We start from the raw sequence: 57,671 nt of genomic DNA on the forward strand, positions 1-57,671 counted from the left end.
TGGTCAGGTGCAGGTCGGCGGCAATTTGCACCGCCAGGGGCCCCAACAGGTACCAGACCATGAAGCTCAGGTCGAAATACAGGAATGCCGAGAACAGGGTCGGGGTATGACCGGATTTCCAGAAGCTTGAATTCATCGCGCACCTCAGCGGTTAAGAGTCTCGAAGGAAGTCGTGAGCTTGGCGGTGGCGCGCCGCGACGGCCGCACCACCGGCCCCGGGCTGTGGGGCCAAAACGAAAAAACGCCGCAACCCGCTGCGCTTGCGCGAAAGGGGTGTGCGACGTCGTTGTCGTAGGTGGGGCAACCGCCGTTGGTTACCTGTACCGATTACTTAGCGATATCTGTGCCAACAAGTGCGAGCGAGGTAAGCCACTGTAGGGGCGGGTGCCCGCTTGCGGTGCCCGCTTGCGGCCTGCTCGCGATGGACGTCAACGATGACGCGCCAAGCCTGATTCAGCGCGTGTTCATTCCAGCAGTTCACTCATGGCAATGATCTGCTCGGCCACCTGGATCAGCTTCTGCTGGCGGCTCATAGCCTGGCGGCGCATCAGGGTATAGGCCTGTTCTTCGTTGCAGGCCTTCATTTTCATCAGCAGACCCTTGGCCAATTCGATGCGCTTGCGCTCGGCCAGTTGCTGGTCACGGGCAAACAGTTGGGCGCGCAGGGCCTGGTCGCTTTCAAAGCGCGCCATGGCCACATCCAGGATCGGCTGCAGGCGGGCGGCATGGATGCCTTCGACGATGTAGGCACTGACGCCGGACTTGATCGCCTGGCGCATCACGCCGGGGTCATGTTCGTCGGTGAACATCACGATGGGCCGTGGTTGGTCGCGGCTGACCAGCACCACTTGTTCCAGCACATCGCGGCTGGGTGACTCGGTATCGATCAGGATCACGTCCGGGCGCACCGTTTCGACGCGCGCGGGCAGGTCGATGGTCAGGCCGGATTCGTCGATCACCTCAAACCCGGCTTCAGTCAGGGCGGACTTCAGGCGTCCGACTTTTTTTGCGGTGTCGTTGATCAGCAGGATTCGCAACATGCTCATGCTCTCCTGTCAGGGCTGGGCGCGCAGGGTGGGGGTGTCGGTCATGGCGTGCAGGCTGAAACCGCGGGCATAGGCCGCCGGGTCCGCACCGTCCCAGATCTTGCCGTCGATCAGTTGGCTGCTGCGCATCTCATGGCTGTCCGCGGTTATGCCCAGGGCCCCGGCCGCGTCGCGGTACAGGCCCAGTTGCTGGACCTGGCGTGCCACGCCCAGGTAATCCGGGTCGTCGCGCAGCAAGCCCCAGCGGCGGAACTGGGTCATGAACCACATGCCATCGCTCAAATAGGGCATGTTCACCTCGCCATGGCCGTGAAAACGCAGCGGGTGCGGGTCCTGCCAGCGATTGCCGAGCCCGTCGGCGTAATCGCCCAGCAAGCGCGGTGCAATGTTGTCCACCGGGGTGTCGAGGTAGTCGGCGGCGCTGAGCAACTGTGCGGTGCTGCGGCGGTTTTCCGGGCTTTGTTCGATGAACCGGCTGGCTTCCAGGATTGCCATCACCAGCGCCCGGGCGGTATTGGGGTATTGCTCGACGAAGGCGCGCGTGCAGCCGAGGACTTTTTCCGGGTGGTCAGGCCAGATGGCCTGGCTCGTCGCCAGGGTAAAGCCGAGGTTCTGTTGCACCGCACTGGCGCTCCAGGGTTCGCCCACGCAAAACCCGTCGATCCGCCCGGCCTGCAGATGCGCGACCATCTGCGGCGGTGGCACCACCACGCTGGTGACATCCTGCAGCGGATGAATACCCTGGCTGGCCAGCCAGTAATACAACCACATGGCGTGGGTGCCGGTGGGGAAGGTCTGGGCGAAGGTGAGTTTTGGGCGAGTTTGGTGCACGTGCCGATCCAGCGCCTCAGGACTGGTCACGCCCAGGCTTTGCAGGCCGTGGGAAAGGTTGATGCTCTGCCCGTTCTGATTCAGGCCCATGAGCACGGCCATGTCGGTGGCGGCCACGCCGCCGATGCCCAGGTGTACCGCGTACACCAGGCCATAGAGGCTATGAGCGGCGTCCAGCTCTCCGCTGACCAGCTTGTCCCGCAGGTTGGCCCAGGACGATTGGCGCTTGAGGTTCAAGGTCAGGCCATAAGGCTGGGCGAAGCCCTGGGTGGCGGCTACGACCACCGAGGCGCAATCGCTCAGGGCCATGAAGCCCAGGTTGATCGAGGTCTTTTCCGGCGCGTCGCTGCCGTTGACCCAGGCCAGCGGGCCGACTGATGGTTCGTTCATCGAGAGTGCACCTTGCAAAAAAAAGCGTCGCCCCGGGCCCCTGTGCAAGCCAAGTCGGATGACGACGCCATGGTCTTTCGACTCATCCCGGCGCTGGCATGAGTACGGATAGGGTTCACGGTGCAAGGCATATGCCATTGCCGAGGGATTTGTACATGTACCTCGCCTGCGACCCCGTTGCCCGGCTATAATCGCCGCCTTATTTCGCCGCCGACCGAGTCAAGCCCGCCCATGTATACCCTGGCCCGCCAACTGCTGTTCAAACTCTCCCCGGAAACCTCCCACGATCTGTCCCTGGACTTGATCGGCGCGGGCGGACGCCTGGGCCTGAACGGCTTGCTGTGCAAGGCACCGGCCCATGTGCCGGTGAATGTCATGGGCCTGGACTTCCCCAACCCGGTCGGCCTGGCTGCAGGCCTGGACAAGAACGGCGCGGCCATCGACGGTTTTGCCCAACTCGGTTTTGGTTTTGTCGAAATCGGCACGATCACCCCGCGCCCGCAACCGGGTAATCCAAAACCACGGATTTTCCGCTTGCCGCAAGCCGAAGCGATCATCAACCGCATGGGGTTCAACAACCTCGGCGTCGATCATTTGCTGGCCCGGGTTGCCGCGGCCAAGTACAAGGGCGTGCTGGGGATCAACATCGGCAAGAACTTCGATACCCCGGTCGAGCGTGCGGTCGACGACTACCTGATCTGCCTGGACAAGGTCTACGCCCACGCCAGTTATGTCACGGTCAACGTCAGCTCCCCCAATACCCCGGGGCTGCGCAGCCTGCAGTTCGGTGATTCGCTCAAGCAACTGCTGGCCGACCTGGCCACGCGCCGCGCCGAGTTGGCCCTGCGGCACGGCAAGCATGTACCCCTGGCGATCAAGATCGCCCCGGACATGACGGACGAAGAAACCGCGCAGGTGGCGCAGGCGCTGATCGAAACCGGCATGGACGCGGTCATCGCCACCAACACCACCCTGAGCCGCGTGGGCGTCGAAGGCATGGAACACGGTGACGAGATGGGCGGCCTGTCGGGCGCTCCGGTGCGCGAGAAGAGCACTCACACGGTCAAGGTGTTGGCGGCGGAACTGGCTGGGCGCTTGCCGATCATTGCCGCGGGCGGGATTACCGAAGGACGGCACGCGGCTGAGAAAATCGCCGCGGGTGCCAGCCTGGTGCAGATCTACTCGGGCTTCATCTACAAGGGCCCGGCGCTGATCCGTGAATCGGTCGACGCCATCGCTGCTTTGCGCTAATACCGCGCCGAACGCAGGCTGCGCCAGCTGCTACAGACAGCAATAAAAAAGGGCCCCTCAAGGGAGCCCCTGGGCCGAAGCCCGCCGTCCGGAGAGGACGTGCATGGTTAAGTCGTTACGTAATCAAGTTGTCGTGTCGGAGTGTGTGCCCTGTTTAGCCGACGGCGTGAAGTTCGTTGAGTCTATGGATTCCCGCAGTGCCGGTCATACCGTCCCAGTTGTCGCCGCGTCCTTCTCGCCAGCCGTTAATCCAGGCTTGGCGTACCGACGGTAGAGTAAATGGGCAAAGCTCACGGGATTTGCCACCAACGCCATATTGATATCCGCGCAAAAATGCTCTTTCCAACGGATCACGCTTAAGTCTTCTCATAGGGTGTTTCCCTCACTTGTTGACTGTATGTGTCGCGTCGACCTCTATCGAGGTCAGGCAGAAAACGCTCTGCCAATGGCGGCTCGCTGCCGGCGTGGCGAGCCAAGGTGTTGACGTCATTGCGGCGTCAACCTGTGTTGAGTTCTAACCAATGCGTCACATCGAGGGAATGATCGTTTTGTCATAAGGACGTAACGATAAAGATGTTAAGGCCATAAGAAACATCGAGGGTTTTGCCGGGTGGTTGGCCAAACCCCGCTATGATCAGGCTCTCAAAGAATGATGAGGCTAATGCTTCCAGCCTCATGTCCAACCGATGCACTCAGTTACTATTCGACGAAGGGTCGAGTTATGACATTTTGTTGCATCGAATTTTTTATCTGCCCGGGCATCTAAGCTCATTCCAGCCGGTTGGCTGGAATAGCCGCCAGGGTGGGACGGCACACCTTCGTGCCACGCGAGCGCTCTTTTAGAAAAGCGCTTGATTGAAAACCGAGCGGTCAATGCGTTGCCCGTTCACTTATTGCTAAAGGCCCTGGAATTCCCATGTCGGATCGTTACGAACTCTTCCTCACTTGCCCAAAAGGCCTTGAAGGCCTGCTCATCGAGGAAGCCGTCGGGCTTGGCCTTGAGGAAGCGCGCGAGCACACCTCGGCTGTGCGCGGCATGGCCACCATGGAAACCGCTTATCGCCTGTGCCTGTGGTCGCGCCTGGCAAACCGCGTGCTGTTTGTCCTCAAGCGCTTCGCGATGAAGGACGCCGAAGACCTCTACCACGGCGTGCTGGATATCGAGTGGCAAGACCACATGCTGGCGGATGGCACCCTGGCGGTGGAATTCAGCGGCCACGGTTCTGGCATCGACAATACCCACTTCGGCGCCCTGAAGGTCAAGGATGCGATTGTCGACAAACTGCGCACGCCAACGGGCGAACGTCCGTCGATCGACAAGCTCAACCCGGACCTGCGCATTCACCTGCGCCTGGACCGTGGCGAAGCGATCCTGTCCCTGGACCTGTCCGGGCACAGCCTGCACCAGCGCGGCTATCGCCTGCAGCAAGGTGCGGCCCCGCTGAAGGAAAACCTCGCGGCGGCGATCCTGATCCGTTCCGGCTGGCCACGCATTGCAGCCGAGGGCGGCGCCCTCGCTGACCCGATGTGCGGTGTCGGTACCTTCCTGGTCGAAGCGGCGATGATTGCCGCTGACATGGCACCCAACCTGCGTCGTGAGCAATGGGGCTTCACTGCCTGGCTCGGCCACGTGCCGGCGCTGTGGAAAAAACTCCATGAAGAAGCCAGCGCACGTGCCGCTGCCGGCCTGGCCAAGCCGCCGCTGTGGATCCGCGGTTACGAAGCCGATCCGCGCCTGATCCAGCCAGGTCGCAACAACGTCGAGCGTGCGGGCCTGAGCGAGTGGATCAAGATCTACCAGGGCGAAGTGGCCACCTTCGAGCCGCGCCCGGACCAGAACCAGAAAGGCCTGGTGATCTGCAACCCTCCGTACGGCGAGCGCCTGGGCGACGAGGCGAGCCTGCTCTACCTCTACCAGAACCTCGGCGAGCGCCTGCGCCAGGCCTGCTTGAACTGGGAGGCGGCGGTGTTTACCGGCGCGCCTGACCTGGGCAAGCGCATGGGCATTCGCAGCCACAAGCAATATGCCTTCTGGAACGGTGCTTTGCCGTGCAAGCTGCTGCTGATCAAAGTGCTGCCCGACCAGTTCGTCACCGGCGAGCGCCGGACACCCGAGCAGCGCCAGGCCGAGCGGGAACAGGCGATCTACGATCAGGCACCGGTCGAGCCGCAAGAGCGCCAGTACAACAAGAATGGCAATCCGATCAAACCCGCCCCGGCCCCGGCACCCGTGGTCGAGCAGGCCCGCCTGAGCGAGGGTGGGCAGATGTTTGCCAACCGTCTGCAGAAGAACCTCAAGGCCCTGGGCAAGTGGGTCAAGCGCGAAGGGATCGACTGCTACCGCGTGTACGATGCCGACATGCCTGAGTACTCGATGGCCATCGACCTGTACCACGACTGGGTGCATGTGCAGGAATACGCTGCACCGAAGTCGATCGACCCGGAAAAAGCCTCGGCGCGGATGTTCGATGCCCTGGCTGCCATTCCCCAGGCCTTGAACATCGACAAGAGCCGTGTGGTGGTCAAGCGTCGCGAGCGCCAGAGCGGTACCAAGCAGTACGAGCGCCAGAGTGCCCAGGGCAAATTTGTCGAAGTCAATGAAGGCGGGGTCAAACTACTGGTCAACCTGACCGACTACCTCGACACCGGGCTGTTCCTCGACCACCGCCCAATGCGCATGCGCATCCAGAAAGAGGCGGCCGGCAAACGTTTCCTCAACCTGTACTGCTACACCGCGACCGCCAGCGTGCATGCGGCCAAGGGTGGCGCGCGCAGCACCACCAGCGTCGACCTGTCCAAGACCTACCTGGACTGGGCGCGCCGCAACCTGTCGCTCAACGGTTTCTCTGACAAGAACCGCCTGGAGCAGGGCGATGTCATGGCCTGGCTGGAAGCCAACCGTGACGAGTTCGACATGATCTTCATCGATCCGCCGACCTTCTCCAACTCCAAGCGCATGGAAGGCATTTTCGACGTCCAGCGTGACCACGTGCAGTTGCTCGACCTGGCCATGGCGCGCCTGGCGCCGGGCGGGGTGTTGTACTTCTCCAACAACTTCCGCAAGTTTCAGCTCGAAGACAACCTCACGGCGCGCTATGCCGTCGAGGAAATCACCGCGCAAACCATCGACCCGGACTTTGCCCGTAACGGCAAGATCCACCGCGCCTGGAAAATCATGGCGCGCTAAGGTTCGACGGGTCCCATAGAGCCTTGATGCGTCTCGGCTCTATGGGTGTTCGGCTGGCAAAGCTAATGGCGAATAGCTATAACTTCAGACAAGGCCCAGGTGACGCCGAAGCTCGCTGGCGTTTGAGTTTTGCTTATGCCGTTGCATGCCGCACGACCAAAAATCCTGGGCTTCATCAATGAAGATGTCTCGGCCTGGCTGGTAGCACTGCTGGCGTTGTTGGCCGGTGGCGTGCTAACGAGCCTGCTCGCCTGGACGGCCCTCAATGCCCACCAGCAACAGGTGGCGCAGCGTTTTCAGTTGCTGGCCAGTGAACGCAAGAGCCGGATCGCCGAGCGTTTCGCCGATCAGGAACAGCGCCTCGATAGCCTGCGACGTTTTTTCCTCAACTCCACTGCGGTTTCCCGCGAAGAGTTCGACGGCTACACCCATCCCTTGTTGCAACGCACCCTGGCCTATGGCTGGGCGCCGTTGATCGCCGGCGACCAGCGCGTGGCCTTCGAGCGCGAGGTACGACAGCAAGGCCTCGACGATTTTTCCATTCTCGACCTCGATCCTGCGGGCGGCACGCACGTGGCCCAGTGGCGCGCACAGTACGCTCCGCTGTTGTACAAGCAGACTTCAGGCATCCAGGGCGCACCCCTGGGCGTGGACTTGCTGGCCCAGCCCGCACGCCAGGCAACCCTGGACAAGGCCCGCGAGCTGGGGGTGATGGTGGTGTCGCAACCGCTGCAGTTGCCAGGTGTCGCCGCCGAGTTCGCCAGCGGTGTGTTGCTGGCAGCGCCCGTCATGCGCCAGGCCGCAACTGCCGATGGCAGTCCTGCGCTGCGCGGGTATGTGCTGGCGGTGCTCAGTATCGGGCAGTTGGTGGCCGACGGGTTTACCCAGCAGAACCAGGACAACCTGGTGGTGGAGATCGCGGGGCGCAGCCTCGACCAGCAACCAGAGCGGCTCTACCAATCGGCCAACGCGCCGGCGCACCAGCCGCTGCACGAGCGTTCGCTCTTGCGCCTGGGGGATCGCATCTACGATCTGGAGGTCCGCACCAGCGCTGCCTTCGAGCAAGCCAACCGTTCGGCCATCACCAGCCTGGTGATCATGGGCGGGTTATTGAGCCTGCTGCTCAGCGCCTTGCTCTATATCCTGGTCAGCCAGCGCCAGCGCGCCTTGTCCCTGGTGGAGCAGCGCACCCGGGAACTGGGGGACCGCGAGCAGGAATTGCGCGCAGCCCACGCGCAATTGCGCGGAGTGCTCGATGCCGCGACCCAGGTGGCGGTGATTGTCACCGACTTGCGTGGCGTGATCACCACCTTCAACGCCGGTGCCGAACACATGCTCGGTTATCCCGGCAGCGAGGTGCTCGGGCATGTCACCCTGGAAAGCCTGCATCTGCCCCGAGAACTGGAAGAGCGAGCGGCAGAGTTGAGCCTGCGCTATGGCAAGCCGGTGCCGGCGTGCCAGGCGATGCTGGTGCCGGACGCCAAGGAACTCGCACATGAGCCCCGGGAGTGGACGCTGGTGCGCCGCGATGGCAGCCATCTGCTGGTGAACATGCTCGCCACCGCAGTGCTCGATGACCTGGGGTTGTGGGTCGGGCACCTGGCGATCTGCATTGACATCACCGAGCGCAAGCGTGTGCACGAAGCCCTGGCGGCACGCGACCTGTTGCTGAAAAAACTCAGCGCCCACGTACCGGGTGGCATCTATCAATTCAAGATGGCGGCGGACGGGCGCTTCAGTGTGATCTACGCCAGCGACGGCATTCGCGATATCTACGAGCTCGATCCGCAGGCGTTGCTGGAGAACGCCGAGGTGATTTTCGAGCGTATCCATCCGCTGGATGTGAGTCGGGTTCGGGCCTCGATCCGTACTTCCTCGCAACGGCTGAGCCCCTGGCGGGAAGAGTACCGGGTGCTGCTGCCGGTGCGTGGCCTGCGCTGGGTCAGGGGCGAAGCCACGCCGGAAGAATTGCCCGGTGGTGGGGTGCTGTGGCATGGCTACATCTCGGACGTTTCCGACATGAAGCGGGTCGAGGAGGAGTTGCGGGCCCTGTCGGTGACCGATGCCCTGACCGGGATCCACAACCGGCGCTACTTCCAGGAGCGCCTGACCCTGGAAATGGCCCGGGTGTCGCGGGGCAATGGTGAATTGGCGGTGATCATGCTGGATATCGATCACTTCAAGCGAATCAACGACCGCTACGGCCATGCCGCGGGCGACCGGGTGTTGCAGGCGGTGTGCCAGCGGATTGCCCACCGTCTGCGCTGTACCGATGTGTTCTGTCGCCTGGGGGGCGAGGAGTTCATGGTGCTGTGCCCGGACACCGACGGCCAGCATGCGTATCACTTGGCGGTTGAACTCTGGCAAAGCCTGCGCACCACGCCCATCGACGGCCTAGGCACGGTGACCGGCAGTTTTGGGATTGCCAGTTGGCGCCCGGGGGAGGGCGCCGATGCCTTGCTGCTGCGCGCCGACTCGGGGGTGTATGCGGCCAAGCAGGCGGGCCGGGATCGGGTGGTCGAGGAGTTGCCGTAGTTGTCGACGGCTGCGCACCCTGCGGCGCGCAGCCTTTACTCGTGGCCTAGAGGACCGACGCGGTGGCTGCCAGTTTTGGCTGGCGATACAGGTCCAGCAACACTTGATCGAGTACCGACGAAGCACCAAAGGGCGCCTTGTCGTTGAGGATCGCGACCACGGCCCAGGTGTTGCCATTGTTGTCGCGGCTGAAGCCGGCAATCGCCCGGACGGTGTTCAGGGTGCCCGTCTTGACGTGGGCTTCACCGCGCATCGCCGTGGTTTTCAGGCGTTTGCGCATGGTGCCGTCCATGCCGGCAATCGGCATCGAGCTGACGAATTCGGCCGAGTACGGGCTTCTCCAGGCGGCCTGCAGCATGCTTGCCATCTCACGGGCGCTGACGCGCTCGGCACGGGACAGGCCGGAACCGTTCTCCATCACCAGATGCGGCGCAGTGATGCCTTTTTTCGCCAGCCACTGACGTACGACCCGTTGGGCAGCCATGGCGTCGTCGCTGTCGGCGCCAGTGCGGAATTTCGCGCCCAGGCTGAGGAACAATTGCTGGGCCATGGTGTTGTTACTGTATTTGTTGATGTCGCGGATGATCTCCGCCAGGTCCGGGGAGAATGCCCGGGCCAGGACCTTGGCGTCCTTGGGCACCGCGCCTTGGCGATCCTTGCCCTGGATGCTGCCGCCCAGTTCCTGCCAGATCGCCCGTACGGCGCCGGCGGTGTAGGTGGCGTGGTCGAGCAGCGAAAGGTAGGTCTGCGAGCTGCAGCCGTCGCCCAGTTGGCCGGCCACGGTTACGGTGACGCTGCCGTCGGCCTGGGTTACCGGGTTGTAGCGCACGCCGCCGGCGCACTGCTTGGAGTTGACGGCCTTGACCTGGTTTTCGATGCGGATGCTGGCAATCGGCGGTTCGACCGATACCAGGACCCGGCCCGAATCATTACGGGCCACGAAGCGCAGGGCCTTGAGGTTGACCATGGCCGCGTCGGGCTTGACCAGGAACGGCTTGTTGTCGTCATTGCCGTCATCGTTGAACTGCGGCAATTGCGGTTGATTGAAGAAGCTGCGGTCCAGCACCAGGTCGCCGGTGACTTGCTGCACGCCATTGGCCCGCAGGTCGCGCATCAGCAACCAGAGTTTTTCCATGTTCAGTTTCGGGTCGCCACCGCCCTTGAGGTACAGGTTGCCGCGCAGGATGCCGCCGCTGAGGGTGCCGTCGGTGTAGAACTCGGTTTTCCACTGGTGGTTGGGGCCGAGCATTTCCAGGGCCGCGTAGGTCGTCACCAGCTTCATGGTGGACGCCGGGTTGACCGAGACGTCGGCGTTGAACACGGTCGGGGTGCCCGGGCCGTTCAGGGGGATCATCACCAGCGACAACGCACTGTCGGGCAGCTTGCTGGCCTTGAGGGCTTTTTCGACGTTGGGAGTGAGGGCGGTATTGACGGGCGCAGCAGAAACGGTAAAGGCCAGGGGGATAAGCAGGCCGGCCAGCAACAATGGACGCAAAGATCTGATCATATGAAATAAAACCCTACAGCCGAGGGGAAAAAAGATGAGGGCATGAAGATAAATTCCCTCAGTGGTCACGAAATTGTCGGCATTATGCCCAAGGTATAGCGCTTTGTGCCGCAAGCAGGTGAGCTAATCGGCTATTTTTTTTAGCGGAACCAAGGCGGGCGCCCAGAGAGTTACTTATGAGGATCGTTCCCCATGCTTGATCACGGACAGTGAGGGAGCTGAATAGGGGAGAGATTTCGGGGGGGGGGAGGACTCAAATCGACGATAAGGGTTCTTTTCTTGAACCAGAATCAAAAAGGGCCATCACGATGGATGGCCCTTTGAACATCAAGCTACCGGATTGATCGGCTTTTCCGGGTACCAGACGTCCAGCAACGGGCTGACGGTGACTTCAGTCAGTTCGCTGCGGCCTTTGAGCCAGGCTTCAACAGCAGCACGCTGCTCTTCGGAAACCGAGCCACGCTTCTGCAGGCAAACCAGACCGTAGTCGTCGCCGCCAACATAGCCCAGGCCGTTGGCTTCCATCGCTTCTTTCAAAAACGCGTCGAGGAATGCATCGATTGCCTCGTCAGCCAAATCTTCCTTGAAGTCCAGGTTCAGCTCGAAGCCCAATTCCTGGAACTCGTCTACACAGAGCTTTTTACGCAGACGCTGGGAGCGGTTAGTGGCCATGAAACAATCCTCTTGAGTAATAACGCCGCGCATCTTATCAGCTACGCGGCACCTCTGCCTGATTGAGTGAGGCGCTGGCCACGCGAAGCAGTTGCTCCATCGCATTTTAGCTCCGCCATTTTCGAGGATGGCCGGTTGCTGGTGGCGCAGATGTTCATGGTCACCAGCACCAAGACCGCGTTGGCGAGGGCTTTCGAGATGAGTTATGGAGCGCAACTCAATTCGGTCCTGATTCTGTGCGTGCATTCGATTTAGCTCCCGCAAGGAATGCCGGGGGGAGAATACTCGATTCTGCGGTTTGTACTGTCCGCGGACTCACCTATCAACGTTGTCGATCGAAGTATCTGCGCCGATAGCGGCATTCCCACGTACCGCGAAAAACTTTCTGGAGTCTGGGCGGGAAACGATCCAAGGGATTTAGAGATGAGTGTAGATAATAAAAATCGTTTGGGAACAATGACATCTGTCTCGGAGGTTCGTAGCGTGCTCGAGCCTTCAATCGCTGCAGCACTTACCTATCTGTTAACAAAGTGCTTAATCAGCATCCTGGTATGCATCGAAAGGCGTTAATTGCCCTGCCTGAATCGCCCCGCATTACCAGATACAGCTATTTACCGGTATTGGCTGAAAGTATCAAAGTTGCTGCCGATTAGTATGTCGCAAGCACGAGAGCATTCCAGCACCGATACAGAAGTCTGTGCCCGGACAATGAGCAGCCTGTAAGCCTCAGCCTCGTTGGCGGCTTGTCTCAGCCCTGCAGCGATGCGCATCAACTCGACAGCCGAGCATTTCACGTCGCAGGCGAGCCCTTGAAGGGTTGACGAAAGGGCGGCGCCATAAAAATAGCATCGTGCGTCATATTTTAGTCGTCATTAATATGGCGATAAACTTGCAGCGCTTAAACGGTTTATCTGCCGTAAATATATTGTCGTCATAAAGCTGACAACTAACTTTGTCTTATTATTCAATTCCCTTGCTGCCGTTGTTTTGGCGCCATTAAGTCAAAATCATTATTTGTGGTTTATTTTTAATTGCACTATTGCTTTGCGTTGTCCAAGTGCTCACCATGTGTCCGGCTTGGAGCTACGGACCAAGGGTTTCGTAGCTTTGGGAATGCTGTACTCACTGTTCTATCGTCTGTCTTGTGCTTGCTAGTGCCGTTGTTTGTTATGACGGCAAGTGGCTTTCGCGTGGGTTTTCGCAAGAGATATTGAAGTTTCTAAAGTTGATTTATATAGGGCGCTGCCAATAGCTGCCGCCCTACTGGTTACAGGTCGTGGATTCAAGTTACCTGTAAGTGGATATGGGAATGTTATAGGGACATTCCATGACCTTAAGTTGCAAGGAGCGTTCGTAGCATGCGAATCAGCATATTTGGTCTGGGTTACGTCGGCGCGGTATGTGCCGGATGCTTGTCGGCAAGAGGGCATCAGATCATCGGGGTCGATGTTCAGGCTCTCAAGATCGATATGATCAACAGTGGCAAATCGCCCATTGTCGAGCCGGGTCTGGGCGAGTTGCTGCAGCAAGGGGTCGCCAGCGGCATGCTGCGTGGCACCCTGGATGTTCGCGAGGCCGTCCTCGAAACCGATATTTCCTTCCTCGCACCGCCGACGCCGAGCAAGCGCAACGGCGACCTCGATGTGTCCTACATCGAAGAGGTGTGCCGGCAGATCGGCCAGGTTCTACCGCTCAAGACCACCCGTCACACGGTAGTGGTACGCAGCACGGTGCTACCGGGCACTCTGCGCAATGTGGTGATTCCGACCCTGGAACAGTATTCCGGGCTCAAGGCCGGCGTCGACTTCGGCGTGGCGGTGAACCCCGAGTTCCTGCGCGAGAGTACCGCGATCAAGGACTACGACTTTCCGGCGATGACAGTGATCGGCGAGCTGGACAGCACCTCTGGCGACCTGCTGGAAGAGATCTACCGCGAGCTGGATGCGCCGGTCATCCGCAAGACCATCGAAGTCGCGGAGATGATCAAGTACACCTGCAACGTCTGGCACGCGGCCAAGGTCACCTTCGCCAACGAGATCGGCAACATCGCCAAGGCGGTCGGCGTCGACGGCCGCGAGGTGATGGAGGTGATCTGCCAGGATCGCAAGCTCAACCTGTCCAGTTACTACATGCGCCCGGGCTTCGCCTTCGGCGGCTCCTGCCTGCCCAAAGATGTGCGCGCGTTGAGCTACCGCGCCGGCCAGTTGGACGTCGAGTCGCCGCTGATCGAGTCGCTGATGCGCAGCAACTCCGCGCAGGTGCGCAAAGCTTTCGACATCATCGCCAGTTACGACAAGCGCAAGGTCGCGCTGCTGGGGCTGTCCTTCAAGGCCGGTACCGATGACCTGCGTGAAAGCCCGCTGGTGGAGCTGGCCGAGATGCTCATCGGCAAGGGCTTCGACCTCAGCATCTACGACAGCAACGTCGAGTATGCCCGTGTTCACGGCGCCAACCGCGACTACATCGAGTCGAAGATTCCCCATGTTTCGTCGTTGCTGCGATCCAATTTCGACGAAGTGGTCGCCAATGCCGACGTGATCGTCCTGGGCAACGGCGATGAAGCCTTCGCGCCCCTGGTAGAACGGGCTTTCGCCGACAAGAAGGTCTTCGACCTGGTGGGGTTTATGCGCCAGTCCAGCGGTGGTGGGTTAGAGGGTATCTGCTGGTAGAGCCATTGCAGTGATGCTCGTGGGGCGCCCTGACAACAGGCACGGCGCTCCTGTTGCCATATTGTTGATAAGTCATACAGGTCCGAGACATGGATGTTTTTCAGAGTCGCCTGCGCACCGCCGCAGGGTGGTTACTGCTGGTAATCACGCTCATGGGGATGGCAATGCTGCTGCCGCGCAGCACATTCGACCCGGAGTCCGTCGATTTCATTCTTCTGCTGGGTGTTATTGGCATCTGGCGTTACTCCATGGGCGCCGTGCATTTCGTGCGGGGGATGATCTTCCTCTATCTGGTGTTCCCCTGGTATCGGCGCAAAATGCGACAGCTGGGTGAGCAAGCGGCCCCGTCCCACGTGTTCCTGCTGGTCACCAGCTTTCGCATCGAGGCGCTCACCACCGCTCAGGTCTACCAATCGGTGATCCGCGAGGCCATCGACTGCGGCTACCCGACCACCGTGGTGTGTTCCATCGTCGAGCGTTCGGACGAGCTGTTGATCGAGAGCCTGTGGCGGCAGATGAACCCACCGCAGCGGGTCAGTCTGGACTTCGTGCGCATCGCCGGAACCGGCAAGCGCGATGGCCTGGCCCACGGTTTCCGCGCCATTTCCCGGCACCTGCCCGACGACGATTCGGTGGTGGCGGTGATCGATGGCGATACCGTATTGGAGCAGGGCGTTGTAAAGAAAACCGTGCCCTGGTTCAAGCTTTTCCCCAATGTCGGTGGCCTGACCACCAACGAGTTCTGCGAAGTGCGCGGCAGCTACATCATGAGCGAGTGGCACAAGCTGCGCTTCGCCCAGCGCCACCTCAACATGTGCTCCATGGCGCTCTCCAAGCGTGTGTTGACCATGACCGGGCGCATGTCGGTATTCCGCACCAGCGTGGTGACCAATCCCGGCTTCATCGCTGACGTCGAGACCGATCACCTGGAACACTGGCGCCTCGGACGCTTCCGCTTCCTCACTGGCGACGACAAGTCCAGTTGGTACAGCCTGATGCGCCTGGGCTACGACACTTTCTATGTGCCGGACGCGTCCATCAACACCGTTGAGCACCCGCCGGAAAAAAGCTTCATCAAGGCCAGTCGCAAGCTGATGTTTCGCTGGTACGGCAACAACCTGCGGCAGAACTCCCGTGCCCTGGGCCTTGGCCCGAATCGTTTGGGCTGGTTCACCTGCCTGGTGCTGGCCGACCAGCGCGTATCCATGTGGACCAGCCTGCTGGGGCCCACCGTGGCGATCATCGCCAGCCTCAAGTACGGCTTCGCCTTCTTGATGGTGTACCTGCTGTGGATCGGCCTCACTCGCCTGGCGCTGACTCTGCTGCTGCTGGCCTCCGGGCACAAGGTGGGGCCGGCTTATCCGCTGATCCTCTATTACAACCAGATCATGGGCGCGCTGGTGAAGGTGTACGTCTTCTTCCGCCTCGACCGGCAGTCCTGGACCCGGCAGAACACCAAGCTTAATCGCGACCTGGCGAGCTTTTCGCGCTGGTTCAACACCTGGTCTTCGCGCGCGATGACCTTCTCCGCGGGCAGCGTCTTTCTTGCCCTGCTGATGTTCGTGGTGTGATCGGCGAAAAGGACCCAAATACCTTGAAGCCAGGTTCAACTTACTAATTTGAAAGGAGAAAAATTATGAGTGCAGTGATCAGCCCGGTGGGCAACGCCAATATGGTGCATGAGTCCGAGGCGCAGCGTCAGCATGCGCGCCTGAAGCTGCCGGCGAAGGTCCGGTTCCAAGGCCAGCAGGGGGGCGTCCAGGAAGTCGAACTGATAGACCTGTCCGCTGGCGGTTTCGGCTTCGAGCAGGGCAGCCAGTCGGTGGTCGAGGGCAAACTCTATCGCGGCAAGCTGATGTTCAAAGTGGAGGGCATCGGCTTCGCCATGGATGTCGAATTTCAGGTGCGTTCCATCATTGGCGGCAAGCGCGTTGGCTGTGAGTTTCACAACCTGCGTCCGCGCGAGATGTCGGCGCTGCGCTACATCATCAGCTCCTTCGTCGGCGGCGAGCTGGTGAATGTCGGTGGCCTGATCAGCATTCTCCAGCGCGAGAACTTCACCAAGGCCCGTGGCGGCAAGGGCAATGAAAGGCTCAGCCTGCTCGGCCGCCTACGCGCCATGAGTTTAACCCTGGTGATCCTGGTCGCCGGCCTGAGCGCCTTCGCCTACGTGCTGTACCAGTTCTACGACATCTACTTTGTTACTCACGCGGACTCGGCCCAAGTCAGCGTGCCCGGCACGCAGGTCGCGATGCCGCGCGAAGGGACTGTGCAAAGCCTGGTCACCGTTGGTAGCACGGTCAGCAAGGGCGCGCCGGTGGCGACCTTTACGGCGAACATGCTGGATGCCCTGAAGGGTGCCCTGCCGGAATCGGAGATGACCCCGGACAACCTGGAGCGCCTCTTCAACAAACGCTTCCAAGGCACCCTGACCAGCCCCTGTGACTGCAAAGTGGTCAGCCAACTGGTGGGTGATGGCCAGGTGGCGCCCAAGGGCACTCCGGTGTTCATGCTGGCGCCGGTGGACAGCGTCGCCACCGTCGAAGCACGCTTCCCGTACCGCGCTTTCAACAAGCTGCAACCAGGCACCCCACTGACCTTCCTGGTGGGCGGCGAAACCACCGAACGCGGCGGTCGGATCGCCAGCATCGCCCTGCAGGACGGCGGCCTGGCTTCGGACATCCGCGTGCACATCCAGCCAGACGAGCCGCTTGCCAGCGATCTGGCCAAGCGTCCGGTGGACGTGCGCATTCGCCCGTTGAACGGCTTCTTCGCCAATAACGGCCTGAACAGCCTGGTGTTCGAAAAATGAAGAGCACCGGACTAGCATGCGGGCTGCTGAGCTCGCTCAGCCTCGGTCTGCTGGCCGGTTGCGTGGCGTTGCCCGACCTGCAGTTGGCCAAGACGGCCAAGGGCAGTGGTGACCTCGCGACCGCGGAACAGAATTACCGCGTCCTCGCCAGCGAAGGTTACGTCGAGGCCCAGATCGGTCTCGCCGACCTGCTGATACGCAGTCCTTTGATCGAGCAGCGGATGCAGGGCGAGACGCTGTACCGCCAGGCCCTTGATCGCTCTCCGGCGGCGCCAGCGCGGCTGGGTAAATGGCTGGCGAGCAAGCCGCAGGCGAGTCCTGCCGAGCGCCGGGAGGCCGAGCAGCTGTTGCGTCAGAGCCTGGCGGCCGGCGACAACAGCGCATTGCTGCCACTGGTGCAGCTGCAACTGCAGGATCCGCAAAAGCTTGCCAGTGGCGAGCTGGAACGCGAGCTGGAGCAATGGCAGGCGCAAGGCATCAGCGAAGCCCGGCTCGGCAAGGTGCTCCTGTACCGTGTGCGCGGCAACTACGAGCAGAAGCTGGACGAGATCGAAGCCATCTGTGAGGGCTGGTTGGACCAGGCCAGTGAATGCTATGTCGAGCTTGCCGAGATCTTCCAGCGGCGTGGTTACAAAGACCGCCAGCAGCAGTTGCTGGCGCGGCTGGACTCGGCCTACCAGGCCGGCCTGGTGTCGCCTGAACGTGTGATGAGCGTTGCCAAGGTCCTGGCCGACAGCAGCCTGGGCGAAGCTGATCCAAAGGCTGCCCAGGTGCTCTACACGCGTATTGCGCCGGCCTACCCGGATGCCTGGTGCGGTTTGGCCGAACTGGTCCTGCGCTTCCCCGACCTGGGGGATGGGGCCGTACTCACCGGATACCTGAACAAGGGTATCGAGGCGGGTTCCAGCCGCGCCGCACTGATGCTCGGGCAGCTGTACCTCAAGGGCCAAGTCGTACCGGCCGATCCGCGGGCGGCGGAGCAGTACCTGCTACAGGCCGCGCCCGGCCACCTCAAAGCGCACCTGCTGCTGGGCCGGTTGTACCGGGATGGCGCGCTGGGCGATATCGAGCCGGAAAAGGCGCTGGAGCATCTGCTGATTGCCGCCCGTGCGGGCGACCCGAGCGCCAACATCGCGCTGGCCCAGCTGTTTGGCGAGGGCAAGGGCGTGCGGATCAACGCCGTCTACAGCTACACCTTCGCCACGCTCGCGTCGCGTCAGGGCGTGGCCCAGGGGCAGGTCCTGATGGAGCGCCTGGCGCCGAGGCTGCAAGCGCAGGACTACCAGCAGGTGGAGAGCCTGCTGGCCCGTGAAATCGAGGCTCGCGGTGGCCAACAGGTCACCGCCAGGAATCAAGCTGATCAAGCGCAGGAAGTGCTATGACTTCGAAATACCGTCCAGTCACCACGCTGGCCTGCATGGCCGGATTGCTGGCCAGCTCCGTCGTCCTTGGGGCGCAGCCGCAACCCGGCTTGTCTTATGGCGCCAATCTCAAACTCACCGCGCAGTCGATCGATGACCTCGATCTGGGTACCCGCGACGGTGGCGACTTCAATGGCGTCGGTCTCAGCGTGCGGCCCTGGGTCTACAACCGCCAGGGCGACTGGAGCGCCTTCGCGCTCGGCGAGGCGTTCCTCGCCACCGACACCATCGAGTCGGACACCAGCGAATCCGACACCTTCGACCCCAACGACGCCCGCGAGCGAGAGGACCAGTTCCTCGCCATGCACGAGTTCTGGGTCGACTATGGCGGTCTGAGCGCTTATCCGGGAGAGTCCTTGCGACTCGGTCGGCAGAAGATCCGCAGTGCCGACGGCCTGTGGTGGGACAGCAATATCGAAGCCTTGCGCTGGAATTTCGAGACAACCCTGCTCAGTGCCCACGTCGGCATTGCCGAACGTTTCAGTGACTACCGCACGGACCTGGATGAACTGGCGCCCGAGGACGAGGATCGCCTGCACCTGCTCGCCGACGTGTCCTGGCAGTGGCAGCCGGGTCACTGGGCCGGAGTGAAGCTCCATCACAGCGATGATGGCGGCAACCTGCCGGGGGTGGGTGAGTCGGTGGACCAGATGAGCAAGACCACGACCGGCGACCTCACCTGGTTGGGGGCTGAACTCAATGGCGATTTCTACAACGAGCGCAGCAACCTGCCGCTCAATTACTGGGTCGCCGCCACGTGGCTGACCGGTAATGTCGACACCTTGCGCACCAACACCGTCAACGGCCGGCGCCAGGCCAACGGCCAGGTCAGCCAGGATGTCGATGCCTGGGCGGTCGACCTTGGCCTGCGCTGGAACATCGACCAGAACTGGCGCGTCGGTACCACCTACATGCGTGCCAGCGGCGGCTCCGACGGCGACGACTCCGAGCAGTTCCAACAGACCGGGCTGGAGAGCAACCGCTCCAAATTCACCGGCACCGGCAGTGCCATCAACCGCTTCGGCGAAGCCTATCGCGGTGAGATGAACAACCTGCAGGCGGCCAGCGTGTTCAGCGGCTGGCAGTTGGCCGAGGACTACGACGCCAGCCTTGTCTACCACCGCTTCTGGCGGGTGGATGACCAGGCCGACAGCAGCAGCGGCCTGAAGGCCCAGTTGGTGCCTGGCGAGAAAGATATCGGGCAGGAAGTCGACCTGGTGGTGACGCGCTACCTGAACCGCGGGCAGATACCGGCCGGGATGGAGTGGCTGAAGGCATCCTCCGCGCTGGTCCGCTTCCGGGGCGGGCTGTTCTTTCCGGGCGATGCCTTCGGCAAAGGCACGGATTCGAGTATGCACCGCGCATTCGTTGATTTTGTCTGGCGCTACTGAATGCCGCCTGCCGAGCTGACCATGGAGTTGGACGCTATGTATTTACACACAAGAAACAGGCACCGCTGGGTCGCCGGCATGGTCCTCGCGGGTAGCCTCGCGTGGGCGCTCGTGGCACCGGCCGGGGAAGGCGCCGCACCCGCTTACCAGGTCTCGAGCATTCCCGTCGAGTCGCTGCTGATCGAGCCGCCGAAGCTGCCCGATCTGTCGCCCTATACGGCCGAGGCGGCCAATGCCCGGATCGTTCGCAAGCCCGCTGGCAACGTGGTGCTCAAGCGCATGATCGGCCCGAACCAATTGGTGGAGTTCACCGGTGGCGACGAGCGTCTGCGTGAGTGGGTCAAGCGCCAGGGTGAAATGCCCCAGGCGATTTTCATCGAGGGTGGTTATGTCACGCTGAAGGATCTCGCCCGCAGCCTGCCGAAGAAGTATTTCGAGGAAACCGAGCCGGGTATCTACATCGCTCGTCTGCCGATCGTCGTCAGCCAGGGCGCGACCCTGCACGTCGGTGCCGAAACCCGCGACTTGCGCCTATCCAGCGAGCGCGGCGCGTTCCTGATCAACGACGGCAAGCTGTTCATCATGTACACCCGCCTTACCGCCTGGAGCGAGACGGAAAACCAGCAGGACTGGTTCAAGAAGAAGGGCAAGTTCCGCCCCTTCCTCAACGCTTGGGGCGGTACCGAGACCTACATCGTCAACTCGGTGGTCTCGAGTCTTGGCTACACCGCGAGCAAGTCCTACGGCGTATCGATCTCCCAGTACAGCCCGGCGATGCATCCGACCATGCAGCGCGACCATCCCAGCGGCTGGCTGATTGACTCGATGTTCGACGACATGTGGTACGGCTTCTACTGCTACGAAGCCTATGACGTGGTACTCAAGGGCAATACCTACCGCAACAACCTGGTCTACGGTATCGACCCGCACGACCGCTCGCGACGCTTGATCATCGCCGAGAACACCGCCTATGGCACCCGCGAGAAGCACGGCATCATTGTCTCCCGCGAGGTGAACGACAGCTGGATCTTCAACAACCGCTCCTACGAGAACACCCTCTCCGGGATCGTGGTCGACCGCTCCAGCGTCAATAACGTGCTGGCCAACAACGAGGTTTATCGCAACGGCTCCGATGGCATCACCATCTACGAGAGCGGCGACAACCTGTTGTGGGGCAACCGGGCGTTCAACAACGCGCGGCACGGCATTCGTGTGCGCAACAGCGCCAATGTCGGGCTCTATGAAAACCTCGCAGTGGCCAACGGCCTGCTCGGCATCTACGGGCACGTCAAAGACCTCGTCGGCACACCCCGCGACCTGATACTCGACCCCTTCGACATGAACCTCTCCATGACCGTGGTTGGCGGTCGCCTGATCGGTAACCAGTCGGGCGCCATCTCCGTCGTGTCGCCGCAAAGCGTGAAGCTCTACGGTGTGGAAATGCTGATGCCGACCCAGCCCAGCGGCATCGGCATATTCGGTGCGCTTGCCAAGGAGCAGAGCCGAATCATCGACCTGCTGGTGCGACAGAAGCAGGCCGTGCTGGTCCTGCCGCTCGACAAGTTGGCGCAACTTCAAGTGAGTGACAAACAATGAAACGGAGTTCAATGGGCCGCTTAGCCCAAGGGTGGCTGGCGTGCGCCTCGGTTGCGACGCTCTTCACCAGTTCCCTGAGCCTGGCCGCCGAGGCGCCCGTCTACGAGATCGAGCGCTGCTGCCAGATCTGCCCGCAGGCGCTGCAGGACAGCAGCTACACCGGTGATCTGGGCGATTTCAGCCGACTGGCGCAGGGGCAGGAAGATTGGCTGTTTCGCAGCAAGATCGACTTGATGACCAACATCGGCACCACGCCCGAAGGTTTCAAGTTGCTGGAAGATCTGCGTGATGCATTGAAAGCCAGGGGCGTGGAACTGGTGATGGTCTACCTGCCACCGCGGGGCCTGCTCGTCACTGAAATGCTCAACCCGCAGGAGCGCAGCAGCTTCAATGCCGAACTGTCGCGCAGCAATTACCTGGCGACCATCGAGCGCCTGCGCAGCCTGGGTATTCGCGTGCCGGATCTCACCGCACTGCTGGACCTGCCGGCCGACGTGCGCAGCAAATTTTTCTTCAAGCGCGATAACCACTGGACGCCGCAAGGCGCTGAGTTGACCGCGCAATTGCTGGCCGCCGAGCTCAGGAAGTCGAAGGTCTTCGAGGGGATTGCGCGCAAGGAATTTGCCACGCGCACCGAGGGCAGCCTGTACAAGGCCGGCTCTCTCAACCAGGCATTCGGCAAAATCTGTGGCAGCGGGTACGCCAATGAATATTTCACCCGTGCCGTGACCGAGCCCAAAGAAGAGAGCACCGAGCTGTTTGGTGATACCGAGCGGCCCGACGTGGTGCTGGTCGGCACCAGTTTCAGTTCCGCACAGTACAACTTCGACGGCTTCCTCAAACAGTACGCCAACGTCGACGTGGATAACCGCTCGGTGACAGGCGGGGGCTTCCACAGTGCCATGCTGCAGTACCTCGGCACCCAGGACTTCCAGGACAAACCGCCCAAGGTACTGATCTGGGAGGTCAACAGCTATTACGACCTGGCCATGGCGACTTTCTATCGCCAGGCCATGCCCCTGCTGGATAACGGTTGCCGGAACGTAACGGCGCAAATAGACCAGAAGCTGACCCTGCGGCCAGGCAAGAACGAGGTGCTGGTCAACACTGGGGTCAAGCCGATCCGCAGTGAGGACGCGGTCGTCGAGATCCAGTTCAGCAAGCCCGAGATCAGCGATTTGCGCAGTACCGTCTGGTACATGAGCGGCTCGAGGGAAAACCTGTTGATCAGCCGGTCGCGGGAAGTCGAGTCGAACGGCCGCTTTGTTTTCCGCTTGCGTGAGGACGCCGAGTGGGCGGGGCAGACGCTGCTCTCCCTGGAAATCGATATGCCGGCAGACATGCCCCCGGGGCTGCAGGTCGAGGCGAAGATCTGCCGCAGGGCGGACAAACCCGCAAGCGTGATGCAAGCCAAGGCCGATTGACCTGATTGAGCCATGCGCCGGGCTGCACCTGGCGCATGGACTCCTTAGGGCAACGACGATCATTCAAAAGGAGATTGAGAGCGTGGTTTTTTCTTCCAACGTGTTCCTGTTCCTGTTCCTGCCGATTTTCCTCGGCTTGTACTACCTGGTCGGAACGCGCTATCGAAACCTGTTGTTGCTGGTCGCTAGCTACATCTTCTATGCCTGGTGGCGCATCGACTTCCTGGTGCTGTTCGCTGTCGTGACAGTGTTCAACTACTGGATTGGCCTGCGCATCGGCGCGGCCGGAGTGCGTACGAAAACTGCGCAGAAATGGCTGCTCCTCGGCGTGGTGGTGGACCTCGGCGTACTCGGCTATTTCAAGTACGCCAATTTCGGCGTCGACAGCCTCAACGCCATCATCACCTCGTTCGGCATGGAGCCCTTTGTGCTCACGCACATCTTGCTGCCGATCGGGATCTCTTTCTACATCTTCGAGTCCATCAGCTACATCATCGACGTCTACCGCGGCGACACCCCAGCCACCCATAACCTGGTGGACTTCGCCGCCTTTGTGGCGATCTTCCCGCACCTGATTGCCGGCCCGGTACTGCGTTTTCGCGACCTGGTGGACCAGTTCAACCACCGTACCCACACGGTGGACAAGTTCGCCGAGGGCTGTACGCGCTTCATGCAAGGCTTCATCAAGAAGGTCTTCATCGCAGACAGCATCGCGCCCATCGCCGACCATTGCTTCGCGCTTTCCGACCCCACCACAGGCGACGCCTGGCTGGGTGCGCTGGCCTATACCGCGCAACTGTATTTCGACTTTTCCGGCTACAGCGACATGGCCATCGGCCTGGGCCTGATGATGGGCTTCCGCTTCATGGAAAACTTCAAGCAGCCGTACATCAGCCAATCCATTACCGAGTTCTGGCGACGCTGGCACATCAGCCTTTCCACCTGGCTGCGCGACTACCTGTACATCAGCCTGGGCGGCAACCGCGGAACCGCTTTCCAGACCTACCGCAACCTGTTCCTGACCATGCTGTTGGGCGGTCTATGGCATGGCGCCAACTTCACCTACATCCTCTGGGGCGCCTGGCACGGCGTCTGGTTGGCCATTGAGCGTTTCTGGGGCGTGAACGCCGCGCCACGGGTGCTCAACCCGCTGAAGTGGGCCTTCACCTTCATGTTGGTGGTGATCGGCTGGGTGATTTTCCGCGCCGAGAACCTCGACGTGGCCTGGCGCATGTACGTTGCCATGTTCAGCTTCGCCGACTGGCGGCTCTCCGAGCTCAACCACGCTCAGCTCACCAGCCTGCAGATCGCCACCCTGGTGCTGGCCTATGTCGTGCTGGCCATCTTCGGCATCCGTCAGTTCTACGCCCAGCCGCTGGCCGGTGGAGCCAAGGACCGCGCCAGCGAAGACCACGGCATGATGATCAACGCCAACAGCGCAGCCGTCGTGGCGCGCCTGCGGATAGGCGCCGTGGCCTTCCACGCTGCCGTGCTCCTGCTGTTCGCCGTCTCGGTGCTGAAGCTCTCGGCGCAAAGCTTTTCGCCCTTCCTGTACTTTCAGTTCTGAGGGGAACCGACTATGAACAGAACCCTGAACCTGCTCTACAGCGTGCTCTTCTGCAGCCTGCTGCTGGCGCTCTGCCTGTGGTCCCTGCGCGCGGTATTCGGCTTCTCCGCAGCCAGTGAAACCAGCGTGCTGGACGGCAAACTGGCGCTGGCCTTCGAGAAACACTACGACGCCCAGTTCCCGGTCAAGCAACTGGGCACCAATCTCTGGGCGCTGGCGGACTACACGCTTTTTGGCGAAGGCCGCCAGGGCGTGGTCATCGGCCAGGACGGCTGGCTGTTCTCGGACGAGGAGTTCAAGCCGGCGAGCAAACCCGATCAGTTGCAGGACAATTGGCGGTTGGTGAACGCCGTACGGGCGGAGTTCGAGCGTCGTGGGGTGACGCTGGTGCTGGCGCTCCTGCCAGCCAAGGCTCGACTCTATCCGGAGCATCTGGATGACGAGCGACCCGTGCTGACTCAGCAGAGCCTGTACCCGAAGGTCCTCGACATGATGCGCCAAGCCGGGTTGAGCGGGCCGGATCTGTTGCCTGCGCTGCAGCAGGCGAAGGCGCAGGAGCCAGTGTTCCTGCGTACCGACAGCCACTGGACCCCCTTCGGCGCAGAGGTCGCGGCCAGGAGTCTGGCCGAGCATCTGGCGCGGCAGGGTATCTGGCAGCGTGGCGACCAGACCTTCGTCACCGAGGCTGTCGCCAGCCGGGAGCACAAAGGCGACCTGTTGAGCTTCCTGCCCCTGGAGCCGTACTTCGCCGACCTGCAACTACCGGCCGAGCGCCTGCGCCCGCGCCTGACCCGGGCCGCCGAGGGACAGGAGGCGAGCGCCGAGGATGAGCTGTTCGTCGACGCCCTGCCATCGATCGCGCTGGTCGGGACCAGTTACAGCGCCAACCCGGACTGGAACTTCGCCGGTGCGCTGAAACAGGCCCTGGGCAGCGACCTGCTCAATTACGCCGAGGAGGGCAAGGGCCCACTGGTGCCCATGCTGAACCTGCTGCAGCAGGGGGATAAAGAGCTCGCCGGGCTGCGCCTGGTGATCTGGGAGTTCCCCGAGCGCTACCTGATGCTACCCAGCGATCTGTCCGGATTCGATGCGGCCTGGCTCGCCCGGCTGCACAACGGCGAGGAGCCGGTCAGCCGCGCGCTGCACACCGCCACCTCGACCTCCACTGAGCCCGTCCTGCAATTCTAGGAGTACCTGTATGTCCCTTTTTTCCTCGATGTCCTACACCCTGCGCTTGGGCAGCCTGCTGCTTGGCCTGTCCGCCCCGTGGGTGATGGCTGACGAAGCGGCGCTCTACGGTCCGGCGGCACCGCATGGCTCGGCCTTCGTGCGCGGCTTCAACGCCGCAAACAGCAGTTTTGATGCCAACCTCGGCGCTGTCCGCATCAATGACCTGGGCGCCAAAAGCAGCAGCGATTTCGCCTTCCTGCCGGCCGGTAAATACACCGTCAGCGCAGATAGCAAGAGCCTGGCGGTGAAGCTCGACGCCGAGCGCTACTACACACTGGTGCAGATGCCGGATGGGGCGCTGGAGCTGGTGGAGGAGCCGCCGTTCAAGAATCGCCAGAAGTCCCTGCTGCGCCTGCAGAATCTATCCGACACCGCCCTGTCGATTAAAACCGCCGACGGTCGTACCGAGGTCATCCGCCCGGTCTCGGCTAACGCCCGTGGCGAGCGCGAGATCAACCCGGTCAAGGTGCGCCTGACGCTGTTCGCTGGCGACCGCAAGATTCGTGACCTCGACCCGCTGGTGCTGGAGCGTGGTGAGGTGGTCAGCCTGTTCGTCACCGGTTCCGCCGACAAGTTGTCTCCGGCCTGGGTCAAGCGTCCGGTTGCGACCAACTGAGGAATGGCTATGAAACCCTGGCAGATCTGCTCGCGGATGGCGCTCACCGGCCTGGCCCTGTTGCTGGCCGGCGGCTGCAGCAAGCCCCTGGAACGCAACGCCGGCGCCAGCCTCGTGCCGCCCAGCGGCTACTACCTGGCCGCTCCGTCCCCCAAGGATAAGGTGGCGGCCTGTCCCGAGGTACCCGCGCCCTATTCGGGCGACCTGCTGTTCCCGAGCAAGTACGAAGGTTCGGACTCGGCCAGGGACAAGCTCAACCCGCAGGCCGCCGCGCGCTACAAGCGGCTGACCGGCGATGTGCGTACGCTGGAAAGCGGGGTGAGCAAGCTGGTCGGCAAGTATCTCGAGGATGGCCGTCAGGAATACGCCGACTGCGCCCTGACCTGGTTGAGCACATGGGCCGAAGCCGACGCGCTGCTCAGCCGAACCTACAACCACACCGGCAAGTCGGTGCGCAAATGGGCGCTGGGCAGCCTGTCTTCCGCCTATCTGCGGCTACAGTTTTCCGGCTCAGAACCCTTGCGTGGGCATGAGGCCGAAACTCGCGCCATCGAACAGTGGTTCGCCCAGCTCGCCGATCAGGTGGTGCACGATTGGAACGAGCAACCGCGTGAGCGGCGTAACAACCACCAGTACTGGGCTGCCTGGGCGGTGATGGCAAGCGCCGTGGTGCTCGACCGCCAGGACCTGTTCGACTGGGCGGTCGAGCAGTACCGCCATGGTATGGAGCAGGTCGACGCCGATGGCTACCTGCCGCTGGAGCTGTCCCGGCAGACCCGGGCGCTTGCCTACCACAACTACAGCCTGGGGCCGCTGGTAATGATCGCGGCATTCGCCGAGGCCAACGGGCTGGATCTGCGTGGCGACAACGGTGGTGCCCTGCAGCGGCTCGCCCAGCGGGTCGAAAGTGGCGTGCACAACCCGCGCCTTTTCGAGGCCCGGTCCGGCTACCCGCAGGAACTGGAGGATATGCAGGAGGACGGCAAGTTCGCCTGGCTGGAGCCCTACTGCGCACTTTATCGCTGCTCGGCCGAGACCGATTCGTGGCGGCGCTCTCTGGAGCCGCTGGAGACCTATCGGCTAGGAGGGGATATCACCCAGTTGTTCAACCCTTGATCGCATCGATGCATTCACTCTCCCGGTAGTCCGAGGCAGGGCCTCGGCGGGGACAAGTATTAATTTGAAATGGAACTTTAATGAGGCTTCTCCCATGATTCCGGTAATTCTTTCTGGTGGTAGTGGTTCGCGCTTGTGGCCCCTTTCGCGCAAGCAGTATCCAAAGCAGTTCCTCGCCCTGACCGGCGAGCATTCGCTGTTCCAGCAGACCCTGCAGCGCCTGGACTTCGAAGGCATGCAGAGCCCGCTGATCGTGTGCAACCTTGAGCACCGCTTTATCGTCAACGAGCAACTGGAGCGGATCGGCGTCGAGGGGCACTCGACACTGCTCGAACCCTTCGGCCGCAATACCGCGCCGGCCGTGGCTATGGCCGCCTTGCAACTGCTGGCCGAGGGCCGCGACGAACTGATGCTGGTGCTGCCCGCCGACCATGTGATCGAGGACCAAGCGGCGCTGCGCGAGGCACTGGAGGTGGCGCGCGCGGTGGCCGAGGAAGGGGAGATGGTGTTGTTCGGCATCCCGGTCGAGCGTCCCGAGACCGGCTTCGGCTACATCAAGGCGACCCGTGCCGGTGACGCCGGCGGGATGCATCCCGGCGTCTACCGGGTCAGCCACTTCGTCGAGAAGCCCAATGCAGAACTGGCCCGCGAGCTCGTCCGCACGGGTGGCTATTACTGGAACAGCGGCATGTTCCTGTTCCGTGCCAGCCGTTATCTGGACGAGTTGCTCAAGCATGCGCCGGGCATCTACGACGCTTGTGCGCTGGCCCTGGAACGCAGCCACCGCACCGGCAATGTCATAACCATCGATAGCAGCACCTTCGAGTGCTGCCCGGACAACTCCATCGACTACGCGGTGATGGAGAAGACCACCCGCGCTTGCGTGGTGCCGCTCGCCGCCGGCTGGAGCGACGTGGGCAACTGGTCCTCTCTGTCGGACGTGCATGAGAAGGACCAGGCCGGCAACGTGCTCAAGGGCGATGTGATGATCCACGACAGCCGCAATAGCTTCGTCCACAGCAGCAGCAAGCTGGTGGCCTTGGTCGGTGTGGACGATCTGGTGGTAGTGGAAACCAAGGATGCGGTGATGATTACCCACAAGAACTCGGTTCAGGACGTCAAAGCACTGGTCAACAGCCTGGATCTGAAGGGCCGCTCGGAAACCCAGAGCCATTGTGCGGTCAATCGACCTTGGGGCTGCTACGACTCGGTGGACAACGGTACTCGCCATCAGGTCAAGCGCATCACCGTGAAGCCCGGCGCGCAGCTGTCGCTGCAGAAGCACCACCATCGCGCCGAGCACTGGATCGTGGTATCCGGCATCGCCCAGGTGACGTGTGACGATAAGGTCTTCCTGCTGGCCGAAAACCAGTCCACCTACATCCCGATCGCCTCGGTGCACCGCCTGGCCAACCCTGGAAAAATCCCGCTGGAGATCATCGAGGTGCAGTCCGGCAGCTACCTCGGTGAGGACGACATCGAGCGCCTGGAGGATGTCTATGGGCGGACGGCGGAGGCGCTGCTGGCACCCAAGCTGGTGGTCGGCGTTTGAGCCAAAGCACCCGAGTCAGCTGGTGGATCCCTGCACGCCGATCTCTTGGCTGATTACCGATGCACGTCAGGTGCTGCTCAAAGCAGCGCTTGAACGTTGCTTGGCATATAGCGCAGTGCTATCACCTGGCGCATAATCAGGGCATGTCCGGGTGTGCTATCCCCGTTTCAGTTTTATACATCGATAACAGGGATGTTTACCGTTGTTAAAAAAGAAAATAGTGTCCGCTTTGATCTTGGTTGGTGCGTCGGTCTTTACAGTATTCAACTTTTTCAGTCTGTTTTTTTCTGGATATTAGCCATCCATTCGGCGATCAGGACGACTGATCGGCGAGCGCGAACTTATGTGCGGTGGTTGTGGCTGAACAGTCGTTAATGGCTGATTCTGGAAGACTTGGAACTTGATGATTTAAGGAATTCAATTGCTTGTCAGCGTTAAATATGGAGTTGAAAAGTCAGTATGGATACCGAGCACGTTGTACAAGTTATCGCTATCGCCAGCGGTAAGGGCGGTGTAGGCAAAACTACTGTGGCGGTGAATCTATCATTGGCGCTGGCGGAGCTTGGGCGCCGCGTCGTTTTGTTGGATTCAAACCTTGAGTTCCCGAATGTCGACGTCCAATTGGGGCTTGTGCCACGGTATACGCTTGTCGATCTGATCGAGGGCCGCTGTGGATTGTCCGATACCTTGATGGACGGGCCGGGAGGAGTGCGCGTAGTCGCATCTGGTTCAGGTGTCCCGAGTATGGTGCGCCTGTCGCGGGCTCAGCATTCAGGCCTGATACAGGCATTCAGCGAGATAGCGGACAGCCTGGACGTGCTGGTGATCGACACCGCCACGGGTATAGGCGAACCGGTAGTCAGCTTCATTCGAGCTGCCCATGAAGTCTTGGTGATTGTATGCGATGAGCCGGCGTCCATCTCCGGGGCATACGCGTTGATCAAAGTACTTAATCATGAGCACGGAATGAAGCGCTTCAGGGTGTTGGCCAACATGGAGATCAATCCTCTGGAAGGGCAGAATTTGTTTGCCAAGCTTATTAAGCTCACGGACCACTTCCTGGATGTTTTCCTGGAGTATGCGGGAGCAATTCCTTACGACGAATATGTACGTAATGCGGCGCAGACACGGCGGGCGGTTTACGAGAGACATCCGCGATGCAAATGCAGTAAAGCCTTTCAGGAGGTAGCACTCAAGGCTGACGCGTGGCCATTGCTGGGCGCTCCAAGAGGGCATGTAGAGTTTTTTGTCGAGCGACTTGTTAGCCACTCAAAAAGGTAATAACGCTCTGCTGCTTCGTGTGAATTTTTTTATTGCATTGGGTCAGAGTGTTTATACAGTTTTTATTCCCTGGAGCTACATGAATAAGTTGAAAAAAACGGCGACCCTCGGGTCGCCGTTTTTTTATCTATCAGGCTTTGCGCCAATTCAGAATCATCAGCGTCACCACCCCCGCGACAATCCCCCAGAACGCCGAGCCAATGGAAAACAGCGTCAGCCCCGATGCCGTGACCATGAAGGTGATCAGCGCCGCTTCACGCTCCCGGGTTTCACTCATGGCAATGCTCAGGCCATTGATGATGGAACCGAACAGCGCCAGTGCGGCAATCGACAGCACCAACTCCTTGGGCAGGGCCGCGAACAGCGCCGCCAACGTTGCCCCGAAGACCCCGGCAATGCCGTAGAAAATCCCGCACCAGACCGCCGCGGTGTAGCGCTTGTTGCGATCTTCATGGGCGTGCGGCCCGGTGCAGATTGCTGCGCTGATGGCCGCCAGGTTGATCCCGTGGGAGCCGAACGGCGCCAGTAGCAGCGAGGCAACGCCAGTGGCGGTGATGAGCGGCGAGGCCGGCACGTCATAGCCATCGGCGCGCAGCACCGCGATGCCGGGCATGTTCTGCGAGGTCATGGCCACCACAAACAGCGGGATGCCGATGCTGATGGTCGCGGCGAGGGAAAAGTGCGGGGTGGTCCATACCGGCGTCGCTACTTCGAGGTGGAAGCCGCTGAAGTCCAGCAGGCCCATGAACCCCGACAAGGCCGTGCCGATCAACAGCGCCGCCAGCACCGCGTAGCGCGGCGACAGGCGCTTGACCACCAGGTAGGTGAAAAACATCCCCAGGACCAGGCCGGTACGGTGTTGGGCAGCGACGAAGATCTCGCTGCCGATCTTGAACAGGATCCCGGCCAGCAAGGCTGCGGCCAGCGACGCCGGAATGCGTTTCACCAGGCGTTCGAAGCTGCCGGTCATGCCGCAGATCGTTACCAGCACCGCGCAGGTGATGTAGGCCCCAATCGCTTCGCCGTAGCTGACCCCCGACAGGCTGGTGATCAGCAGCGCAGCGCCCGGCGTCGACCAGGCAATGGTAATGGGGGTGCGATAACGCAGGGACAGGCCGATGGAGCACACCGCCATGCCGATCGAGATGGCCCAGATCCACGAGGAAATCTGCCCGCTGGTCAGGCCGGCGGCCTGTCCGGCCTGGAACATCAGCACCAGGGAGCTGGTATAGCCGGTCATCATTGCGATGAAGCCGGCGACAATGGCCGAGGGTGAGGTATCGGCCAGCGGGCGGAGCTGGGTGCGGGTGGCGTCGTTCATGACAGCGCTGTTCCTTGTGTCTTGTAGGCCGCGAGTGAAGCGGGCAGGCGTTTTGCGAGTTCAAGCCTAAACTCAAACGTAACTGATCGTTGCAATACAGCCGGGGGCGTATATGGCCGTACAGTCGTGTTGCCACCTGCAGTTGTGTACAATATGCCGTGTTTTTTACGCGATACTTGCCAGCGACCCACTGTGACGTATTACAGTCACGGTCTCTTCGCCGCAGTTCTCCCGACTCGAGTGCCCATGAACGAACAGTTGCAGCCCCTCAAGAAACAACCGCGAGCAGGCAAAGCCGGCCGCAGCGGAACCCAGGACGATATTGTCTATGCGCATATCTTCGAGGCCATCCTCGAACAGCGCCTGGCGCCCGGTACCAAATTGAGCGAAGAGGCGCTGGGAGAGATTTTCGGGGTCAGCCGCACCATCATTCGCCGCGCCCTGTCGCGTCTGGCCCACGAAGGCGTGGTGCTGTTGCGCCCGAATCGTGGCGCCGTGGTTGCCAGCCCGAGTGTCGACGAAGCGCGCCAGGTGTTCATGGCCCGACGTCTGGTGGAGCGGGCGATTACTGAACTTGCGGTCGAACACGCCAGCGCCGAAGAGCTGAGCGAGTTGCGCCAGATGGTCAACGACGAGCGCGACAGCTTTTCGCGCGGTGACCGCGGTGCGGGTATCCGCCTTTCCGGGGAGTTTCACCTGAAACTGGCCGAGGCAGCGAAAAACGCGCCATTGATCAGCTTCCAACGCAGCCTGGTGTCGCAGACTTCGTTGATCATTGCCCAGTACGAAAGTGGTAACCGCTCGCACTGTTCCTACGACGAACACACCCAGTTGATCGATGCCATCGAAGCCCGCGACGCGACGCTGGCGGTGAACCTGATGATGCATCACATGGATCACATCGACAGCAAGCTCAACCTCGACGAAGAAAGCGCCTCGGACGACCTGCACGCGGTGTTCTCCCATCTGCTGCAGACCAAGAAGCCAGGGCGCTCGCCCGCCAAGCTCTGATCCGAAATTGTGTCGCGCCAATCGCGGGCAAGCCCGCTCCCACAAGGTCTGTGGTGTACTGGAATTTTGTAATCACCGAAGATCACTGTGGGAGCGGGCTTGCTCCGGGCGGCGTTCCGACGATAGCAATCTGACAGACAAGAAAAATCCCCCAGGCTGCAAAGCGCAGGGGGATTTTTTATGCCTGTGGAAACCTAGCGCTGATGCACCAGATTACCCGCCGCATAAGTCTGCAGCACCGTCCGGTCATCCCCCAGGGTCATCAACACAAACAGGGTTTCGGCGATGTTGTTCGCCTGTTGCAGGCGGTAGCTGAGCAGCGGTGTGGCGTGATAATCGAGCACCAGGAAGTCGGCGTCGGTGCCCGGTTGCAGGGTCCCGATCCGGTCTTCCAGGCGTAGCGCGCGGGCGCCGCCGAGGGTCGCCAGGTACAGCGACTTGAACGGACTCAGGCGTGCGCCTTGCAGTTGCATGACTTTGTAGGCTTCGTTGAGGGTGTGCAGCAGCGAGAAGCTGGTGCCGGCACCGACGTCGGTACCAAGGCCGACGAGGAGGTTGTGTTTCTCGGCCATCGGCAGGTTGAACAGGCCGCTGCCGAGGAAGAAGTTGGAAGTCGGGCAGAACGCCACCGCCGAGCCGGTCTCGGCCAGCCGTGCACATTCGTCGTCACACAGGTGCACGCCATGGGCGAACACCGAGCGCTCACCCAGCAACTGGTAATGGTCGTAGACATCCAGGTAGCCCTTGCGCTCCGGGAACAGTTCCTTGACCCATTCGATCTCCTGCAGGTTTTCACTGATGTGGGTCTGCATGTACAGGTCGGGGTACTCGCTGAGCAACTGGCCGGCGAGGGTCAGTTGCTCCGGGGTGCTGGTCGGCGCAAAGCGTGGGGTCACTGCGTAGTGCAGGCGGCCCTTGCCGTGCCAGCGCTCGATCAGCACCTTGCTTTGCTCGTAGCTGGATTCAGCGGTGTCGGTCAGGTAGTCCGGCGCGTTGCGGTCCATCATCACCTTGCCGGCGATCATCCGTAGGTCGAGTTTTTGCGCCTGCTCGAAGAACGAGTCCACCGATTGCGGGTGCACGCTGCCGAACACCAGGGCAGTGGTGGTGCCGTTGCGCAGCAGTTCCTTGATGAAGATCCCGGCGACTTCTTCGGCGTGGGCCTTGTCGGCGAACTGGCTTTCGCAAGGGAAGGTGTAGGTGTTGAGCCAGTCCAGCAATTGTTCGCCATACGCACCGACCATGCCGGTTTGCGGCAGGTGGATGTGCGTGTCGATGAAGCCAGGGGTAATCAAGGCGTCTTTGTGGTGGACCACTTCAATGTCCGCCGGCAGGCTGGCCAGCAGCTCGCTGGCATGGCCGAGGGCGCTGATCCGGCCGTTTTCGGTGACCAGCAAGCCATCTTCGAAATACTGGTAAGAGGCTTCAATGCCGACCACGGCAGGGTCGGCGATGCTGTGCAGGATGGCGGCGCGGTAGGCTTTGCGAGTCGAAGGCATGGGGGTTCTCAGTTCGTGGCTTGACTGCGGCGTGAGGCGGGCAGCAGTTTAGCAATGGGTTCGGCGCGAGCGGTGCCCTGGCCGAAATTCGCGTTATAGGTGGCGATGATTTCGCCGGCGATGGAGATGGCAATTTCCACAGGCAACTTGCCTTTGACTTCGCCGATGCCCATCGGGCAACGCATGCGTTGCACGGTGCTGGTGTCGAATCCGCGATCGCGCAGGCGGTGTTCGAACTTCACGCGCTTGGTCTTCGAACCGATCAGGCCGAAGTAGGCGAAGTCATTGCGCTTGAGAATGGCGGCCGTGAGCTCCAGGTCGAGCTGGTGATTGTGGGTCATGACGATGCAGTAGCTGCCCGCCGGCAGGTCGTCGATTTCGTCCACCGGGTCTTCGCTGACGATTTTACGCACGCCATGGGGAATGTGTTCCGGGAACTCGGCATCCCGCGAGTCGATCCAGCGCACCCGGCAGGGCAGGCTGGCGAGCAGGGGCACCAGGGCGCGGCCGACATGACCGGCGCCAAATACGGCGATCTGTGCCTGCACCTGGCCCATGGGTTCGAACAACAGCACGGTGGCGCCGCCACAGCACTGGCCGAGGCTAGCGCCGAGGCTGAAGCGCTCCAGGTGGGTGTCCTGCTTGCCGCTGGACAGCATCTGCCGGGCGATCTGCATCGCCTTGTATTCCAGATGCCCGCCACCGATGGTGTCGTAGGTGTGCGTGGCGCTGATGACCATTTTCGAGCCAGCGTTACGCGGCGTCGAGCCGAGCTCTTCGATGATGGTCACCAGGACGCAGGCTTCGCCCTGGGATTGCAGGTCGGCGAGGGCGTCGATCCAGTTGTACATGTTCACCTCGACATTTGTGTGTCTGTTAGTCCGCTATCGCGAGCAAGCTCGCTCCCACATTGGATTTGTACCGGTCCATCAGTCAGCACATGACCCTGTGGGAGCGGGCTTGCCCGCGAAGGGCGCGACGCGGTCTTAAAGCGGAGCCAACTCAGACTCAGTTTCGACTGGCTTCACCGCCTTCAACTGGCGCATCTGTTCACAGCCCCACAACACCCGTTCCGGGGTCGCCGGGGCGTCGATCTTTGGTTGGTGCCGGTAGTCGCCCAGGCTCGCCACCGCGTCCTTGATCGCACACCAGGCGGCGATGCCGAGCATGAACGGCGGTTCGCCGACGGCCTTGGAGTGGAACACCGTGTCTTCCGGGTTCTTGCGGTTTTCCACCAGCTTGACCCGCAGGTCCAGCGGCATGTCGGCCACCGCCGGGATCTTGTAGCTGGCCGGGCCGTTGGTCATCAGCTTGCCCTTGTTGTTCCACACCAGCTCTTCCATGGTCAGCCAGCCCATGCCCTGGATGAAACCGCCTTCGACCTGGCCGATGTCGATGGCCGGGTTCAGCGAGGCGCCGACATCATGCAGGATGTCGGTGCGCAGCATTTTGTATTCGCCGGTCAGGGTGTCGATGAGCACTTCGCAGCAGGCCGCACCGAAGGCGAAGTAGTAGAACGGACGGCCGCGGGCCTGGCTGCGGTCGTAGAAGATTTTCGGAGTCTTGTAGAAGCCGGTGCTGGACAGCGAGACCTGGGCGAAATACGCCTGCTGGATCAGCGCTTCGAAGGTCAGGATGTGATCCCGAATCCGCACGTGGCCGTTGTGGAACTCCACGTCGGCTTCACTGACTTCATACTTGCGCGCGGCGAACTCCACGAGGCGCTGCTTGATGATTTCTGCGGCATTCTGCGCCGCCTTGCCATTGAGGTCGGCACCGCTGGAGGCTGCGGTCGGCGAGGTGTTCGGCACCTTGTCGGTGTTGGTCGCGGTGATTTGTACGCGATCGATTTCCACCTGGAACACTTCGGCCACCACCTGCGCGACCTTGATGTTCAGGCCCTGGCCCATCTCGGTGCCGCCATGGTTGAGGTGGATGCTGCCGTCGGTATAGACGTGGATCAGTGCGCCCGCCTGGTTGAGGAAGCTGGCAGTGAAGGAAATGCCGAATTTCACCGGGGTCAGCGCCAGGCCCTTTTTCAGGATCGGGCTGTTGGCGTTGTAGCGGCGGATCGCTTCGCGACGCTCGGCGTACTGGCTGCTTTCTTCCAGTTCCGCGGTCATTTCCTCGAGCATGTTGTGCTCGACGGTCTGGTAGTAGTGGGTGACGTTGCGCTCGGTCTTGCCGTAGTAGTTGGCCTTGCGCACGGCCAGCGGGTCGAGCCCCAGGTGACGGGCAATGGCGTCCATCACTTCTTCGATGGCGACCATCCCCTGAGGGCCGCCGAAACCACGGTAGGCGGTGTTCGAGGCGGTGTTGGTCTTGCAGCGGTGACCATTGATGGTCGCATCGCCCAGGTAGTACGAGTTGTCGGAGTGGAACATCGCCCGGTCGACGATGGAGGCCGACAGGTCCGGCGAGCAACCGCAGTTGCCCGCCAGGTCGAGGGCGATACCGTGCAGGCGCCCGCTGTTGTCGAAGCCGACGTCGTACTCGACGTAGAACGGGTGGCGCTTGCCGGTCATCAGCATGTCTTCGACCCGCGGCAGGCGCATCTTGGTCGGTTGGCCCGTCAGGTGGGCGATCACCGCGCACAGGCACGCCGGGCTGGCGGCCTGGGTTTCCTTGCCGCCGAAACCGCCGCCCATGCGGCGCATGTCGACCACGATCTTGTTCATCGACACGTCCAGCACTTCAGCCACCAGCTTCTGCACTTCGGTGGGGTTCTGGGTCGAGCAGTAGACGATCATGCCGCCGTCTTCAGTCGGCATCACCGAGGAAATCTGGGTTTCCAGGTAGAAGTGTTCCTGGCCGCCAATGTGCAGCGTGCCCTGGATGCGATGCTCGGCGGTGGACAGCGCAGTGGCCGAGTCGCCGCGCTGGTGAGTGTGGCTGTCGAGTACGAAGTGGCGTTTGCGCAGGGCTTCGACCACGTCCAGCACCGGTTCCAGGTCTTCGTATTCGATGATCGCGGCCATGGCGGCCTTGCGCGCGGTTTCCAGGTCTTTCGCCGCGACGGCGAGCACCGGTTGACCGACGAATTGCACGTCATCGATCGCCAGCAGCGGATCGCCCGGCAACAGCGGCCCGATGTCTTTGAGGCCCGGCACGTCTGCATGGGTAATGGCAATGCGCACGCCTTCGAAGGCGTAGCAGGGCTGGGTGTCGATGCTGATGATTTTTGCGTGGGCGCGGTCCGACAGGCGTGCATAGACGTGCAACTGGTTAGGAAACTCCAGCCGGTCATCGATGTACTGGGCTTCACCGGACACGTGTTTGGCGGCGCTGTCGTGCTTGACGCTACGGCCGACCCCGGTGGTCAGGTCCTTGGCGAACAGTTCAGCCAGTTCGGCCTGGGTCTTCTCTACGGCGTGATGATTAGACATAAGCGGTCACCCGGGTCTCGATGTGCGGTGTTTGCAGCTCGATGAAATACTTGCGCAGCAGGTTCTGCGCGCTGAGCAGGCGGTATTCCTTGCTGGCGCGAAAGTCCGAGAGCGGGGTGAAATCTTCGGCCAGGGCCGCGCACGCGGCTTCGACGGTGGCATGGTTCCAGGTCGAACCGAGCAGTGCCGCTTCGCAGCTTTTGGCTCGTTTCGGGGTGGCGGCCATACCGCCGAAGGCGACGCGGGCGTCAGCGATCACGCCGTTGTCGATGCGCAGGTTAAAGGCGGCGCAGACCGCGGAAATATCATCGTCCAGGCGCTTGGACACTTTATAGGCGCGGAACTGCTGCACGGCACTGGCGCGCGGCACAATGATCTTCTCGATGAACTCGCTTTCCTGGCGCGCGGTAACCCGGTAATCGATGAAATAGTCTTCCAGGGCCAGGGTGCGGCGGGTGTTGCCTTTGCACAGCACGATCTGTGCGCCCAGGGCGATCAGCAGCGGTGGCGAGTCGCCGATGGGCGAGGCATTGCCGATGTTGCCACCCAGGGTGCCCTGGTTGCGGATCTGCAGCGAGGCGAAGCGTTGCAGCAGTTCGCCGAAGTCCGGGTATTGGGCCTTGAGGGCCTCGTAGCAGTCGGAGAGGGCGGTGGCCGCGCCGATTTCCAGGCGATCGGCAAAGTGTTCGATGCGCTTCATTTCGGCGACATTGCCGACGTAGATCATCACTGGCAGGGTGCGGTGGAACTGGGTGACTTCCAACGCCAGGTCAGTGCCGCCGGCCAACAGCCGGGCTTGCGGATAGGCGTCATAGAGGTCGGCCAGGTCAGCCACGGTCAACGGCACCAGGCAACGTTTGTCGCCGCAGTTGAGTTCACCGATGTCGGTGGGGGCGATGGCCTTCAGGCGGGCGATGGTCTCGGCTTCACGGGCATCGAACTGGTCGGGCTGTTTGCCGCAGCAGGACTGTTCGGCGGCTTCGAGAATCGGCCGGTAGCCGGTGCAGCGGCAGAGGTTGCCGGCGAGGGCTTCATGGGCCTTGTGGGCGTCGGGCTGGTCGCTGTTTTTCTGCAGGGCGAACAACGACATGACAAACCCCGGCGTGCAGAAGCCGCACTGCGAGCCGTGGCATTCGACCATGGCCTTCTGCACGCTGTGCAGTTGGCCCTGATGCTTGAGGTCTTCGACGCTGATCAACTGTTTGCCATGCAGCGAGGAGACAAACGTCAGGCACGAGTTGAGGCTGCGATAGCGAATATGTTCGCGGCCGGCGTCATCACTTTGCAGTTCACCGACCACCACAGTGCACGCGCCACAGTCACCGCTGGCGCAACCTTCTTTGGTGCCGGACTTGCCCAAGTGCTCGCGCAGGTAGTTGAGCACAGTCAGGTTGGGGTCCAGGGCGTGCTCGCTACGGAGTTCCTGGTTGAGTAAAAACTGGATCACGGAAGGCCTCGCAGACTCATTATTGTTGTTAACCGTTATGACCTGAATTTATCAGGTCTGACTTTTCGGTCAATGGTTTTCTGACTTAAAGGTCAGGAAATTACCTTTTGTCGATCAGCAACCTCATGCTTTGAGTATTGACCCTCTGGGCCCAGCTCGCTTTTTGCTTGAATCGTGCCAATTTCCACTGGCCGGGCCCTGCATCATCCACTACCAAGTGCGCTACACTGCGCCGCTTGTACAGATCGAAGAGTTTGAAGGAAAACCATGACGTTCAAGGCGCCGGACAGCCTCGCCGAGCAAATTGCTCAACACCTCGCCGAACGCATCATTCGCGGCGAAATGAAGCCAGGAGAGCGCATCCAGGAACAGAAGGTCACGCTGGCGCTCAATGTCAGCCGCGGTTCGGTCCGTGAAGCCTTGCTGATCCTCGAACGACGCCACCTGATCGCGATCCTGCCGCGACGCGGCGCCCATGTCACCGAGCTCACCGCGCACAAGGTGCAGAGCCTGTGCACCCTGATGAGCGAGCTGTACATCCTGCTGGGCAACGCCGTGGCCAATGGCTGGCGCGTCCAGGCCGACATGGCGCCCTTCGTGCAGATCCAGCAGCGCCTGAACGCCAGCTACGAACGCCAGGACATCCGCACCTTCGTCGACGACAGCTTCAATGTGATGCGCGCCGCGTACCCGTTCGCCGATAACCCCTACCTGCAGGAGACTGTCGAGAACCTGCAGCCGGCCATGAGTCGCGCGTATTTCCTGGCCCTGGAACAACGCAAGGCGGAAATGAGCGAGTTCCTCGAACTGTTCGAACGCCTGCTCGCCGCCGTGCTCGCCCGTGACCTGCCACAGATCCGCATCGTGCTCTCGGCCTACGCCCAGCGCAGTTGCGACCTGGTGCTGTCTGCCTTGCCGGCGGCCTGAGCGTGCGGCTCAAGTGCATCAAACTGGCGGGGTTCAAATCCTTCGTCGACCCGACCACGGTGAACTTCCCCAGTAACATGGCGGCGGTGGTCGGGCCCAATGGCTGCGGCAAGTCGAACATCATCGACGCCGTACGTTGGGTGATGGGCGAGAGCTCGGCGAAGAACCTGCGTGGCGAGTCGATGACCGACGTCATCTTCAATGGCTCCACCAGCCGCAAGCCGGTGAGCCAGGCCAGTATCGAACTGGTATTCGACAACTCCGACGGTACCTTGCTCGGTGAATACGCCGCCTATGCGGAGATTTCGATTCGCCGCAAAGTCACCCGCGACAGCCAGACCACCTATTACCTCAACGGCACCAAGTGCCGGCGCCGCGACATCACCGACATTTTCCTCGGCACTGGCCTGGGTCCGCGCAGTTACTCGATCATCGAACAGGGGATGATCTCCAAGCTGATCGAGTCCAAGCCCGAAGACCTGCGCAACTTCATCGAGGAAGCGGCGGGGATCTCCAAATACAAGGAGCGTCGGCGCGAGACGGAAAACCGGATCCGCCGCACCCACGAAAATCTTGAGCGCCTGACCGACCTGCGCGAAGAGCTGACGCGTCAGCTCGAACGCTTGCACCGCCAGGCCGAGTCCGCCAAGAAGTATCAGGAATACAAGGCCGAAGAGCGTCAGCTCAAGGCCCAGCTGTCGGCGCTGCGTTGGCAGGCCTTGAACGAGCAGGTCGGCCAGCGTGAAGCGATCATCGGTAATCAGGAAGTCAGTTTCGAAGCCCTGGTGGCCGAGCAGCGCAATGCCGATGCGAGCATCGAACGCTTGCGTGACGGGCACCACGATCTCTCCGAACGCTTCAATCTGGTGCAGGGGCGCTTTTATTCGGTCGGCGGCGACATCGCCCGGGTCGAGCAGAGTATCCAGCACGGCCAGCAACGCTTGCGCCAACTGCAGGACGATCTCAAGGAAGCCGAGCGCGCGCGCCTGGAAACCGAATCCCACCTGGGCCATGACCGCACGCTGCTGCTGACCCTGGGCGAAGAGCTGGACATGCTGACCCCGGAGCAGGAAATCACCAGCGCCGCGGCCGAGGAAGCCGCAGCCGCGCTGGAAGAATCTGAAACCACCATGCATGGCTGGCAGGAGCAGTGGGACGCTTTCAACCTCAGTTCGGCCGAGCCCCGGCGCCAGGCCGAGGTGCAGCAGTCGCGCATTCAGCAGCTGGAAACCAGCGTCGAGCGCTTGGCCGAGCGCCAACGCCGCCTGGCCGAGGAGCGCGACCTGCTCGCGGCGGACCCGGAAGACGCGGCAATCATGGAGCTGGGCGAGCAACTCGCCGCCAGCGAAGCAACCCTCGAGGACTTGCAGGCCAGCGAGCAGGCCCAGGTCGAGCGCCTTGAACAGTTGCGCCAGGAGCTACAGCAGGCCTTGCACAATCAGCAGCAGGCCCATGGCGACCTGCAACGACTCAATGGTCGCTTGGCGTCGCTGGAAGCCTTGCAGCAAGCCGCGCTCGACCCGGGTACCGGCACGGCGCAATGGTTGCGTGAGCAAGAATTGGCCGAGCGCCCGCGCCTGGCCGAGGGCCTGAGCGTGCAGGCGGGCTGGGAGCTGGCGGTGGAAACCGTGCTTGGCGCCGACTTGCAGGCAGTGCTGGTGGATGATTTTGCCGGCCTCGACCTGGCTGGGTTTGCCCAGGGCGATTTGCGCCTGCTCAGCCCGGGCATCGACGGTGTGCGGGTGGCAGGCAGCTTGCTGGACAAGGTCGAGGCGCAGATCGACCTGTCGCCGTGGCTGGGCCAAGTCAAGCCGGTGGAAACCCTTGAGCAGGGCTTGGCCTTGCGCGGCCAGTTGGCGGCTGGCGAAAGCCTGATCAGCCGCGACGGCTACTGGATCGGCCGGCACTTTTTGCGCGTGCGTCGCGCCAGCGAAGCCGAAAGCGGGGTGTTGGCCCGTGGCCAGGAAATCCAGGCCCTGGGCCTGGAGCGCGAGGAGCGCGAAGCCACGGTCGAACAGCTTGAAACCACCCTGCAGAACCTGCGCGCCCAGCAGCGGCAACAGGAAAACGGCCGCGAACACCTGCGCCGCCTGCTGCAGGACGAAGCGCGCCAGCAGGGCGAGCTCAAGGCGCAATTGTCCGCGGGCAAGGCCAAGGCCGAGCAGTTGACCTTGCGCCGTACCCGGCTCGACGAAGAGTTGGTGGAGCTGGGCGAGCAGCGCGAGCTCGAACATGAACAGATCGGCGAGTCGCGCCTGCAATTGCAGGGCGCCCTCGACAGCATGGCCCTGGACACCGAGCAGCGCGAGTTGCTGTTGGCCCAGCGCGACAGCCTGCGCGAGCGCCTCGACCGGGTGCGCCAGGAAGCCCGGCAGCACAAGGATCATGCGCACCAGTTGGCGGTGCGCCTGGGTTCACTCAAGGCGCAACACGATTCCACCCGCCAGGCCTTGGAACGCCTGGAGCTGCAGTCCGAGCGCCTGACCGAAAAGCGTGAACAGCTGAGCCTCAACCTGGAGGAGGGTGAGGCGCCGCTGGAAGAGTTGCGGCTCAAGCTCGAAGAGCTGCTCGACAAGCGCATGAGTGTCGATGAAGAACTGCGCACCGCCCAGGTCGCGCTGGAGGAGGCCGACCGTGAGCTGCGCGAGGCCGAGAAGCGGCGCACCCAGGCGGAACAGCAGTCGCAGTTGATCCGCGGCCAGCTCGAGCAGCAGCGCATGGAATGGCAGGCCCTGACCGTGCGCCGCAAAACCCTGCAGGAGCAACTGCTCGAAGACGGCTACGATCTACACGGCGTGCTCGCGACCCTGGTGGCCGAGGCGAACGAGAACGACGCCGAAGAAGAACTTGAGCGCATTGCCGCACGGATTCAGCGCCTGGGGGCGATCAACCTGGCGGCCATCGACGAATATCAGCAACAGTCCGAGCGTAAACACTATCTCGACGCCCAGGACGCCGACCTGGTGGAAGCCCTCGATACCCTGGAAAACGTCATTCGCAAGATCGACAAGGAAACCCGCAATCGCTTCAAGGACACCTTTGATCAGATCAACGGTGGTTTGCAGGCCTTGTTTCCAAAAGTTTTCGGTGGCGGCAGCGCTTATTTGGAACTGACGGGCGAAGATCTACTCGATACAGGGGTGACAATCATGGCGCGTCCACCCGGGAAGAAGAACAGCACCATCCATTTGCTCTCTGGCGGCGAAAAAGCCCTGACCGCATTGGCCCTGGTATTTGCCATCTTCAAACTCAATCCTGCGCCGTTCTGTATGCTCGATGAAGTTGACGCCCCGCTGGATGACGCTAACGTTGGACGCTACGCAAGACTGGTCAAAGAGATGTCGCAGACGGTGCAGTTCATCTATATCACCCACAACAAGATCGCCATGGAAATGGCCGACCAGTTGATGGGGGTGACGATGCACGAGCCCGGTTGTTCGCGTCTGGTGGCTGTGGATGTCGAGGAGGCGATGGCGATGGTGGACGCCTGACGTCCTGGGTTTAAGCCATATGTTTATGGGAAGTAAGGATTTTTACCGGTACGGATTACTGGCCAATCGACATATTCGCTGAAGCCACTGTGACAGACGGTGTAAAGTTACCTTTGGTCGTGCTAGTTTAATGTCAATTTATCGTGTACGTGGGCAAAACGCCTGTCAGAACATAGAGTTGGCGCCACGTTTTAAAGCGGTTTACAGCTTGTAAACCCCTTATTTTTCAGCATTTTTTATAGAGGCACGGGATTACATGGAAATCGGTCTGCGCGAGTGGCTGATCGTCATCGGCATCATAGTCATTGCCGGTATTCTTTTTGATGGCTGGCGGCGCATGCGCGGCGGCAAGGGCAAACTCAAGTTTCGCCTGGACCGCAGCCTGTCCAATCTGCCGGACGAGGACAGCGGTGCCGAACTGCTGGGCCCGCCGCGGGTGCTCGATAACCACAAAGAGCCGCAACTGGACGAGCACGACCTGCCGTCGGTCAGCATGCCTGCCCGTGAGCCCCGCGAGTCGGGCTCCAAGCGTGGCAAGCGTGGCCACGGCGAGCCGGCGCAAGGCGACTTGAACCTCAATCTGGACCTGGACGGCGGCCCGAGCTTCAGCAGCCGTGACGGCGATTTCCCGGATGAAACCAAGGCCTCGAGCGGGGCGGCGAGCAAGGACCAACCACAAGCCGAAGAAGTGCTGGTGATCAGCGTGATCTGCCGTGATGCCGGTGGCTTCAAGGGCCCGGCGCTGTTGCAGAACATTCTCGAAAGTGGCCTGCGTTTCGGCGAGATGGATATTTTCCACCGCCACGAAAGCATGGCGGGCAACGGCGAAGTCCTGTTCTCCATGGCTAACGCGGTCAAGCCGGGTATTTTTGACCTGGACGACATCGACCACTTCAGCACCCCGGCGGTCAGCTTCTTCCTTGGCCTGCCGGGGCCGCGTCATCCGAAGCAGGCGTTCGATGTAATGGTCGCCGCTGCACGCAAGTTGTCCCAGGAGCTCAATGGCGAGCTCAAGGACGATCAGCGCAGCGTCCTGACGGCACAGACCATCGAACACTACCGTCAGCGCATCGTCGAATTCGAGCGCCGCGCGCTGACCCAGAAGCGCTGAAATTGGCAATGTGTGGGATACCTCCCGCACCTTGCAGGCGCTGAGCCAGCTCAGCGCCTGCAGTGAATTTGTCCGCATCAACAGATTGAGCAGCCTCGGCTGCTCTTTTGCTTTATGAGAGAACACCCATGAACGCCGCCGAAAAACGCATTCTAGAGCTTCGCGCTGAACTGGATCTGCACAACTACCGCTACCACGTGCTGGACGAGCCGAGCATTCCGGACGCCGAGTACGATCGGTTGTTCCATGAGCTCAAGGCGCTGGAGGCGGCCAACCCGCAACTGATCAGCAGCGACTCGCCGACCCAGCGCGTGGGCAGTGCGGCGCTCTCGGCATTTACCCAGGTGCGTCACGAAGTGCCGATGCTGAGCCTGGGCAACGCCTTCGAAGAAACCGATATGCGCGAGTTCGATCGCCGGGTCACCGAAGGCCTGGACTTGCCGGTCGGCGATCTGTTTGGCGGCGGCGCCGAAGTTGAATACAGCTGCGAGCCCAAGCTCGATGGCCTGGCGGTCAGCCTGCTGTATCAGGATGGCCTGCTGGTACGCGGCGCTACCCGCGGCGACGGCACCACGGGGGAAGACATCAGCGTCAATGTGCGCACGGTGCGCAATATTCCCCTCAAGCTGCAGGGCAGCGGCTGGCCGGCGACCCTGGAAGTGCGCGGCGAAGTCTATATGTCCAAGGCCGGTTTCGAGCGCCTGAATGCCACGCAGTTGGAAGCGGGCGGCAAGACCTTCGCCAACCCGCGCAATGCCGCCGCCGGCAGCTTGCGCCAGTTGGATTCGAAAATCACCGCCAGCCGGCCGCTGGAGTTCTGCTGCTACGGCATCGGCCAGGTGTCGGCGGATATTGCCGACACGCATATCGGCAATCTGCAGCAACTCAAGGCCTGGGGCATGCCGGTCAGTCGTGAACTGAAACTGGCCAAGGGCATCGGCGAATGCCTGGACTACTACCGCGATATCGGTGAGCGGCGCAATGCACTGCCTTACGAGATCGATGGCGTGGTGTTCAAGGTCAACAGCATCGCCGCGCAGCGTGAGCTGGGCTTCCGTGCCCGTGAGCCGCGCTGGGCGATTGCCCATAAATTCCCGGCCATGGAAGAACTCACCGAACTGCTCGACGTGGAATTCCAGGTCGGCCGCACCGGTGCGGTGACGCCGGTGGCGCGCCTCAAGCCGGTGAAAGTGGCGGGTGTGACGGTGTCCAATGCGACGCTGCACAACATGGACGAAGTGGCGCGCCTGGGCCTGATGATCGGCGATACGGTGATCATTCGCCGGGCCGGTGATGTGATCCCGCAGGTGGTCCAGGTGGTCGCCGAGCGGCGTCCGGCCGATGCCCGGCCGGTGCAGATTCCCGAGAGTTGCCCGGTCTGTGGCTCCCACGTCGAGCGCACGCAGTTGATCAAGCGCAGCAAGGGGCGCGAAACCGTCAGCGAAGGCGCGGTGTACCGCTGCGTCGGACGCTTGGCCTGTGGGGCGCAGCTCAAGCAGGCGATCATCCATTTCGTTTCGCGACGGGCCATGGACATTGAAGGCCTGGGCGAAAAAAGCGTCGAGCAGTTGGTCGATGAAGGCCTGGTCAGCTCACCGGCGGACCTGTATGGGCTGACGTTCGAGCAGATCGTCGACCTGGAAGGTTTTGCCGAGCTGTCGAGCAAGAACCTGCTGGCGGCCATTGCCGACAGCAAGCGCCAGAGCCTGGCGCGGTTTATCTATGCGCTGGGCATTCCGGATGTCGGTGAGGAGACCGCCAAGGTCCTGGCGCGCTCGCTGGGCTCGCTGGAGCGCGTGCAGCAGGCATTGCCGCAAGTGCTGACGTACTTGCCGGATGTCGGTCTGGAGGTCGCTCACGAGATCCACAGCTTCTTCACCGACAGCCACAACCAGCAGGTGATCAAGCAGCTATTGGCGCATGGCCTGGAGATTCAGGACCAGGGCGAGTTGGGCGCCGAGTTCGCGGCGAGCACCACCCTCGGTGGCCTGCTCGACAAGTTGCACATTCCTTCGGTCGGTCCGGGCGGGGCGCAGAAGCTGGCCGACAAGTTCGGTTCGCTGCAGGCGGTGATCGACGCGGACTGGCTGGACATGCGCCAGGCACTGCCGGAGAAGCAGGCCAACGCGGTGCGCGAGTTTTTTGCGATCGAGGACAATCGCCAGCAAGCCCTGGCGGCCGAACAGCAGTTGCGTGACTTCGGCATGCATTGGCAGAGCGAGAAGAAGGTCGTCGAAGGCTTGCCGCTGGCCGGGCAGACCTGGGTGCTCACCGGTTCCCTGGAGCTGATGAGTCGCGATGTCGCCAAGGATAAGCTGGAAAGCCTGGGCGCCAAGGTTGCGGGCTCGGTGTCGGCCAAGACGTTCTGTGTGGTGGCGGGGCCGGGCGCCGGCTCGAAACTGGTCAAGGCCAATGAGCTAGGGCTCAAGGTGTTGGATGAAGAGGCATTCGTCGGGTTCTTGGCTGGGCACGGTATTGCTGTGTGATCCCCTTCGCGGGCGAGTTGCTGTGGGAGCGGGCGCCCGCTTGCGGCTTGCCCGCGATGACGTGCTTGGCGACACCCGAATGCTCGGAGGGAACGATAGTCGCTGCGCCAGGATCTAGACTTGGCCAGCCCCCAGGAAGAGATCGCCATGTACCGTTTCTTCGAGCAGCTCAGTGCGCGGATCGCCGCGCCCTTCATCGGCGACAGTTCACGCAACAGCAAGGTCTGGCCGTGTCGGTGCGGGCAGTCGCTGTTTTTTCGCAACAGCCAGTGCCTGGCCTGTTCCGCAGCCCTGGGCTACCAACCTGAGCAAAGCCGCTTGTCGTCGCTGCAGCCCGGCCCGCAGCCGGATACCTGGCAGTTGGACGCCGACCCTGGGGCTGGGCTGTTCCGTCGCTGCGCCAACCTCGATACCCCGGCAGCCTGCAACTGGCTGCTGTCAGCCGATGATCCGCAGTTGCACTGCATTGCCTGCCGCCTGAACCGGACCATTCCCGACCTGTCCATCGCGCAGAATCACGAACACTGGCGCAAGGTGGAGATCGCCAAGCGCCGGCTGGTTGCGCAATTGCTCGACCTCGGGTTACAGGTTATCGACCGGTCCATCGACGAAGAGCGCGGACTGGCCTTCGACTTTGTCAGCATCGATCTCGAAGGCAAGTCGCCGATGACCGGGCACGCCAGCGGCCTGGTGACCCTGGATATCCGCGAGGCTGACGACGCGCACCGCGAACGGGTGCGGGTGCAGATGGGCGAGCCCTACCGCACCCTGTTGGGGCACTTGCGGCATGAGGTCGGACATTATTACTGGGATCGCCTGATAGCCAACGGTCCGTGGCTCGAGGGCTTTCGTCAGGTATTCGGCGATGAGCGCACCAGTTATGCCGAGGCGCTGGAGCGGCATTATCAGCAGGGCGCCCCGGCGGATTGGCAGCAAAGCCACGTCAGTGCCTATGCCACCATGCACCCCTGGGAAGACTGGGCGGAAACCTGGGCGCATTACCTGCACATGATGGACGCGGTGGACACGGCGCTGGGTTTGGGCATGAGCGCTCGGCAGATGGACTTCGACTACCCGGCATTTCCTTGCAGCGTGCTCTATGACCCGCAGCACCCTGGCGGCGCGGCGTTCCTGTCGTTCGTCAATGCCTGGATCGAACTGGCAGGCATGCTCAACGAACTGTCGCGCAGCATGGGCCAGCCGGACTTCTACCCCTTCGTCCTGCCGCCAGCGGTCATCGGCAAACTGCACTTCATTCACCTGGTGATCCAGCAAGAGGGCGGCCGCGCCGACCAGGCAGTGCAGAGCCTGTAGCCCGCATTACAGGGGGCCCGCAATTTCCGTAGCAGCTGCCGAGCCCGCGAGGCTGCGTTCGGCCGCGCAGCGGCCGCCATGCGCTGAATCAGGTCCGTCAAGTGAGCAGGGGCGACGACGGCTAAGCCGCCGAACGCAGGCTGCGCCAGCGGATACACGTCCTGATCTTGCAGGGCTATCGCATGTCATTGAAGCAGCTCATTTTTTTTAATCCGCGGGAACGGTTGTAACTTCGTCTCAGATAGGTACAATGGCGCGGCTCGCCGACTGGTGAGTGTCGTTATGGTGACCCCATCGGTCCCCCCGCAACGATTACCCGTGAACCTGGTCAGATCCGGAAGGAAGCAGCCACAGCGGGAACATTGTGTGCCGGGGTGTGGCTGGTGGGGTTACCACCTATCTAGAAAACCGTTGTGAATCAGCGCGTTATCAGTCAAAAAAATATCGAAGTGTGAGAGCGCTTATGTGCTTTTCATTCTAAGTCGCTATTAACTTCTCTCCAGGTTTATCTCTGCGTCGGCTCGTCTCTTGATCTTTTCACTGCAAGATCGGCATCGCTGGTGTGAGAAAATGACCAGTACATCAGGTCTCCTCTGTTTGTCCCTCTGATCTGCTTTCAGCAAACCTCCGTTAGATCCCGGCTTCCCTTCGGCTTTTAGGAGCAAACTTTCGCCTGAAATGCGAAAGCGAGAGCTAAGCTTCCAAACTTGGGGTTGTTAAGAGTTGAGATCAGTGAATGAAAACTGCATGGCTTATCACGTGGGAATGGCTCGGTGATCATGCTGCCGTAGAGGATAAAGTGGTTGCGGTCGTCAACTACCGTCGTCCAGCTCCTTACATAAAGGACTTGATGGAGCAGCTTTACATCGAAAAGACTTCATCAGTTTCCGAGAAGGTAGCTTACGCAAAAGACATGAAATCGAATCCGTATCCTGCGTCTTTTGGTGACATTGGTGGGGTTCAGTGGCGTGGTCGGCTCTTCTGCGGAAATAACCCACACTTGTTCGCTCGGCTGGTGAGCAATGTTCGAGTCGAAGTGCAAGATGGTGTGGGGACATTGCTATGGGAGGAGCGCCCTGCTCCTGTCCTGTCGTGAACTCCTGTCAATCGCCAAGGAGGATCATATGAGGCTGAGCCTTATTGTAAGCGTCACTGTCGCCATGGCTCGTGGTGGCTGTCTTATGGCATTCAAAGGTACGCGCCTGATGGGCGAGAGGAGGCTGCATTGACTGCTCTTGAGGTGCACTGAGCACCTGAGAAGCTGGCGGTAAGTCGTATGAAGTCGTTTCGCATACTTGGCAATGCACAGCGAGGTTAAGCATGAAGACGTTATTTGTAATGGCGCTGCTGGTATCGGTGCTGGGTAGCACATCCGCTTCCGCTGATACATTCGACGGATACGAATGTACGGATGATTGCTCGGGGCATCAGGCTGGGTATGACTGGGCTGAAGACAATGACATTGATGACGAGGACTCGTGCGACACGCCGTCCCAATCATTCAACGAGGGTTGTCAGTCATTCGTTCAAGGCGGCAGCGGGTTTATCTCATCGGATGATGACGGATGATGACGGATGAGTCGCGTGAAGGCGCTGGTGGTGGATTGATAAATTCTCGTCTACAGAGAAAAGGGGATTGTCCCAAATGCGTGAACTAAAAATGCTATTGGGTGGAATCATGCTGGCCAGCATCGCTGGTTGTACTGGCGCTCAGATGGTGTCCTCACCTGACTCGGGAGCCGCATATGCACCAGTTAACGAGGGCGCTCGGTTGGGGGTGATCAAGTACCTCAACGATGGGGCGGATGTCGTTCGCAAAATGCGTCGGGAAGATGCTTACAAACAGATGCACGCTGCCTGTAAGGGACGATATAGGATTGAGGGCGAAGGGAGTAACCCTGAGGGTGGGGCGGCCTTCACTTCGGGGAATGGTACCTATTGGGCACAGTCCAACTACTGGTATATCCAGTTCTCCTGCATCTAATACAGGCGCCGTCAGGGAGCAACGAACGAAAACAAGGATGGCGGCGTCAGCACTTGCGGGAGCGCTGAGTTGCGGTGAAGCAATGGGCAGGCGGAAATGAGTTACTCACGCAATGCCAAGGCGCATTCAGATGCATGGAAACAGGTGAATCAGATAGCTATATGTCGGTGGGCTACTGCTTTTGGGTAATTAATGGCGTGGTGAATACCATGGTGACATATGAACGAATATGTGTTGCCCAAGGAGAAAGCCTACTTCCCTGATGATCTCAAAAACGTGCAAGGGGTCAGAATCGTCGTTAGATACCTACAAATTGATCCAGCATCGTTCCATCGTGATTTGACGTTTTTCAGTGGCTTGATTCGCACCTGAGTTCATGTGCGATATTCCCTATCCAAAACCCCACCAGTCCAAACGCAGTGAGTCTTTCAGCGAACTGCGAAGCATGCTTGCATGCCCCACCCTGGTCAGATCCGGAAGGAAGCAGCCACAGCGGGAACATTGTGTGCCGGGGTGTGGCTGGTGGGGTTACCACCTTAACGCCTTGCTACAGCCTTGCTACAGCCTTGCTGGCAATCGCCAGTCCATCCGCGCTGTCAGCTTCTTCTCCTGAATCCTGCTGTTTGTTGCCCTCCGAGCGTTTCTCGGTCCAGGGTGTTTTCTGCTGTCTGCCCCCGGCGTCGTCGCTAACAGGTGCCGGGCTTTTTTGCGGGCGCGTGAACGACACAGCAGAGGCAGCGATCAACGTTGCCTCTGCTGTTGGTTGTATGTGGCGCTAAGGCTTGGACAAGGCGTGATCAACCGCTGCGATCAGCTTTCCCAGATCCTTTGGGGGGGCTTTGTGTACGACACCAAACAGATAGGCTCGCTGTTCGTCTTCGTCGCCAAAGTCGGCGAAAAACACTTTGAGCTTCACTCCCAGTGCGCTGGCAAGCATGAACAGGGCTTCAACGCTGGGGGTATAGGTGCCGGTTTCGAAGCGGCTGATGGTTTTAGGGTCAAAACCGGTTCTTTCGCCGAGTTCAGCCTGAGTTAGCCCCGCTACCTTGCGATAACGTTTGATGGCTGGACCCAAACTTGAAATGTGCATCGCTCAATTCCCATTTAGAATCAAGAACTTAACGATAGATTTTGACATTGCACAACTGCATGATTCATCACCTTGCTTTCATATATGTGATGTATTTCGTAGAATTGGCGCTTGATACGAGCATTGGGTGGCTAAAGATCCGCAGTTGGGGCGATGTGAAACAGCCATCATTGCGCAGGTTTCCTCTGTACGGGAAGCGGCAAAAATGAACCAGATGGCTGGTTGAGTGTCGACCGTGCGGATTTTTGTCTGACTGGTTAGAAGCCTTTAAGGCTAGTTGGTCTTCGCCCGTTCGGGGGCCATCACCTGCTGTTCATGGAGTGTTAATGTGCATCTGAATATGCCAGCCCGCACGATTAAAAGGACTTTGCCTGCGCTGCCTCCCCGGCGGCGACCTGCCGAGCCATTCTGCTACGCCCCCCATACCTCTTCCAAGCGTTGCGCGCTGGTCGAGCGGTACTACCGCTAGCCACCACAGGCCGAACTCATGGACGAGAAATACCGCAGGGCGGTGGATGCAGCCGCCCTGTTTTCCGAAACCGACCTCAATGGTCGAATCACTTACGTCAACGACCAGTTCTGCGCGGTCTCCGGATACCGCCGGGAAGAGTTGCTGGGTGTTGATCACCGGCTGCTCAATTCCGGCCTGCACCCCGACGAGTTTTTCGCCACGCTGTGGCGCACTATCGCCCTGGGCAACGTCTGGAAGGGTGAACTGTGCAATCGAGCCCGGGACGGCAGCCTGTATTGGGTCGAAAGTACCCTGCTGCCGGTGCTGGACAAGGCGACCGGGCGGGTGCACCGCTACGTGTCGATTGGCTTTAATACCAGCGAGCAGCGCCAGTTGCTGCATTCGCTGCAATGGCGGGTCGGGCATGACGTGTTGACCGGCTTGCCCAACCGGGCGTTCCTCTCCGACTTGCTGGACCAGGCCCTGGACTGTTCGCGCATCGAGGAGGTACCGCTGGCGGTGTGCATGCTCGACCTGGACGGTTTCAAGGCGGTCAACGACGGCTATGGCCACGCCAGTGGCGACCTGCTGCTGGTGGAAGTGGCCAAGCGCCTGCGCAGTATCGTGCGTGGCGAGGATGTAGTGGCACGCCTGGCCGGGGACGAGTTTGTGCTGATCCTGCGCTATGTGCATGACGTCGCGGAGCTGCGTGCGGCGTTGAACCGGGTGTTGGGGGTGATCTCGGCGGCCTATTCAATCCAGGGCAAGGACATCCACGTCTACGCCAGTATCGGCGTGACCCTGTTCCCCCAGGACAACGAAGATGCCGAGACCTTGTTGCGGCATGCCGACCAGGCCATGTACGTGGCCAAGCAGAGCGGGCGCAACCGTTTTCACCTGTTTGATGTGGTACGCGACCGGGAGGTCAGGGCGACGCACCAGACCGTCGCCCGGGTGCGCCAGGCCTTGCTGGACAACGAGCTGTGCCTGCACTTCCAGCCCAAGGTGAATATGCGTGGCGGTGTCGTGGTCGGTTTCGAAGCCTTGTTGCGCTGGGAACACCCGGAGAAGGGTGTGGTGCCGCCCAGGGAGTTTTTGCCGTTGGTGGAAGAAACCGACCTGATCGTCGACATTGGCGAGTGGGTCATTGATCAGGTGCTGGCGCAGTTGTCACTGTGGCAATCGGTCGGGCAGCAGTGGCCGGTCAGCGTCAACATCGCGGCCCGGCATTTCCAGCGCACGGACTTCTTCGACCGGCTCAAGCAGGTGCTGGAGCGTCACGCCCGGGTCGCCCCCCATCTGCTGGACCTGGAGATTGTCGAGTCGATGGCGATCGAAAACATCCAGCATGTCACCACCTGCCTGCAGGCCTGCCAGGCGCTGGGGGTGAGGTTCTCGCTGGGGGATTTCGGTACCGGGTATTCGTCCCTCAGTTACCTCAAGCGCCTCAACACGCAAACCATCAAGATCGATAAATCCTTTGTCCGCGATATCTTGCATGATCGCGACGACCTGGCCCTGACCACCGCAGTGATCGGCCTGGCCAGGGCGTTTGGTCGAGAGGTGATCGCCGAGGGAGTGCAAAGCCTGGAGCATGGCCAACTATTGCTGAGCCTGGGGTGCGAAGTGGCCCAGGGATATTTCATTGCCCGGCCGATGCCGGCCAGCGAAGTGCCGGGCTGGGTCGCCGATTTTGTCGCGCCCAGCCAGTGGCAGGCGCTGGATGAGGCCATCTGAGCCTAGGGTGACGGTTCTTGAGAGCCGGTATACAGGCGGATGATGTCATCGATCTCGCCGGACATCTTCATGCGCAGCAGGGTCCGCAAAATGCGCTGCACCGGCAGGTCCGGATCGTTGCGCACGTAGCAGCCGACGTGCAGCTCCTGCAGGACCGCGACGGCGCGCAATTGCCGCTCCGGCAATAGACGTTGATTGAACCAGTCCAGGGTCCACTGGTTGCTGACCCCATACTCATTGCGCCCGGCCAGCAGCTTTTGCAGGACCTGGTCCTGGTTGCGGGCGTCGTCGCGCTTGAGTTGCCCGCTATCGAACAGCGGCTGCAGGGTAGGGTAGTGGTAGCTCAACACCGTGCCGATGGTTTGTGGTGCGAGGTCGGCCGGGACTACCCCGGCATGGTGGTGCTGGTTGCTGATCAGCAGGTCGCGCTGGAACCACAGGGGAATGCTCCAGATGTAGTCGCCGGACTGGTTGGGTAGCCAGGATTGCGCGGCGTAGCAGCGGACGTCGATTTCCCCGTGCTCCATGGCGTTTTGCACGCGCGCGCGCGCCAGGACATGGAATTCGGCGGGCAAACCGACCTGGGTCGCCAGGCTCAGCATCACGTCATGCAGAATGCCCTGGGTCGGGCGACCGTACTCGATTTGCACCATGGGCATGGCCCAGCTGTCGGTGATCGCGAAGCGTAAAGGGCTGGGCGCGGCAAGAGTGCTGGCGCTGACCAATAACAATGCCCCCAAGGCTGACCGCATAAACACTCCAGCAAATACCGCCCGACGCCGATTAAAACGTCCCCCGAACACCAGCTTAGCCAGATTAGCCGAGCACACCGGATGCAATTTTGCCCTTGCTCCGCTAGCATTACCCGCTTCCGCTTCCCAGTCGCGACGGTTTTCGATGAGTTATCAGGTTCTTGCACGTAAATGGCGTCCGCGCTCGTTCCGCGAAATGGTCGGCCAGACCCATGTGCTCAAGGCTCTGATCAATGCCTTGGACAGCCAGCGGCTGCACCACGCCTATTTGTTTACCGGCACTCGCGGGGTGGGCAAGACCACCATCGCGCGGATCATCGCCAAATGCCTGAACTGTGAAACAGGTATCACGTCGACGCCGTGTGGCACCTGTTCGGTGTGCCGCGAGATCGACGAAGGGCGCTTTGTCGACCTGATCGAGATCGACGCCGCGAGCCGAACCAAGGTCGAGGACACCCGCGAACTGCTGGACAACGTGCAGTACGCGCCGAGCCGTGGGCGCTTCAAGGTCTACCTGATCGACGAAGTGCACATGCTCTCCAGTCATTCCTTCAATGCGCTGTTGAAAACCCTCGAAGAGCCGCCGCCCTACGTCAAGTTCATCCTGGCGACCACTGACCCGCAGAAACTTCCAGCAACGATTTTGTCTCGATGCCTGCAGTTCTCCCTGAAAAACATGACGCCGGAGCGCGTGGTCGAGCATTTGACCCACGTCCTGGGTGTGGAGAACGTGCCGTTCGAAGACGACGCCCTGTGGTTGCTCGGGCGCGCCGCCGACGGTTCGATGCGCGATGCCATGAGCCTGACCGACCAGGCCATTGCTTTCGGTGAAGGCAAGGTCATGGCGGCGGACGTGCGGGCTATGCTCGGCACGCTCGACCATGGGCAGGTCTACGATGTCCTGCACGCGCTGATCGAAGGCGACGCCAAGGCGTTGCTCGAAGGTGTCCGGCACCTGGCCGAGCAAGGCCCGGACTGGAATGGCGTGCTCTCGGAAATCCTCAATGTGCTGCACCGCGTGGCGATTGCCCAGGCATTGCCGGACGGTGTCGACAACGGACAGGGCGACCGCGACCGGGTGTTGGCGCTGGCCCAGGCCCTGCCGGCCGAGGATGTGCAGTTCTATTACCAGATGGGGCTGATCGGTCGACGCGATTTGCCGCTGGCCCCCGATCCGCGGGGCGGCTTTGAAATGGTCCTGCTGCGGATGCTGGCTTTCCGCCCGGCAGACACCGCCGATGCGCCGAGGCAGCCGCTAAAGCCAGTGGGGATCAGCCAGGCCACAGTTGATTCCGCTCACTCAGTGGCTGGCGCGGTACCTGTTGCGCCGGTCGTGGCCGCTGCGCCGCCGGTTGCCGCGCCTGCACCAACCCCTGCGCCTGTTGCGCCGGTGGTCGAGCCGGAGCCTGTGGTGCATGTGGCGCCTGAGCCGGCGGCCGCTGTCGAGGAGGTCGTCGATCTGCCCTGGAACGACCCGGTAGAGCCGGCGGCTGCGCTGCAACCGGCGGTCGAGCCGGTGCTCGAGACCGTCGCCGAACAGCCAGACCTGACACCGATGCCCGTTCCGGTGCCCGATAGCGTGGTGCTGGATGCGCCGGAATGGGCCGCCGCGCCGATTCCCGAGCCTTCAGTGGCCCAGGTGGATGCCGCCACCCCAGGTATGGACCTGGATGACGAGCCGCCGCTGGACGAGGATTACATTGAGCCGGACATGGACTCGGCGTACAGCTACCTCGATGAGCTCGCCAGCGAGCACACCGCCGAGCCTGCGCCGGCACCGGAACCCGAGCCTGCGGCGATGCCAGCCACCGGCCTGGCGCTACAGTGGCTGGAACTGTTCCCGAAACTGCCGATTTCCGGCATGACCGGCAGCATCGCCGCCAACTGCACGCTGATCGCCGTGGAGGGCGACCAGTGGCTGTTGCACCTGGACCCGGCCCACAGCGCGCTGTTCAACGCCACCCAGCAACGGCGGCTCAACGATGCCCTGAACCAGTTGCTGCAGCGCACCCTGACAATCAGCATCGAGCTGATCAAGCCGGAGCAGGAAACCCCGGCCCAGGCATCGTCCCGGCGACGCGCCAACCGTCAGCGCGAGGCCGAGGATTCGATCCACGGCGATCCGTTCATCCAGCAGATGATGCAACAGTTCGGCGCAGTGATCCGTAACGATACTATTGAACCTGTCGAGGCTCTGGTCAGCCAGGGCTAACAAACTGAAGGTGCTCGGCCCACTGGTCCGGGCGCCGTTTTGATCCACGTACTTTTGAGGTGATTCCCATGATGAAAGGTGGCATGGCCGGCCTGATGAAGCAGGCGCAGCAGATGCAGGAAAAGATGGCCAAGATGCAGGAAGAGCTGGCCAACGCCGAAGTCACCGGTAAAGCCGGTGGCGATATGGTCACCGTGGTCATGACCGGTCGTCACGACGTCAAGCGCGTGACCATCGACCCAAGCCTGGTAGAAGGCCTGAGCGAAGATGACAAAGAGATGCTCGAGGCGGTGTTCGCGGCTGCGGTGAACGACGCCGTGCGCAAGATCGAGGCCAACAGCCAGGACAAGATGTCCGGCATGACCGCCGGCATGCAACTGCCACCGGGCATGAAACTGCCATTCTGATTCGCCTTCAGGCGGCAGATGAGTTACAAAAATGCCAGGCATAGCGCTTGGCATTTTTGTTTCTGGCTGACAGATATGTGTGGCTGACATGCCGCAATCGCGGGCAAGCCCGCTCCCACAGGATTCGCGGCGCTCGCAAAACCTGTGGGAGCGAGCTTGCTCGCGATGAAGTCACCCCGATGCAACTGAATAAACATCGAACGCCATACCGCCACAAAGGTCTGCTCCCTATATCACTGAACCTCAACGATCACAGGAGACGCTGCCATGTCCGACGCCATGACCCTCAACCAACGCATTGTCCTGGCTTCTCGCCCGGCGGGTGCGCCAACGCCGGAAAACTTCCGCATGGAACGGGTGGCGCTGCCCGATCTGGCCGAAGGCCAGGTGCTGCTCAAGACGCTGTACCTGTCGCTTGATCCCTACATGCGCGGGCGCATGAGCGACGCACCGTCCTACGCCGCCCCAGTGGCCATCGGCGAGGTCATGACCGGTGGCGCTGTCAGCCGGGTCGAGCGCTCGCTGAACCCGAAATTCCACGAAGGTGACCTGGTCGTCGGTGCCACCGGCTGGCAGAGCCACAGCATCAGCGACGGTCGGGCCCTGATCCCGGTGCCGTCCGGCTTGCCCAGTCCGTCCATGGCCCTGGGCGTGCTCGGCATGCCGGGCATGACCGCCTACATGGGGCTGATGGACATCGGCCAGCCCAAGGAAGGGGAGACCCTGGTCGTGGCGGCTGCGTCCGGGGCCGTGGGCTCGGTGGTGGGCCAGGTGGCGCGGATCAAGGGCCTGAAGGTGGTCGGCGTCGCCGGCGGCGCGGATAAATGCCGCTACGTGGTCGATGAGCTGGGTTTTGACGCGTGCATCGATCACAAGAGCGCGGACTTTGCCGAGCAACTGGCGCAGGCGTGCGGTGCTGGTATCGACATCTACTTCGAAAACGTTGGCGGC

The 57,671-nt window shown here is 61.3% G+C and carries 41 protein-coding genes and 1 other RNA gene (2 of these 42 cut by a window edge); 29 read left to right on the plus strand and 13 right to left on the minus strand.

What is annotated here, in order from left to right; all coding sequences use genetic code 11:
* The 3 genes from ACM6IP_RS24280 to ACM6IP_RS24290 all read right to left on the minus strand — a co-directional run.
* Positions 1-136, minus strand: partial view of a nitrate/nitrite transporter gene (locus ACM6IP_RS24280; protein WP_095165469.1) — the 5' end (the start) only. Its footprint begins 1,076 nt before the window's first position; 136 of the gene's 1,212 nt are visible here — the first part of the coding sequence; its start codon is at positions 134-136; its stop codon lies beyond the left edge, outside the window.
* 328 nt (positions 137-464) lie between these two features.
* On the minus strand, positions 465-1,040 hold the full coding sequence (locus tag ACM6IP_RS24285) for an ANTAR domain-containing response regulator (protein WP_095165467.1): 576 nt from the start codon (positions 1,038-1,040) through the stop codon (positions 465-467).
* 15 nt (positions 1,041-1,055) lie between these two features.
* Positions 1,056-2,267 (minus strand): CmpA/NrtA family ABC transporter substrate-binding protein, encoded by a 1,212-nt coding sequence (locus ACM6IP_RS24290; RefSeq protein WP_159997114.1) that lies wholly within the window; start codon positions 2,265-2,267, stop codon positions 1,056-1,058.
* A gap of 231 nt (positions 2,268-2,498) precedes the next feature.
* Between ACM6IP_RS24290 and ACM6IP_RS24295 the strand changes: the two genes are divergently transcribed.
* Positions 2,499-3,518: a quinone-dependent dihydroorotate dehydrogenase gene (locus ACM6IP_RS24295; protein ID WP_095165464.1), complete on the plus strand. Its 1,020-nt coding sequence runs from the start codon at positions 2,499-2,501 to the stop codon at positions 3,516-3,518.
* Positions 3,519-3,672: 154 nt separating this feature from the next.
* Here ACM6IP_RS24295 and rmf read toward each other — a convergent pair whose 3' ends face one another.
* Positions 3,673-3,888 (minus strand): ribosome modulation factor, encoded by a 216-nt coding sequence (gene rmf, locus ACM6IP_RS24300; RefSeq protein ID WP_003223300.1) that lies wholly within the window; start codon positions 3,886-3,888, stop codon positions 3,673-3,675.
* A 546-nt stretch (positions 3,889-4,434) separates the two neighbouring features.
* Here rmf and rlmKL point away from each other — a divergent pair.
* Both rlmKL and ACM6IP_RS24310 read left to right on the plus strand, forming a co-directional pair.
* Complete coding sequence (gene rlmKL / locus ACM6IP_RS24305) at positions 4,435-6,705, plus strand: bifunctional 23S rRNA (guanine(2069)-N(7))-methyltransferase RlmK/23S rRNA (guanine(2445)-N(2))-methyltransferase RlmL (RefSeq protein ID WP_095165463.1); 2,271 nt, start codon at positions 4,435-4,437, stop codon at positions 6,703-6,705.
* A gap of 135 nt (positions 6,706-6,840) precedes the next feature.
* Positions 6,841-9,240 (plus strand): GGDEF domain-containing protein, encoded by a 2,400-nt coding sequence (locus tag ACM6IP_RS24310; protein ID WP_095165461.1) that lies wholly within the window; start codon positions 6,841-6,843, stop codon positions 9,238-9,240.
* Positions 9,241-9,286: 46 nt separating this feature from the next.
* Here the strand turns inward: ACM6IP_RS24310 and dacB are convergent, their stop codons facing one another.
* Together dacB and ACM6IP_RS24320 are read right to left on the minus strand one after the other, a co-directional pair.
* Positions 9,287-10,747 carry a D-alanyl-D-alanine carboxypeptidase/D-alanyl-D-alanine-endopeptidase gene (gene dacB, locus ACM6IP_RS24315; RefSeq protein WP_095165459.1) on the minus strand — a complete coding sequence of 487 codons (1,461 nt, stop codon included), beginning with the start codon at positions 10,745-10,747 and terminating at the stop codon, positions 9,287-9,289.
* A 327-nt stretch (positions 10,748-11,074) separates the two neighbouring features.
* Positions 11,075-11,419, minus strand: coding sequence for a YggL family protein (locus ACM6IP_RS24320; protein ID WP_095165457.1), 345 nt, complete (start codon positions 11,417-11,419; stop codon positions 11,075-11,077).
* Positions 11,420-12,777: 1,358 nt separating this feature from the next.
* Here ACM6IP_RS24320 and ACM6IP_RS24325 point away from each other — a divergent pair.
* From ACM6IP_RS24325 to ACM6IP_RS24385, 13 genes are all read left to right on the plus strand, one after another.
* Positions 12,778-14,088: a nucleotide sugar dehydrogenase gene (locus ACM6IP_RS24325; RefSeq protein WP_095081201.1), complete on the plus strand. Its 1,311-nt coding sequence runs from the start codon at positions 12,778-12,780 to the stop codon at positions 14,086-14,088.
* Between the two features lie 89 nt (positions 14,089-14,177).
* On the plus strand, positions 14,178-15,659 hold the full coding sequence (locus ACM6IP_RS24330) for a glycosyltransferase family 2 protein (protein ID WP_095165455.1): 1,482 nt from the start codon (positions 14,178-14,180) through the stop codon (positions 15,657-15,659).
* Between the two features lie 65 nt (positions 15,660-15,724).
* Positions 15,725-16,900 (plus strand): PilZ domain-containing protein, encoded by a 1,176-nt coding sequence (locus ACM6IP_RS24335; RefSeq protein WP_414862428.1) that lies wholly within the window; start codon positions 15,725-15,727, stop codon positions 16,898-16,900.
* Positions 16,897-18,282: an SEL1-like repeat protein gene (locus tag ACM6IP_RS24340; RefSeq protein ID WP_159997106.1), complete on the plus strand. Its 1,386-nt coding sequence runs from the start codon at positions 16,897-16,899 to the stop codon at positions 18,280-18,282. The genes ACM6IP_RS24335 and ACM6IP_RS24340 overlap by 4 nt, the downstream gene beginning before the upstream one ends.
* Positions 18,279-19,712, plus strand: coding sequence for an alginate export family protein (locus tag ACM6IP_RS24345; protein WP_414862429.1), 1,434 nt, complete (start codon positions 18,279-18,281; stop codon positions 19,710-19,712). The genes ACM6IP_RS24340 and ACM6IP_RS24345 overlap by 4 nt, the downstream gene beginning before the upstream one ends.
* A gap of 36 nt (positions 19,713-19,748) precedes the next feature.
* A complete protein-coding gene (algG, locus tag ACM6IP_RS24350) occupies positions 19,749-21,308 on the plus strand; it encodes a mannuronan 5-epimerase AlgG (RefSeq protein WP_414862430.1) in 1,560 nt (519 codons plus the stop codon).
* 11 nt (positions 21,309-21,319) lie between these two features.
* Positions 21,320-22,732: an alginate O-acetyltransferase gene (locus ACM6IP_RS24355; protein WP_159997104.1), complete on the plus strand. Its 1,413-nt coding sequence runs from the start codon at positions 21,320-21,322 to the stop codon at positions 22,730-22,732.
* An 82-nt stretch (positions 22,733-22,814) separates the two neighbouring features.
* Positions 22,815-24,299 carry an MBOAT family O-acyltransferase gene (locus ACM6IP_RS24360; protein ID WP_414862431.1) on the plus strand — a complete coding sequence of 495 codons (1,485 nt, stop codon included), beginning with the start codon at positions 22,815-22,817 and terminating at the stop codon, positions 24,297-24,299.
* A gap of 12 nt (positions 24,300-24,311) precedes the next feature.
* Positions 24,312-25,487, plus strand: coding sequence for an alginate O-acetyltransferase (locus ACM6IP_RS24365; protein ID WP_414862432.1), 1,176 nt, complete (start codon positions 24,312-24,314; stop codon positions 25,485-25,487).
* A gap of 10 nt (positions 25,488-25,497) precedes the next feature.
* A complete protein-coding gene (locus tag ACM6IP_RS24370; protein WP_414862433.1) occupies positions 25,498-26,145 on the plus strand; it encodes an alginate O-acetyltransferase AlgF in 648 nt (215 codons plus the stop codon).
* 9 nt (positions 26,146-26,154) lie between these two features.
* Positions 26,155-27,261 (plus strand): mannuronate-specific alginate lyase, encoded by a 1,107-nt coding sequence (locus tag ACM6IP_RS24375; protein ID WP_159997096.1) that lies wholly within the window; start codon positions 26,155-26,157, stop codon positions 27,259-27,261.
* A gap of 94 nt (positions 27,262-27,355) precedes the next feature.
* On the plus strand, positions 27,356-28,813 hold the full coding sequence (locus ACM6IP_RS24380) for a mannose-1-phosphate guanylyltransferase/mannose-6-phosphate isomerase (protein WP_414862434.1): 1,458 nt from the start codon (positions 27,356-27,358) through the stop codon (positions 28,811-28,813).
* Between the two features lie 459 nt (positions 28,814-29,272).
* Positions 29,273-30,094: a MinD/ParA family protein gene (locus tag ACM6IP_RS24385; protein WP_414862435.1), complete on the plus strand. Its 822-nt coding sequence runs from the start codon at positions 29,273-29,275 to the stop codon at positions 30,092-30,094.
* A 130-nt stretch (positions 30,095-30,224) separates the two neighbouring features.
* On the opposite strand, the gene ACM6IP_RS24390 is transcribed toward ACM6IP_RS24385, so the two are convergent.
* Positions 30,225-31,415, minus strand: a complete 1,191-nt coding sequence (locus tag ACM6IP_RS24390) for a benzoate/H(+) symporter BenE family transporter (RefSeq protein ID WP_095165439.1) — start codon at positions 31,413-31,415, stop codon at positions 30,225-30,227.
* A gap of 246 nt (positions 31,416-31,661) precedes the next feature.
* On the opposite strand from ACM6IP_RS24390, the gene ACM6IP_RS24395 reads away from it, so the two are divergent.
* Complete coding sequence (locus ACM6IP_RS24395; protein WP_095165437.1) at positions 31,662-32,426, plus strand: GntR family transcriptional regulator; 765 nt, start codon at positions 31,662-31,664, stop codon at positions 32,424-32,426.
* A 194-nt stretch (positions 32,427-32,620) separates the two neighbouring features.
* Here ACM6IP_RS24395 and guaD read toward each other — a convergent pair whose 3' ends face one another.
* The 4 genes from guaD to xdhA form a co-directional block, all read right to left on the minus strand.
* On the minus strand, positions 32,621-33,925 hold the full coding sequence (guaD, locus tag ACM6IP_RS24400) for a guanine deaminase (RefSeq protein WP_095165436.1): 1,305 nt from the start codon (positions 33,923-33,925) through the stop codon (positions 32,621-32,623).
* Between the two features lie 8 nt (positions 33,926-33,933).
* Complete coding sequence (gene xdhC / locus ACM6IP_RS24405; protein WP_095165434.1) at positions 33,934-34,776, minus strand: xanthine dehydrogenase accessory protein XdhC; 843 nt, start codon at positions 34,774-34,776, stop codon at positions 33,934-33,936.
* Positions 34,777-34,911: 135 nt separating this feature from the next.
* On the minus strand, positions 34,912-37,311 hold the full coding sequence (xdhB, locus tag ACM6IP_RS24410) for a xanthine dehydrogenase molybdopterin binding subunit (RefSeq protein ID WP_095165432.1): 2,400 nt from the start codon (positions 37,309-37,311) through the stop codon (positions 34,912-34,914).
* The gene (xdhA, locus tag ACM6IP_RS24415; RefSeq protein ID WP_159997088.1) at positions 37,304-38,758 is read right to left on the minus strand and encodes a xanthine dehydrogenase small subunit; all 1,455 of its coding nucleotides are present in this window, start codon (positions 38,756-38,758) and stop codon (positions 37,304-37,306) included. The genes xdhB and xdhA overlap by 8 nt, the downstream gene beginning before the upstream one ends.
* 267 nt (positions 38,759-39,025) lie before the next feature.
* On the opposite strand from xdhA, the gene ACM6IP_RS24420 reads away from it, so the two are divergent.
* The 8 genes from ACM6IP_RS24420 to ACM6IP_RS24455 all read left to right on the plus strand — a co-directional run bounded on the left by ACM6IP_RS24420 (position 39,026) and on the right by ACM6IP_RS24455 (position 49,656).
* Positions 39,026-39,685 carry a GntR family transcriptional regulator gene (locus tag ACM6IP_RS24420; protein WP_095165429.1) on the plus strand — a complete coding sequence of 220 codons (660 nt, stop codon included), beginning with the start codon at positions 39,026-39,028 and terminating at the stop codon, positions 39,683-39,685.
* 2 nt (positions 39,686-39,687) lie between these two features.
* Positions 39,688-43,176, plus strand: coding sequence for a chromosome segregation protein SMC (smc, locus tag ACM6IP_RS24425; RefSeq protein ID WP_414862436.1), 3,489 nt, complete (start codon positions 39,688-39,690; stop codon positions 43,174-43,176).
* 256 nt (positions 43,177-43,432) lie between these two features.
* Positions 43,433-44,287, plus strand: a complete 855-nt coding sequence (gene zipA, locus ACM6IP_RS24430) for a cell division protein ZipA (protein WP_095165425.1) — start codon at positions 43,433-43,435, stop codon at positions 44,285-44,287.
* A 128-nt stretch (positions 44,288-44,415) separates the two neighbouring features.
* Positions 44,416-46,773: an NAD-dependent DNA ligase LigA gene (ligA, locus tag ACM6IP_RS24435; protein ID WP_414862437.1), complete on the plus strand. Its 2,358-nt coding sequence runs from the start codon at positions 44,416-44,418 to the stop codon at positions 46,771-46,773.
* A 147-nt stretch (positions 46,774-46,920) separates the two neighbouring features.
* Positions 46,921-48,087 (plus strand): putative zinc-binding metallopeptidase, encoded by a 1,167-nt coding sequence (locus ACM6IP_RS24440; protein ID WP_414862518.1) that lies wholly within the window; start codon positions 46,921-46,923, stop codon positions 48,085-48,087.
* Positions 48,088-48,379: 292 nt separating this feature from the next.
* An RNA gene (gene ffs, locus ACM6IP_RS24445) (signal recognition particle sRNA small type) lies at positions 48,380-48,476 on the plus strand.
* A 347-nt stretch (positions 48,477-48,823) separates the two neighbouring features.
* Positions 48,824-49,183 (plus strand): hypothetical protein, encoded by a 360-nt coding sequence (locus ACM6IP_RS24450; protein WP_414862438.1) that lies wholly within the window; start codon positions 48,824-48,826, stop codon positions 49,181-49,183.
* 224 nt (positions 49,184-49,407) lie between these two features.
* Positions 49,408-49,656 (plus strand): hypothetical protein, encoded by a 249-nt coding sequence (locus ACM6IP_RS24455; RefSeq protein ID WP_185818176.1) that lies wholly within the window; start codon positions 49,408-49,410, stop codon positions 49,654-49,656.
* A 1,190-nt stretch (positions 49,657-50,846) separates the two neighbouring features.
* On the opposite strand, the gene ACM6IP_RS24460 is transcribed toward ACM6IP_RS24455, so the two are convergent.
* Complete coding sequence (locus ACM6IP_RS24460) at positions 50,847-51,161, minus strand: helix-turn-helix domain-containing protein (protein ID WP_095165396.1); 315 nt, start codon at positions 51,159-51,161, stop codon at positions 50,847-50,849.
* Between the two features lie 487 nt (positions 51,162-51,648).
* On the opposite strand from ACM6IP_RS24460, the gene ACM6IP_RS24465 reads away from it, so the two are divergent.
* The gene (locus ACM6IP_RS24465; protein WP_414862439.1) at positions 51,649-53,349 is read left to right on the plus strand and encodes a putative bifunctional diguanylate cyclase/phosphodiesterase; all 1,701 of its coding nucleotides are present in this window, start codon (positions 51,649-51,651) and stop codon (positions 53,347-53,349) included.
* A 2-nt stretch (positions 53,350-53,351) separates the two neighbouring features.
* Here the strand turns inward: ACM6IP_RS24465 and ACM6IP_RS24470 are convergent, their stop codons facing one another.
* A complete protein-coding gene (locus ACM6IP_RS24470) occupies positions 53,352-54,101 on the minus strand; it encodes a substrate-binding periplasmic protein (protein ID WP_095165392.1) in 750 nt (249 codons plus the stop codon).
* Between the two features lie 145 nt (positions 54,102-54,246).
* Here ACM6IP_RS24470 and dnaX point away from each other — a divergent pair, with 145 nt between their 5' ends.
* From dnaX to ACM6IP_RS24485, 3 genes are all read left to right on the plus strand, one after another.
* On the plus strand, positions 54,247-56,313 hold the full coding sequence (gene dnaX, locus ACM6IP_RS24475; RefSeq protein WP_414862440.1) for a DNA polymerase III subunit gamma/tau: 2,067 nt from the start codon (positions 54,247-54,249) through the stop codon (positions 56,311-56,313).
* Positions 56,314-56,381: 68 nt separating this feature from the next.
* The gene (locus tag ACM6IP_RS24480) at positions 56,382-56,720 is read left to right on the plus strand and encodes a YbaB/EbfC family nucleoid-associated protein (protein WP_008028561.1); all 339 of its coding nucleotides are present in this window, start codon (positions 56,382-56,384) and stop codon (positions 56,718-56,720) included.
* Positions 56,721-56,987: 267 nt separating this feature from the next.
* Positions 56,988-57,671 carry the 5' portion of an NADP-dependent oxidoreductase gene (locus ACM6IP_RS24485; RefSeq protein WP_320332673.1) on the plus strand. 351 nt of this gene lie beyond the right edge of the window, so 684 of the gene's 1,035 nt are visible here — the first part of the coding sequence; it begins with the start codon at positions 56,988-56,990; its stop codon lies off the right edge, out of view.

The organism is Pseudomonas sp. IT-P176 (genome assembly GCF_949767245.1).
Classification (GTDB): Bacteria; Pseudomonadota; Gammaproteobacteria; order Pseudomonadales; family Pseudomonadaceae; genus Aquipseudomonas.

Coding starts and splice junctions, on each gene's coding strand:
- ACM6IP_RS24285 (WP_095165467.1), bottom strand. CDS start 1,040: ATGTTGCGAATCCTGCTGATCAACGACACCGCAAAAAAAGTCGGACGC.
- ACM6IP_RS24290 (WP_159997114.1), bottom strand. CDS start 2,267: ATGAACGAACCATCAGTCGGCCCGCTGGCCTGGGTCAACGGCAGCGAC.
- ACM6IP_RS24295 (WP_095165464.1), top strand. CDS start 2,499: ATGTATACCCTGGCCCGCCAACTGCTGTTCAAACTCTCCCCGGAAACC.
- rmf (WP_003223300.1), bottom strand. CDS start 3,888: ATGAGAAGACTTAAGCGTGATCCGTTGGAAAGAGCATTTTTGCGCGGA.
- rlmKL (WP_095165463.1), top strand. CDS start 4,435: ATGTCGGATCGTTACGAACTCTTCCTCACTTGCCCAAAAGGCCTTGAA.
- ACM6IP_RS24310 (WP_095165461.1), top strand. CDS start 6,841: ATGCCGTTGCATGCCGCACGACCAAAAATCCTGGGCTTCATCAATGAA.
- dacB (WP_095165459.1), bottom strand. CDS start 10,747: ATGATCAGATCTTTGCGTCCATTGTTGCTGGCCGGCCTGCTTATCCCC.
- ACM6IP_RS24320 (WP_095165457.1), bottom strand. CDS start 11,419: ATGGCCACTAACCGCTCCCAGCGTCTGCGTAAAAAGCTCTGTGTAGAC.
- ACM6IP_RS24325 (WP_095081201.1), top strand. CDS start 12,778: ATGCGAATCAGCATATTTGGTCTGGGTTACGTCGGCGCGGTATGTGCC.
- ACM6IP_RS24330 (WP_095165455.1), top strand. CDS start 14,178: ATGGATGTTTTTCAGAGTCGCCTGCGCACCGCCGCAGGGTGGTTACTG.
- ACM6IP_RS24335 (WP_414862428.1), top strand. CDS start 15,725: ATGAGTGCAGTGATCAGCCCGGTGGGCAACGCCAATATGGTGCATGAG.
- ACM6IP_RS24340 (WP_159997106.1), top strand. CDS start 16,897: ATGAAGAGCACCGGACTAGCATGCGGGCTGCTGAGCTCGCTCAGCCTC.
- ACM6IP_RS24345 (WP_414862429.1), top strand. CDS start 18,279: ATGACTTCGAAATACCGTCCAGTCACCACGCTGGCCTGCATGGCCGGA.
- algG (WP_414862430.1), top strand. CDS start 19,749: ATGTATTTACACACAAGAAACAGGCACCGCTGGGTCGCCGGCATGGTC.
- ACM6IP_RS24355 (WP_159997104.1), top strand. CDS start 21,320: ATGGGCCGCTTAGCCCAAGGGTGGCTGGCGTGCGCCTCGGTTGCGACG.
- ACM6IP_RS24365 (WP_414862432.1), top strand. CDS start 24,312: ATGAACAGAACCCTGAACCTGCTCTACAGCGTGCTCTTCTGCAGCCTG.
- ACM6IP_RS24370 (WP_414862433.1), top strand. CDS start 25,498: ATGTCCCTTTTTTCCTCGATGTCCTACACCCTGCGCTTGGGCAGCCTG.
- ACM6IP_RS24375 (WP_159997096.1), top strand. CDS start 26,155: ATGAAACCCTGGCAGATCTGCTCGCGGATGGCGCTCACCGGCCTGGCC.
- ACM6IP_RS24380 (WP_414862434.1), top strand. CDS start 27,356: ATGATTCCGGTAATTCTTTCTGGTGGTAGTGGTTCGCGCTTGTGGCCC.
- ACM6IP_RS24385 (WP_414862435.1), top strand. CDS start 29,273: ATGGATACCGAGCACGTTGTACAAGTTATCGCTATCGCCAGCGGTAAG.
- ACM6IP_RS24390 (WP_095165439.1), bottom strand. CDS start 31,415: ATGAACGACGCCACCCGCACCCAGCTCCGCCCGCTGGCCGATACCTCA.
- ACM6IP_RS24395 (WP_095165437.1), top strand. CDS start 31,662: ATGAACGAACAGTTGCAGCCCCTCAAGAAACAACCGCGAGCAGGCAAA.
- guaD (WP_095165436.1), bottom strand. CDS start 33,925: ATGCCTTCGACTCGCAAAGCCTACCGCGCCGCCATCCTGCACAGCATC.
- xdhC (WP_095165434.1), bottom strand. CDS start 34,776: ATGTACAACTGGATCGACGCCCTCGCCGACCTGCAATCCCAGGGCGAA.
- xdhB (WP_095165432.1), bottom strand. CDS start 37,311: ATGTCTAATCATCACGCCGTAGAGAAGACCCAGGCCGAACTGGCTGAA.
- ACM6IP_RS24420 (WP_095165429.1), top strand. CDS start 39,026: ATGACGTTCAAGGCGCCGGACAGCCTCGCCGAGCAAATTGCTCAACAC.
- zipA (WP_095165425.1), top strand. CDS start 43,433: ATGGAAATCGGTCTGCGCGAGTGGCTGATCGTCATCGGCATCATAGTC.
- ligA (WP_414862437.1), top strand. CDS start 44,416: ATGAACGCCGCCGAAAAACGCATTCTAGAGCTTCGCGCTGAACTGGAT.
- ACM6IP_RS24440 (WP_414862518.1), top strand. CDS start 46,921: ATGTACCGTTTCTTCGAGCAGCTCAGTGCGCGGATCGCCGCGCCCTTC.
- ACM6IP_RS24450 (WP_414862438.1), top strand. CDS start 48,824: ATGAAAACTGCATGGCTTATCACGTGGGAATGGCTCGGTGATCATGCT.
- ACM6IP_RS24455 (WP_185818176.1), top strand. CDS start 49,408: ATGAAGACGTTATTTGTAATGGCGCTGCTGGTATCGGTGCTGGGTAGC.
- ACM6IP_RS24460 (WP_095165396.1), bottom strand. CDS start 51,161: ATGCACATTTCAAGTTTGGGTCCAGCCATCAAACGTTATCGCAAGGTA.
- ACM6IP_RS24465 (WP_414862439.1), top strand. CDS start 51,649: ATGGACGAGAAATACCGCAGGGCGGTGGATGCAGCCGCCCTGTTTTCC.
- ACM6IP_RS24470 (WP_095165392.1), bottom strand. CDS start 54,101: ATGCGGTCAGCCTTGGGGGCATTGTTATTGGTCAGCGCCAGCACTCTT.
- dnaX (WP_414862440.1), top strand. CDS start 54,247: ATGAGTTATCAGGTTCTTGCACGTAAATGGCGTCCGCGCTCGTTCCGC.
- ACM6IP_RS24480 (WP_008028561.1), top strand. CDS start 56,382: ATGATGAAAGGTGGCATGGCCGGCCTGATGAAGCAGGCGCAGCAGATG.